Below are 54,843 nucleotides of genomic sequence, written 5' to 3'. Positions count from 1 at the left end.
GTCGAGACAGACGGCTGGCCATCCGGCGCGCCCATCAGGGCACCGGCTTCCTTGAGCAGCAGCGAGCCGACCTGCAGATCCTGCTCATCCAGGCCGAGCGCGAAGGCCGCATCGACACGCCCGGAGGCCAGATCGGCCAGATCCAGCAGGGGAGCGCCGGAAGAGCGCATCAAATCGATTCGCGGCGCCAGTTGCTGGACCAGCGTCAGGTGGGTAGGCAACAGGCGAGATCGAAACTCGCTTTCGGGCAGACCCATGGCAACGCGCGCGCCATCGATCGTGTGATGCTTGGGCACACGAATGCGCTTGCCGTTGAGCTGGGCGCCGCGCCCACGGCTCATCAGGTACTCATCATCGCTGAACGGACAGATCACCACCGCATGCTCCGGTCGGCCCTTGACCAGGCACACCAGCGACAGCGCGAAGCCGGGAGCGGCAACGGTGAGGTTGGAATAGCCATGAAACGGTTCGATGCGCCACAGGACATCGCGACCTTCACGCTCGCCTTCGCGATGCGGCGTATAGCGGCCAACGACACCGTGCTGCGGATACCCACGCGCCAGTTGCCGCTGGATCAACGTCTCGGCGTTACGGGCAGTATCCTCGAGCAGCTTGTCGAGGTTATGTTCTTCATGAGCGTTCTCGATGCGCTCGCGAATGCGCAGGAATTGCTCGCCGGCACTGCGCGAGGCACGCAGTGCGAATTGGACCATCGGATGCATGATCGGGCCTTGAGGAGTCGGTGATGTTAAAGAACGGGATGTGACAACGATGTCTCTTGGGTGGCGCGAATCCTAGCAGAAACGCTCCGATCGCGCTACGCAGCCCGCAGCCCGCAGCCCGCAGCCCGCAGCCCGCAGCCCGCAGCCCGCAGCGTCATGCTAGACTGGCGCCACATCCCCTTGATAGTCCCCAATTGGAAGTCCCTCATGCTCGAGCGCATACGCATCGTCCTGATCGGCACCAGTCACCCCGGCAACATCGGCGGCACGGCCCGCGCCATGCACAACATGGGGCTGACGGACCTGGCACTGGTGGCGCCGCGCTGCGAACCCCTCACGGCAGACACCGTCTCCAGGGCCTCCGGCGCCGACACGCTGGTCCACAACGCCAGAACGGTCGACAACCTGGAAGACGCGGTCGGCGACTGCACCCTGGTGGTGGGCGCCAGTGCTCGCTCACGCACTCTCCCCTGGCCGATGATCACACCGCGCGAGCTGGGCGAGCGCTTGCCGGCCGAACTGTCCTCGATGCAAGGGCGGGTCGCCCTGGTCTTCGGTCGAGAGGACAGCGGCCTGACCAACACCGAGCTGCAGCGCTGCCATGCCCATGTGCACATTCCCACCAACCCGGACTTCAGCTCCCTGAACCTGGCTGCCGCCGTCCAGGTGCTGGCCTACGAGTGCCGTCTCGCCTGCCTGACCGAGACAACCGACTCCGCCGAACCGGAAGCGGCACCGCTGGCGACCCACGAGGAACTCGAGCATTACTTCGCGCACCTGGAGCGCTGCCTGATCGCCATCGGCTTTTACGACCCGGCCATGCCTCGCCAGTTGATGGCGCGCCTGCGGCGCTTCACCCTGCGGGCTCGCCCGGAGCGCATGGAGCTCAACATCCTGAGGGGCATCCTCACCGCCACTCAGCGCCAGGCCGAACGCCACAAGGACGAGTGAACCTTCGCTTGAACCCCGCTCGGGCGACCCCCAATATGACAGACAACGACTCGCTCCCATCCAAGGACCGCCGCATGTTTCAACGTCTGCGCGAGGACATCAACAGCGTATTCGCCCGCGACCCGGCGGCACGCAATTTCCTGGAAGTGCTGACCAACTATCCGGGCCTGCACGCGCTGCTGCTCCACCGCCTGAGCCACTGGCTCTGGCATCGCAACCTCAAGTGGCTGGCTCGCACCTTGTCGACCCTCGGGCGCTGGTTGACCGGCATCGAGATCCACCCCGGCGCCAGCATCGGCCGGCGTTTTTTCATCGATCACGGCATGGGTGTGGTCATCGGTGAAACCGCCGAGGTCGGCGACGATGTCACGCTCTACCAGGGCGTGACTCTGGGGGGCACCAGCTGGAACCATGGTAAGCGTCACCCGACACTGGGCGACGGCGTGATCGTCGGGGCCGGCGCCAAGATCCTCGGTCCCTTCACCGTCGGGGCCGGCGCCAAGATCGGCTCCAATGCCGTGATCACCAAGGAGGTGCCGGTCGGTGCCACCGTAGTGGGCATTCCCGGCAAGGTCGTGCAGCGCAACGACCCGGACAAGGAGGAAACCCTCCAGGTCGATCCCGAGCGCCGCGAAGCCATGTGCCGCAAGTTCGGGTTCGATGCCTATGGCGTCAGTCAGGACATGCCCGACCCCGTGGCGCGTTCCATGCAGGCCATGCTCGATCACATGCATGCCGTGGACGAGCGCATCGAGCGCATGTGCTCCACGCTGCGACAAATCGACGCCAGCTTCCGCGACGGCCACCTGCCGGAACTGCGCGACGAAGACTTTGCCGACATCCTCGACGACGTCGACAGCTGCTGCCCTCCTCCCGAGGACGACACCCCGTCCCAGGACCAAGCCAAGGGCCAGGCCAAGGACGCGGAGCGCGACAAGCCGCGCCGCGAAGAAGACACGGTGAGCGACCGCCACGGCAATGGTTGACCGCCCTACTGGGTCTTTATCATAATGTTCCATCCACCCGGTGCCTCCATGGGCGCCGGGCCGATCAACGACCACCGACGTCCGCAACGGTGCCGAGGTGAACACCCCATGCGCCTGACCACCAAGGGACGCTACGCCGTCACCGCCATGCTCGACCTGGCGATGCATGCCGACGAGGGGCCGATCTGCCTCGCTGACATCGCCAAGCGTCAGGAAATCTCGCTTTCCTATCTCGAGCAGCTGTTCGCCCGCCTGCGGCGTCGGGGCCTGGTGGAAAGCGTACGAGGACCGGGCGGCGGCTATCTGCTGACTCTTGCGCCGGAAACCATCTCGGTGGCCAGAGTGATCGACGCCGTGGACGAGTCAGTGGATGCCACGCGTTGTGGCGGCATGTCGGACTGCCAGCAGGGAGAAACCTGCCTCACGCATCACCTATGGTGCGAGTTGTCCGAGCAGATCCACGGGTTTCTCGACGGCGTCACCCTGGGCCAGCTGGCCCGCCGCGACGAGTTCCGGGCCATCGCCACGCGGCAGCGTCGCGTCGCCGACAAGCAGATCCCGGCATCATCGCCCTGAGCCGACGGCCCGACCGTCTCCGATTCGCCATCACCGTTCCGAGCCCATGAGCGCACCCATTTATCTCGATTACGCCGCCACCACGCCCGTCGACCCCAGAGTCGCCGAGGTCATGAGCCGTCACCTCACGCTCGACGGCGTCTTTGCCAACCCTGCCTCGCGCAGCCACATGTCCGGCTGGCAGGCCGAACAGGCCGTCGAGAGCGCGCGGCGACAGGTCGCCGACCTGATCGGCGCCGACCCCCGCGAGATCATCTGGACCAGCGGCGCCACCGAAGCCGACAACCTGGCATTGACCGGCATCATGCGCGCCAACCGGGAAAAGGGCCGCCACCTGATAACCTCGACCATCGAGCACAAGGCGGTGATCGATACGGCGCGGGCCCTGGAGCGGGAAGGCGTCGAGGTCACCTGGCTGACGCCCGGCGAAGATGGCCGCATCGCGCCTTCGGCGCTGCGCGAGGCCCTGCGCGACGACACCGTTCTGGTCTCGTTGATGGCAGTGAACAACGAGCTCGGCACGATCAACGACCTGGCGGACCTGGCCGAGGTCGCCCATGGCGGGGGCGCGCTTTTCCATACCGATGCCGCCCAGGCCGTGGGACGCCTGCCGCTGGATGTGACACAGCTCGGCATCGACCTGATGTCGCTCTCCGGGCACAAGGCGTATGGCCCCAAGGGCATCGGCGCACTCTACGTGAAGCGCGATCCGGACATCCGCGTGGAGGCCCTGATCCACGGCGGCGGCCACGAGCGCGGCATGCGCTCGGGCACGTTGCCGACCCATCAGATCGCCGGCATGGGGGAAGCCTTCGCCATCGCCGGACGCGAGGGCCAGGCCGACCAGCAACGCATTCAGGGGCTGCGCGACCGCCTGATCGAGGGACTCGAGGATCTCGACGGCATCCATCTCAACGGTGCCGCCGACGTCTCGGTGCCCAACATTCTCAACCTGGCCTTCACCGGGGTCGACGGAGAGTCACTGCTGATGGCCCTGCGCGACATCGCCGTGTCCACCGGTTCGGCCTGCAACTCTGCCAGCGTCGAGCCATCCTATGTATTAAAGGAGATCGGCGTTCCTCGGCAGCTGGCGCTGGCCTCGTTGCGTTTCAGCCTTGGCCGTTTCACCACCGAGGACGAAATCGATAGTACCATCGCCACTCTGCGGCATGCCCTGACCGGGCTACGCCGCTAACTCATCGAGCAGGAGGCCACCATGGCGACCCTTTCCATCACCACCGCCGCCGCCGAACAGATCCATCGGGTGCTCGACGAGCGCGGGCACGGCCTGGGGCTGCGGGTCACCGTCAAGCCCAGCGGCTGCTCGGGCTACAGCTACGTCCTCGACTTCGCCGACGAGGCATCGAACGACGACGTGGCCTTCGAGGAACACGGCGTCAAGGTCTTCGTCGCGCCGGACGCCCTGGAAATGCTCGATGGCAGCGAGGTCGACTATGTGTCGGAAGGGCTCAATCGCTTCTTCCGCTTCAACAACCCGAACGTCAAGGATGAGTGCGGCTGCGGCGAGAGCTTCAGCGTCTGAGTCCGCCTGACGACGCGAATTGTCCCTTCCCGCCTCGGGGCGGTATACTCTGCGCCCATTCGGCGCGTGGCGCCGGACCGCACGAATCACATGCCCAGCGCCGCCCTGGTTTCCCGGGGCGGCGCTGGGTTGTCACTGCCCGTTACCCAGACTGGAGAGCACGCCACATGGCCACTGAACGCACCCTGTCCATCATCAAGCCCGACGCCGTCGCCAAGAACGTCATCGGCGAGATCGAAAGCCGCTTCGAGAAGGCCGGTCTGAAGATCGTCGCCGCCAAGATGCTGCACCTCTCCCAGGAGCAGGCCGAGGGCTTCTACGCCGAGCACAAGGAGCGTCCCTTCTTCGGTGACCTGGTCGGCTTCATGACCTCCGGTCCGGTCGTGGTCCAGGTGCTGGAAGGCGAGAATGCCATTGCCGCCAATCGCGACCTGATGGGCGCCACCAACCCCAAGGAAGCCGAGGCCGGCACCATTCGCGCCGACTATGCCCAGTCCATCGACGCCAACGCCGTCCATGGTTCCGACTCCCCGGAGTCCGCGGCACGCGAAATCGCCTACTTCTTCGAGGAAAGCGAGATCTGCTCGCGCTGAGGAAACGCTGATTCATCGCCGTTCGCGATATCCATCAGTAGTTCCCTGGTGGCAGGTTTCCTGCCGAGCGGGAGCCATACGGCTCCCGCACCTTGCCCCAACGACCCACGATGCCCGCCATGACCGCTGATACCGCCCCACAACGCCCCAACCTGCTCGGCATGACGCGCGAGGAAATGGAGGCTTTCTTCCTTTCCATCGGCGAGAAGAAGTTTCGCGCCACCCAGGTGATGAAATGGATTCACCAGGAAGGCTGCAGCGACTTCGCGTCCATGACCAACCTGTCCAAGGCCTTGCGGGCGCGGCTCTCCGAGGTCGCCGAGATCCGCGGGCCCAGCGTGGTCTACGAAGGCACTTCCAACGACGGCACCCGCAAGTGGGTATTGGAAGTCGAGGACGGCAGCTACGTCGAGACGGTGCTGATCCCGGCCGACAACGGCAAGCGTCGTACGCTGTGCGTCTCGTCCCAGGTCGGCTGCTCGCTGGACTGCAGTTTCTGCTCCACGGGCAAGCAAGGCTTCCAGCGCAACCTCACCGCCGCCGAGATCATCGGGCAGGTGTGGGTCGCCAGCAACAGCTTCGGGCCGCGCCACGACACCGCCAACCGTCCCGTCACCAATGTGGTGATGATGGGCATGGGCGAGCCGCTGCTGAATTACGACAATGTCGTCCCGGCGATGAAGCTGATGCTCGACGACTATGGCTACAGTCTCTCAAAGCGCCGCGTCACCCTTTCCACCTCCGGCGTGGTGCCGATGCTCGACCGCCTCGGCGACGAGCTCGACGTGAGCCTGGCCATCTCGCTGCATGCCGCCAACGACGAGCTGCGCAGCGAACTGGTGCCGCTCAACCGCAAGTACAACATTCGCACCCTGCTCGATGCCTGTCAGCGTTACCTGGCCAAGTGCGACGACACCCGCATGGTCACCATCGAGTACACCCTGATCAAGGACGTCAACGATCAGCAGGAGCATGCCCGCCAGCTCGCCGAGCTGCTGCAGGAGCTGCCCAGCAAGATCAACCTGATTCCGTTCAACCCGTTCCCCCATTCGGGATACGAGACACCGTCGCGCAACCAGGTAAAGCGCTTCCAACAGTGGCTCGCCGATCTGGGTTACACGGCGCCGATCCGCTCCACCCGCGGCGACGACATCGATGCCGCCTGCGGCCAGCTGGTGGGTCGCGTCAAGGATCGCACACGGCGGCACGAGCGCTATATCCAGTCGATCCAGCTCGACGCCGATTGAGCCGGGTCACGTCTTGACTTCAACCGGGCACGACGCTTTGATGGTCAGGCTTTTTTCACCATCGGTCAGGCATCGTGCCGCCCACTGCCACGATGCCTCAACGAGGATGCCATGACGGGTCGCCCGAGTCTCGACGGCTACCGACAATGCCGCATCGCGGTCCTTCTGATCGGCGCTCTGTGGTTGAGTGGTTGTGCCATGCGTGACGACCAGGCCCCGCGAGACGCCGATCCCGTCGAGGCCTACACACGCCTCGGCGAGGCCTATCTGGCCCGTGACGACCTGCAGCGTGCCTCCGAGGCCCTCGGCCATGCCCTGGAGCTGGCTCCCGGCGACGCCGAAGCACGCCAGGCAATGGCCATGGTCCATCAGCGCCGGGGCGACGATGCCCTGGCCGAAGAAAACTTTCGTGCTGCACTGCATGACGATCCCGATCTCACCCGAGCACGCAACAACTACGCTGCCTTCCTGTATGATCGGGGACGTATTAGAGAAGCGTGTCATCAGTTGCAACGCGCGAGCAAGGACACCCGCTACATCAACCGGGGCCAATTGCTCGTCAACCTGGGACGCTGCCAACGCGCAACCGGCGACGAAGCGGCGGCGCGAGCCAGCTTCGAACAGGCCTTGCGCATCGATCCCGGTCGACCCGGCGCCCATCTGCGTCTTGCCGAGCTCGATATCGCGCAAGGACGATTCGAGAATGCCGAGCGGCACCTGGAACGTTATCGGCGCCAAGCGGGTCCAGATGCAGCGTCAGCTCGCCTGGCCGACGACATCGCTCGCGCCCGGGGCGATCATGATCGACCGGCAACCTCGCGAGGCACGCCCTGAGCCCTGTTTTCCAATGAAGGATGCCACGCCATGAGCGACACACCCCTCCAGGAACCCGACGCTACCACGCCCCAGGCCTCGCCTGGCGAGCTGTTGCGTCGGGAGCGGGATGCCCTGGGACTATCGCGCGAGGAGGTCGCCGCGGCCCTCAATCTGCGTCCGGCCGTGATCGATGGCCTGGAGAACGACAGTTACGAGGAGGTGCCGATCGCCACCTACCGGCGCGGCTACCTGCGTAGCTATGCCAACCTGCTCGGTCTCGATGAGACACGAGTGCTGGCGGCCTACAAGGCACACTTCGGCAAGGACGACGAGCACAAGGTCACCCCCGTGCATGTCGTCAACAAGCCACCCTCGCGGATCGGCGCCTGGCTGTTCCGCCTCGCGACCCTGGTGGTCATCGCCGGGCTGATCGGCTTGACACTGATGTGGTGGCAAAGTCGCGGAGGCAGCGAGCCGCCGTCTCCCAACGACAGTGCCCCGGTCGCGGTCGACGGCATCGATGGCAACGCCGCCATCACCGAAGGCTCCGCGCCATCCGACGACGCCGCGGCATCATCGGCCGACGGTGCACAGTCATCCGCAGACGCTACCGACACCTCATCGCCGACCGGCTCCTCGGACGGGCCTGCCACCGACGAGAGCACGGCCCAGCCGGATGACGAGCCTGATCTGCTGTCGACAACCGACGAGGCGTCACCGGAAGCGACATCGGATGCCGACACGGCCGAGGCATCGGCGTCTGAGGAAGGCAACGGCCTGGCAGAAGGCAACGAGGCGTCCTCAGAGGCCGGCGACGAGGAGGCCGACTCGGCAACACAGGCCGATCCTCGCGTGCTGAACCTGACCTTCAACGAACAGTCCTGGACCGAGATCTTCGACGCCAACAACCAGCGCGTCTTCGTCGGCCTGCAGGAACCCGGCACCACGGCACGAGTCGAGGGCGACCCGCCCTTCCGGCTGACCGTGGGCAACGCAACCGGCGTCGAACTCCGTTGGGGCGGCGAAACCGTCGACCTTGTCGAACGCGCCGGCGCCAACAATGTCGCTCGCTTCACTTTGGGAGAGTGAGTCTCATGCACGCACCATCGCCCATCCAACGACGTCAATCTCGCCGCATTCATGTCGGTGACGTACCGGTCGGAGGCGGCGCCCCCATCTCCGTGCAGAGCATGACCAATACCGACACGCTCGACGTGGACGGCACCGTGGCGCAGATCCAGCAGCTGGAAAACGCCGGTGCCGACATCGTGCGCGTCTCGGTGCCGACCATGGAGGCCGCCGAAGCCTTCGGCCGTATCAAGCGCGCCGTGAATATCCCCCTGGTCGCCGATATCCACTTCGACTACCGCATCGCCCTGCGCGTCGCCGAACTCGGTGTCGACTGCCTGCGCATCAATCCCGGCAACATCGGTCGCGAAGACCGCGTCGCCGCGGTGGTCAGCGCTGCCCGCGACAACGGCATCCCGATCCGCATCGGCGTCAACGCCGGCTCGCTGGAAAAGGACCTGCAGAAGAAGTACGGCGAGCCGACACCGGCGGCACTGGTCGAATCCGCCATGCGCCATATCGACCATCTCGACCGTCTGGACTTCCCTGACTTCAAGGTCAGCGTCAAGGCGTCCGACGTGTTCATGGCCGTCGCTGCCTATCGGGAACTCGCCTCGCGCATCGAGCAGCCGCTGCATCTCGGCATCACCGAAGCCGGTGGCCTGCGTTCGGGTACCGTCAAGTCTTCCATCGGGCTGGGCATGTTGCTGATGGACGGCATCGGCGACACCATTCGTGTCTCGCTCGCCGCCGACCCGGTCGAGGAGGTCAAGGTCGGCTTCGACATGCTCAAGAGCCTGAGCCTGCGCGCCAAGGGCATCAATTTCGTCGCCTGCCCGAGCTGCTCGCGACAGAACTTCGATGTCATCGGTACCATGAACGCCCTCGAGGAGCGTCTGGAAGATGTCCTCACGCCACTGGACGTTTCGGTCATCGGTTGCGTGGTCAACGGCCCGGGCGAAGCCAAGGAAAGCGACATCGGCCTGACGGGCGGAAGCCCCGCCAACCTCGTCTACATCGACGGCAAGCCGGCCAGCAAGTTGCGCAACGACCACCTGGTCGACGATCTCGAACGACTGATTCGTGACAAGGTCCGCGAGAAGCAGCAGGCGGAAAAGGACGTGATTGCCCGGGACGCCTGATCCCGGCACGTGAAGGAGTCATCATTGAGCAAGAAAATCCAGGCCATTCGAGGCATGAACGACCTGCTGCCGGCGCAAGCGCCCCTGTGGCAGTACTTCGAGCAACAGGTCCGCACGCTGATGGGGCGCTACGGATATGACGAGATCCGTACCCCCATCCTCGAGCAGACCGCCCTGTTCAAGCGCTCCATCGGCGAAGTCACCGATATCGTCGAAAAGGAAATGTACACCTTCGAGGACCGCAACGGCGACAGCCTGACCCTGCGGCCCGAGGGTACGGCAAGCTGTGTACGCGCCGCCATGGAGAATGGCCTGCTGCACAACCAGACTCAGCGTCTCTGGTATCAGGGCCCGATGTTCCGCCATGAGCGCCCGCAGAAAGGTCGCTATCGCCAGTTCCATCAGGTCGGCGTGGAAACCTTCGGCCTCGAAGGGCCGGATATCGACGCCGAGGTGATCCTGCTCTCGGCCCGCCTGTGGAAGCAGCTCGGCTTGTTCGAGCACGTGACCCTGGAGCTCAATTCCCTGGGATCGCCGGAGGCGCGTGCCGCCTACCGCGACAAGCTGGTGAGCTATTTCGAGACACACTTCGATGTGCTCGATGAGGATTCCCGCCGACGCCTGTCCACCAATCCGCTGCGCATCCTCGACTCCAAGAATCCGGCCATGGCGGACATGCTGGCCGATGCACCGCGCCTGATGGACCACCTGGACGACGCGTCCCGCGAGCACTTCACGCGCTTGACCGCCATCCTCGACGCCGCCGGTATCGAGTACGTGATCAATCCTCGCCTGGTGCGCGGGCTGGACTATTACTCGCGTACCGTCTTCGAATGGACCACCGACGCCTTGGGCAGCCAGGGCACGGTATGCGCTGGGGGACGCTACGACGGCCTGGTCGAGCAGCTCGGGGGCAAGCCGGTGCCGGCGGTCGGGTTCGCCATGGGCATCGAGCGGCTGATCCTGCTGCTCGAGACGCTGGAGCTCGTACCCGACGCCGCCCTCGACACTCTGGACGTCTACCTCTTGCCAATGGGTGACGCCGCCGAAGCCGCGGCCCTGGAACTGGCCGAACAGCTGCGCGACGAACTGCCAACGCTTCGCCTGCAGCTCCACTGTGGTGGCGGTGGCTTCAAGAGCCGCATCCGCAAGGCCGACAAGAGTGGCGCTCGCCTGGCATTGCTGCTTGGCGAGGAGGAACTCGCCGAGGGTGTCGTCACTCTCAAGTTCCTGCGCGAGGAGCGCGAACAGCGCCGCCTCGACCGCAACGAGCTCGCCTCGGCCCTCACCGACCTCTTGTCGGAAGCCTGACGGACCGCATATCGAATAAGGAGGCCGCCCGTGGCGGAACTGAGAACCGAAGAAGAACAGATAGAAGCCATCAAGCGCTGGTGGAAGGAGAACGGCGTATCCCTGCTGATCGGCGCAGCGATTGCCGCCGCCGGCGTCTTCGCCTGGAAGGCCTGGCAGGACTATCAGACCGGCCAGGCCGAAGCCGCTTCCCAGCGCTACCAGCAACTGCTGACCCTGAGCAGCCAGGACCAGGTCACTGACGCGGCTCGCGGCCAGGCAGAGGAACTGGTCGCCTCCCTCACCGAGGAACATGGCGACAGCCTCTACGCCGACATGGCCCGACTGCTCTCGGCTCGCCTGTCCGTGGAAGGTGGGGACCAGGCCGCGGCTCGCGAGACGCTGGAAGCGTTGATCGCCGACAGTGAGCACGCCTACCTAACCGGTCTGGCGCGACTCCGACTGGCGCGCCTTCAGGTCGCGGCCGATGAGCCCGAGGCGGCCCTCGACACCCTCGACGGCACGATTCCCGCCACCCTGTCTGCCCAACAGGCAGACATTCGCGGTGATGCGCACTTCGCCCTGGGCGAGACCTCCCAGGCCCGTGATGCCTGGCGCGAGGCCCTGCAGCTTGCCGAAGAGGGCGAGCGTCCGCTCTACGGCGTACAACTCAAGCTCGACAATCTGGGCGTTCAGGAGACCACGTCATGAAACCGACTCTGGCGATCGCCGCAACTGCGGCACTGGGACTGCTGGCAGGTTGCGCCGGCCAGGTGGATTCACAGAATCCGCCCCGGGAACTGCAGGACATCGCTCGCAGCACGTCCGTGAACACCCTGTGGGACGAGCAGATCGGTGACGGCATGGGGCTCGGCGGCTACACCCTCACGCCCGCTCGGGACGGCGATACCCTGTTCGCCGCCGACCAACACGGCCTGGTGATGGCGCTGGACGCCGACACCGGCGAAATCCGCTGGGAACATGAGCTCGACAACGGCGCCTCCAGTAGCCTGACTGCCGTGGCCGGTGGCGTCTATCTCGGCACGCGCAACGGTGAAGTCGTGGCACTGGACCAGTCCAGCGGCGAGGAAGTCTGGCGTTCTCGCGTCAGCAGCGAAGTGCTTTCCGCCCCTCAGATCAACAGTCAGCTGGTGGTGGTTCAGAGCGTCGACGGCAATGTCACTGCCCTCGATCGCGCCAGCGGCTCGGAACGCTGGGTCTATACGTCATCACGCCCCTCGCTGACCCTGCGCACCACCGGTACGCCGCGGATCATCGACGCGGTCACCTTCGCCGGCCTGGCCAATGGCCGACTGGTGACCATCGAGAACGGCAGCGGCCGGGCCCTGTGGGAGCGGCGCATCGCCACTCCCGAAGGACGCAGCGACATCGAGCGCATGGTCGACCTGGTCGGCCAACCCGTGCTGACCCCTGACGGCCGCCTCTATGTCACCAGCTACAATGGCCGCCTGGTAGCCCTCCAGGCCACTAGTGGCCAGGTACTGTGGTCGCGGGACGTGCCCAGCTACCACACGCCCGTGCTGGTGGACGACACTCTCTACGTCGTCGATGATGACAGCCACCTGGTCGCCCTGTCGGCCAGCAACGGCGAACAACGCTGGCGTCTCGACGATCTCGCGGGCCGCCAGTTGACGGCTCCCGCCTTCGCCGATGGCCGTCTGGTGGTGGGGGATTTCGAAGGTTATCTGCATGTCATCGACGCCGAGAATGGTACCTTGGTCGGCCGCACCGAAATCGACGGCTCCGGTATCAGCGCGCGCCCGCTCACCGATGGCAATCGCGTCTATGCAATGGCCGACGACGGTAGCCTAGAGGCTCTGGAACTCAACCCATGAATCCCGTTATTGCCCTGGTCGGGCGCCCCAACGTGGGCAAGTCGACCCTGTTCAACCGCCTGACCCGCTCGCGCGACGCGCTGGTGGCCGACTTCCCGGGCCTGACCCGGGACCGCAAGTACGGCAACGGCGTGCTCGGCGGCAAGACCTATACGGTCATCGACACAGGTGGTATCAGCGGCGACGAGGAAGGCATCGACGTCGCCATGGCCGAGCAGTCGCTGCAGGCCATCGACGAGGCCGACATCGTGCTGTTCATGGTCGATGGACGCAGTGGCCTCAACGTGGCCGATGAAGCCATCGCCAACCATCTGCGCGTCAACCAGAAGAAGACCTGGCTGGTCGTCAACAAGACCGACGGCCTCGAGGAACACTCGGCCATGGCCGACTTCTGGCAGCTCGGCATCGGCGAGCCGCGCTCCATCGCCGCCGCCCACGGACGCAATGTCACCGCCCTGATAGAGGAAGTGCTCGAGCCCTTCCCCGAGCGTGATGCGGACATTCCCGCCGACACCGGCACGTCGGGTATTCGTATCGGAGTGATCGGACGGCCCAATGTGGGCAAGTCGACCCTGGTCAACCGACTGCTCGGCGAGGAGCGCGTGGTGGTCTTCGACGAGGCGGGCACGACACGCGACGCCATCGAGATCCCCTTCGAGCGTCGTGGCAAGCCTTACGTGCTGGTCGATACTGCCGGCGTCCGCCGTCGCAAGAACGTCCGCGAGGTCGCCGAGAAGTTCTCGATCATCAAGACGCTGGAAGCCATCAAGGAGTGCCATGTCGCCGTCATGGTGCTGGATGCCAGAAGCGGCCTGGTCGAGCAGGACCTGCACCTGCTCGACTATGTGCTGACCAGCGGCCGGGCCCTCGTGCTGGCCGTCAACAAGTGGGACGGCCTCGAGAGCGAAGCCAAGGACAAGATGCGCACCGAGATCAAGCGCCGTCTGGGTTTCGCCGACTATGCCGAGCTGCACTTCATCTCGGCGCTGCACGGCACGGCGGTGGGCGATCTCTATCCCTCGATCGAGCGCGCCTTCGAATCGGCCAACAGCCACTGGTCGACCAACCGCCTGACCAATATCCTTCAGGACGCCGTGGAGCAGCACCAGCCGCCGATGATCCATGGCCGCCGCATCAAGCTGCGCATGGCCCACCAGGGCGGTACCAACCCGCCGATCATCGTGGTCCACGGCAACCAGACCGCCTCGCTGCCCGAAGCCTACAAGCGCTACCTGACCAACACCTTCCGCAAGGTGCTCAAGGTGCGCGGCACTCCGATGCGCTTCGAGTTCCGTTCAGGCAAGAACCCCTACGACAACATGGCCGGCGCCAACGATCGCGAGAAGGCCAAGAAGCGTGAGCTCGACCGCACCCGCTCGGCACGACGCGGCCGACGCTGAACCTCCAAGCGTCACGCCAACATTGCCGCAAAGCAGCGCGCCGCCCCCGGGCGGCGCGCTGCGTTCTGGGCGGCGCTACGCCGCGACACCTCACCCCTCGAGGCGCAGGCGCCCTACCCATTGGCAAGCAAACTGCCAGGCTACCCGACCACTTCGCCCGCCACGCAGGGTGGCATAGCGAACCGCCTCGGTTCGGGCCTCGTCATTCCAGTCGCCATCGTCTCCCAACCAGGTCACCCAGTGCGCGCAGGCCTGCAGATAGGTCGCCTGGTCGAAGGGGCGAAAACTCAGCCAGAGGCCGAAACGATCCGAAAGCGAGATCTTCTCTTCCACGGCATCGCCATGATGCAGCTCCTCGCCCACCAGCCGAGAATCGTCATTGTCGCTCATCGACTCCGGCAGCAGGTGGCGCCGGTTGGACGTGGCATACAGCAGGACATTCTCGGGCGGGCCGGTCAGCGTGCCGTCGAGCACACTCTTCAGGGCCTTGTAGGCATCGTCATGCCCTTCAAAAGACAGATCATCGCAATAGACCACGAAGCGATGCGGCTCGCGACGCAGGCGTTCGACCAGCACTGGCAGGGCGGCCAGGTCATGACGATCCACCTGCACCAAGCGAAGTCCCTCCTCGGCCAGGTCATTGAGCAAGGCCCTCACCAACGACGACTTGCCGCCTCCCCGAGCGCCCCACAGCAGGGCATGGTTGGCCGGATAGCCCTGCAGAAAGGCCCGCGTGTTGTCGACCAGCGCCTGTTTCTGTCGCTCGATCCCGAGCAGGTCGTCCAGGCGCATGGCATCCCTGGGTGGCACCGGGGTCAGACTGCCGCCCAGGGCATGTCGCTGCCAGAGGGCAGCCACATCACGCTGCCAGTCGACCTCTACCGGTGTCGGCGGCAACCAGGGCTCCACACGCTCCAGTACACCCAGCAGGCGCCTGGCCAGTTCATCGTCCATCACGTCGTTCTCCCTACTTGTCTCGCGGCCTTCTATCAGGCCCTTGCCATGACGGCGCACCGAGCGGGCACCATCACGACACGGCCAAAGGGCATGATGCCATACTCTGCCTCTTCCCCCGCCCTCGGTTGACCCGCCGGGCAGGCACGGTATCTTGTCATCGAGCACCGCCCCGCACCCGGGGCCGATTCTTGGAGGAAACCAATATGCGCTGGATGCACTGCCTCGCCATAGGGGCGCTCGGGCTCGCCCTGGCGGCCTGCACGACCTCGCCGACCGGACGCTCGCAGTTGATGCTGATGTCCGACGATGAGCTCGATCAGATGGGCGCCAAGGCATTCGCCCAGTATCAAAGCAACCGGCCCACCGTCAGCGGCGCGCCCTTGCGATATGTGCAGTGCATCACCGATGCGGTGGTGCGGGTGCTGCCGGCCGAGGCACGCCAGGAGAACTGGCAGGTACGCGTCTTCAAGGACGACTCGGCCAATGCGTTCGCCTTGCCCGGCGGCTATGTCGGCGTGAACACCGGCCTGCTCGATATCGCCACCAATCAGGACCAGGTAGCCTCGGTGATCGGCCACGAGATCGGCCACGTGCTGGCTCACCATGCCAATGAGCGGGCCTCGACCCAGAGCGCCACCCAGATTGGCATGACGATGGCTTCAGTGGCCGCCGCCGCTGCCGGCATCCAGGGAGCGAACCATGACATGGCCATGTCGGCACTCGGCATGGGGGCCCAGTACGGTGTCCAGTTGCCCTTCTCGCGCAGCCACGAGCGCGAGGCTGACGAGATCGGCCTGCAATTGATGGCCCAGGCCGGCTTCGACCCCCGCGCCAGCATCGATCTGTGGCATAACATGAGCGAAGCCGGCGGAGGCCAGCCTCCGGAGTGGATGTCCACTCACCCCAGCCATGGCAACCGCATCCAGGGCCTTCAGGCCAACATGGAGACTGCCCTGGCCAGCTACCGACAGGCCCGTCAGTCCGGCCGCACGCCGCACTGCCAATAGCCCCTGATCATCAACGCAGGCGCACCACGCGCTTGCCGACGCCCCTGACGTCGTCGTTGAATAGCCCGCAGAAGGCTCGCGGCCAGCCAGTGAAGCCATCCACCACGTCAAGGGGCGCCACCACCTCTTCCCACCGTGCCATTTCCCTCTGGAAGCCCTCCCAGTGAGCAGCTTCGTGGCCCGGCACCACGAAGGGTTGCAGGTGTCCGCCCGCCGCTGTCAGACGAGACAGGTTACGAGGTGCGCGACGCGGCTCGGGCGAGTTGTACTGACCGACCAGCCCGCACAGCACCACGCGGCCTCCAGGCACCAGCGCCTCGATGGCTGCTTCGAAGACATCACCGCCCACGTTCTCGATGCTCAGATCGATCCCCTCCGGGGCGACGTCGGCCAGTCGCGATGCGATGCCGCTGTCGTGGTGATCCAGCGCCGCCGCCACCCCCAGCCGATCGATCAACCAGTCGCGCCTGGCGGCATTGCCGGCGGTGGCGATAACTCGCGCCCCGGCACGATGCGCCCACTGGATGGCCAGGCTGCCCACCGCGCCAGCCCCGGCGGATACCAGCACGGTCTCGCCGGCCTGGGGACGACCGTAGAGACGCATGGCCAGCCAGGCGGTGAAGCCCGTCATGCCACGGGCATGCAACCAGCGCTCGGGAGAGGGCGTATCGGCGGGCAACGTCAGGGGCGGCAGGTCAGGCGACGCGCCGGGGCCCAGCCGGCAACGCTCGGCCACGGGCATGTGGCCGACTACCCAGTCGCCTTCGCGCCAGGCACTGCGGGATGCAATGACCCGCGCCAGCCCCCAGGCGGAAAGCGCATCGCCGGGCCGCCATCGCGTCAGGTAGTCATATCCCTCGGGTTGCATGCGCGTGCGCATGTAGGGATCCACCGACAGCCAATGGGGTTCCAGCCAAGCCTCACCCTGACCAGGCGCTTCGAGAGGGACGCGATGACACGCGAAATCTTTGGGGACAGGACACCCTCGAGGCGTTCGAGCCAGATGCCAGGCACGGACGGTCGCCGCTCCGGACCTCACAGCGAGCAGCGCAGACTATCCAGCACGGGGGCCACATCCGGGCGCTTGCCGCGCCACAGCAGGAAGGACTCGGCCGCCTGCCCCACCAGCATGCCCAGCCCGTCGATGCCACGGGCACCGCGCTCGCCGGCCCAGCGCAGGAAGACGGTGGGCTCGCTGCCGTACATCATGTCGTAGGCGACACCGCCCTCGGCGAAGAGGTCGTCGGGCAAGGGCGGCAGGTCGCCGGCGAGACTGGCACTGGTGCCGTTGATGACCAGGTCGAAGGGACCGTGCACGGCGTCGAAGCCGCCACCCGCCACCTCGCCGAGATCCGCGAAATCGGCGGCCAGCGCCTCGGCCTTGGCCGCCGTGCGATTGGCAATGTACAGGCCGGCCGGCCCAGCCTCGAGCAGCGGCTCCAACACGCCGCGCACCGCTCCCCCGGCGCCCAGCACCAGGATACGGGCGCCGGTCAACTCGACATCCTGGCGGCGCAGGTCACCGACCAGCCCCAGGCCGTCGGTGGTGTCGCCGCGCGTCCGGCCATCCGCGTCCAGCACCAAGGTATTCACCGCCCCGGCCCGCCGGGCGCGGGGACTCAGGGTATCGCAAAGCTGATGCGCCTGTTCCTTGAACGGCACCGTGACGTTGGCTCCCCGACCGCCATCGGCCGTGAAGGCCCGCCAGGCACCGGCAAAGTCGTCCACGGGCGCCTCGATGGCGACGTATTCGATCGCCTCACCGGTCTGTTCGGCGAAGGCGGCGTGGATGGTCGGCGACTTCGAGTGGCCGACAGGATGGCCGAACACACAGTACCGATCCGTCATCGGGCAGCCTCCTCCCCGGCCGACTCACCGAGCCAGTCCCGGGGGCGCAGATAGTCGTTCAACTCGGCTTCGGGACTGCCCGCCTCGGGCTCCCAGCCGTACTCCCAACGTGCCAGGGGCGGCATCGACATCAGGATCGATTCGGTACGCCCACCGCTCTGCAGTCCGAACAGGGTACCGCGGTCCCAGACCAGGTTGAATTCCACGTACCGCCCTCGGCGATACAACTGGAAATCGCGTTCGCGCTGCCCCCAGGGTGTCGCGCGGCGCCGCTGAACGATGGGGAGGTAGGCATCGAGGAAGCTGTCGCCCACTGCACGCTGGAAGTCGAAGCAACGCGCAAAGCCTCCCTCGTTCAGGTCGTCGAAGAAGAGGCCGCCGACCCCACGGGTCTCGTCGCGATGCTTGAGCGTGAAGTAGTCGTCACACCACGCCTTGTAGCGCGGATAGACCTCCTCGCCGAAAGGCGCGCAAGCGTCCCGGGCGACACGATGCCAATGGCGGACATCATCGAGAACGGGATAGAAGGGCGTCAGGTCGTAGCCTCCCCCGAACCACCAGACCGGTTCTTCGCCTGCCTTGTCGGCAATCAGGAAGCGCACGTTGCCATGACTGGTGGGCACATGGGGATTCTCCGGATGCAGTACCCAGGAGACGCCCACCGCATGGAAGCCCCGCCCCGCCAGTTCCGGCCGCGCGGCCGACGCGGACGCCGGCAGTGCCGCCCCGTGCACATGGGAGAAGTTGACACCGCCCTTTTCGAACACCGCACCGTTCTCGATCACCCGGGAACGGCCACCTCCGCCTTCCTCGCGACGCCAGCTATCCTCGCGAAAGCCGGCCTGGCCATCCTCGGCGGCCAAGGCATTACACAGGCGGTCCTGCAGGTCGAGCAGATACGTCTTGACGTCATCGAGATGTGCGTGTGCCACAAAGCCTCCTCGGAAAGCAACAGGTGGGAAAGCACGGAATGAAGCCCAAGGAGAGCGCCTCCTCAGGCCCGCAAGACCTGGCCGGTGGCCAGATCACGAATGGTGCTGGGACGGGTGTGCCCCCCAAGAGGGCCATCGAACAGGGCATCCAGCTCGTCACCGAAGATGCGCGTCACTTCCTCGGCACTCATCGCCGAGGGCTCGCCGGCCCGATTGGCCGACGTGGACACCAGCGGCCCTCCGAAGGCGCGACACAATTCGCCGACCAGCGGATGATCACTGACGCGCAATGCCACCCTGTCATGCTCTCCCCTGACCAGCTCGGCAGCACGCCCGTTATCGGGCACCAGCCAGGTCGTCGGCTGAGGCTGCGGCTCGGCCAGCACCGCGCGGCGCTCCTCCGGCAACCCTTCCAGCCAGGGCGAGAACTGTTCGAGGCTGGCCGCCACCAGGATCACGCCTTTGGCTGGGTCGCGGCGCTTGATGCGCAGCAGGCGAGTCAGGGCCGAAGCGTCATCCGGGTCGCATCCCAGCCCCCAGACGGCTTCGGTGGGATAGGCGATCACGCCCCCGGCGCGCAGGGCGTCCACGGTGTTGTCGAGGGAAGTTGCCTGAAGCATGGCCGATGCATCCGAACCTGATGATGACATGGCTGGATTCTATCACGCCCCCGACGACGTCGGCAGGCGTACCCAGCCTCCCGCCGCCTGACTCGCCCGTCCTTCCAGCTCCAGCGCCAGCAGGCGACGCTGGCAATCCGAGACCGCCAATCCGCTCAAATCGACCAGCGCATCCACGGGTGTGGGCGTATCACTGAGCCAGGCCAGCAAGGGATCCGTGTCCGTCGACGCCTCTGGGGCGCGACGATTCACCACAGGCGTGACGCTCCATTGAGCGAGTTCGGCGAGAATGTCATCCACGCCCCTCACCAGGGCAGCCCCCTCCCGGATCAGGTGCAGACAGCCACTCGCCTGGGGATTGTGTATCGAACCAGGCAGGGCGAAGACCTCTCGCCCCTGCTCGGCCGCCAGCCGGGCGCTGACCAGCGAACCACTGCGCTCGGCGGCCTCCACCACCAGCACGCCTCGGGAAAGGCCGGTAATGATGCGATTGCGCCGCGGGAAGAAGCCCGCTCGTGCCCGGGTACCTGGCGGGTGTTCGGAAAGCAGCAGCCCGCCGGAGCCGCGCAGCCGCTCATGGAGGCACCGATGACGGGCCGGATAGACCACATCGACACCGCACCCCAGCACCGCAACGCTGCACCCACCGGCGTCCAGAGCGGCCTGCTGGGCGATGCCATCGACCCCCAGCGCCATGCCGCTGACCACGCACCACCCTCGCTCGGCAAGTCCTCGGGCAAAACCGGCGGCGTTGCCGCTGCCCTCGCGGGTCGGACGGCGGGTTCCCACCATCGCCAGGCGCGGCGCCTCGAGGGCATCGAGATCCCCCAAGGCCCAGAGTACCGGTGGTGGATCGGCGATCTGGCCCAAGGTCTCGGGCCAGGCTGGGTGATCGGGATGCAACAGGTGGCGTTCGGGCGAGGCCGCGAGCCACTCGCGTTCGGTGGCGAGTCGCGCCGCCAGCGGGCTCTGGGCGGGATGCTCGAGATACAACCGTAGTGCCTGGGCGGCCGGACGCGGCAAAGCCGCCAACCAGCCATCCGGCCAGGGCGGGTCGCTAGCCGCCAGTTCGGCGAGTCGTGCAGCCCCCATCCCCGGCAACAGGGACAGGGCCAGCCAGTCCGTGGCGCTGCGCTGCATGGGCGAATCTCCTTGCCCGGATCGACGACGGTCCCCGGAACATCGCCGAGATGCTATAGTCGAACCCTATTGAGGCGATACATACCGAGCGGTTTTCCCCTCGCCTCTCGCCTCCTAGAATAGACGTATATTTCGCATGACTGTACAACGGTGACCTGACGCCATGGCCAAACTCCCTATCCTCGAATTCCCCGACGAACGGCTGCGTACCGAGGCCGCCGAGGTCGAGACGGTCGACGACGAGGTGCGCCAACTGGTCGACGACATGCTCGAGACCATGTATGACGCCCGTGGCATCGGTCTGGCTGCCACCCAGGTGGACGTGCACCGCCGGGTCATCGTCATGGATGTCAGCGACGACCAGAGCACCCCCCTGGTGCTGATCAATCCCGAGTTCACGCCCATCGGCGACGAGCGCGAACCGATGCAGGAAGGCTGCCTGTCGATTCCCGAATACTACGCCGAAGTGCCTCGTGCCCTGAAGGTCCACCTCAAGGCGCTGGATCGCCAGGGCGAACCCTATGAACTCGAGGCGGAAGGGCTGCTCGCCCATTGCATCCAGCATGAGTGCGACCATCTGCGTGGCGTGCTCTTCGTCGACTACCTGTCGCCGCTCAAGCGCGATCGGGTGATGAAGAAGATGCAGAAGCGTCACAAGCTCGCCCAGGGCGCCTGAACACCAGAAACTGCTGGGGCATCGCCATCCTGCCGTACGGGGCAGTGTCGTCGTTGACGGCACTGCCCTTCGTCGTTCGCGCCAGGCTCCGTTATCATAAGGGGCATCCATTTCGGCAAGGCCCCTCGACATGTCCCAATCCCTGCGCGTCATCTTCGCCGGTACGCCCGACTTCGCCGCCGCGAGCCTGGAAGCGTTGCTGGCAAGCCATCACCGGGTCGTCGGCGTCTATACCCAGCCCGACCGAGCCGCCGGCCGTGGTCGCAAGCTGACCGCGAGTCCCGTCAAGGTCCTCGCCCAGTCTCACGGCCTACCGGTCCATCAGCCAGCCTCGCTGCGCACACCGGAAGCCCAGGCGCAACTGGCGGAACTGGACGCCGACCTGATGGTCGTGGTCGCCTATGGCTTGATCCTGCCACGCGAGATTCTCGACACCCCACGACTGGGCTGCATCAATGTGCATGCCTCCCTGTTGCCGCGCTGGCGCGGTGCGGCCCCCATCCAGCGCGCCATCGAAGCCGGCGACACCGAAAGCGGCGTGACGCTGATGCAGATGGACGAAGGGCTCGACACCGGCGACATACTGCTCACCCGGCGCACCCCCATCGAGGCCACCACCACTGGAGGCTCGCTCCACGACACCCTGGCCAGCCTGGGCGGCGACGCCCTGGTCGAGACCCTCGATGCCCTGGCCGGCCCCGGCCTGGCGCCCAAACCTCAGCCTGACGATGGCGTCACCTATGCCGCCAAGCTTTCCAAGGCCGAGGCCGAGCTGGACTTTCGCGAATCCGCCTCGACCCTCGCCGCCCGCGTGCGTGCCTTCAACCCCTGGCCCGTGGCCTGGTGCTCGCTCGGCAACGAGCGGTTGCGCCTGTGGCTGGCCGAACCCGGCGAGCCGGCGAGCCACGAAGCCGCGCTCGCACCGGGAACCTTGCTCGAGCCTGACAAAGAGGCATTGCGTATCGTCTGTGGCGATGGCGTACTGCGCGTAACCCGTGCCCAACTGCCCGGTGGCAAGCCTCTGGACGTCCCCGAGCTCCTGCGGGCCCGGGCGGACCGCTTTACCGTCGGTACACGACTCGGAACATCTGATGGGGAGACATCCGCATGAGCCAGCAGCGCCGCAACGACGGTCGCAGCAAGTCCCTCGACAATGGCCTGGCCGTGCGCGCCGCCGCCGCCCGGGCGATCGCGCCGGTGATCACCGGCAAGAAGTCGCTGAACGATCTCGACGAGCACCAGGTCGTCGCCCGGGACCGTGGGCTCTTCAAGGAGCTCTGCTTCGGCACCTGTCGGACCCTTCCCCGCCTGGAGGCCCTGGCAGGAAAGTTGCTGGAAAAGCCCTTCAAGACCCGCGACGCCGACATCCAGGCCTTGCTGCTCGTCGGCATCTACCAGTTGCTGTATCTACGTGTCCCCGCTCACGCCGCCGTGGGCGAGACTGCCGGCGCGGCACGGCTGCTGAGCAAGGCCTGGGCCACCCGGGTGCTCAACGGCTGCCTGCGACGCCTGCAACGGGAAAGCGCGGCACTGCAGGCCGAGGTGGACCGCGACCCGGCGGTAGCCCTGCTGCATCCGCGCTGGTGGGTGAAGACATTACGTCAGGCCTGGCCCGACGACTGGCGGTCGATCTGCGAGGCCAACAACCAACCGGGCCCCATGACGCTAAGAGTCAACCGACGTTACGGCGACCGGGAGATGTACCTGGAACGCCTTGATTCGCCCGGCGCGCGGCTGTGTCCGCATGCTCCCGATGGCCTGACCCTGGAAGCCCCCTGCGATGTCGCCGAATTGCCGGGATTCCGCGAGGGGCATGTCAGTATCCAGGATGAGGCCGCCCAGCTCGCCGCCGTCCTGCTGGGGCCGGTGATCGCTCCTCGGCCTGGCGCCCGCGTTCTGGATGCCTGCTGCGCCCCGGGTGGCAAGGCCGCGCATCTGCTGGAACTCTTCGACATCGACCTGCAGGCAATCGACAGCGACGATGCCCGCCTGGCGCGCGTCGAGGATACCCTGGCGCGACTCGGCCTAAGTGCATCGCTGGCGCATGGCGACGCTACCGGAAGGGACTGGTGGGATGGCACCGCCTTCGATGCCATCCTGCTCGACGCGCCCTGCTCCGGCAGCGGCGTCATCCGGCGCCATCCGGACATCAAGCGCCTGCGCCGCCCGTCAGATATCGCCAAGCTCGCCGAGGTGCAGGCACGCCTGCTGGATAACCTCTGGCCGCTGCTCGCGCCGGGCGGCACCCTGCTCTATGCCACCTGCTCGGTGCTCCCGGAAGAGAATGCCGATCAGGTACAGGCCTTCCTCGAGCGCACCCCCGACGCCGAAGTCACCACGCCGAGCGGCCTGGCATGGGGACGCCCCGCCGGTGCCGGGCGCCAGCTTCTGCCGAGCCCCGACAGCCACGATGGCTTCTTCTATGCCAGACTGAGGAAAGGAACCGCCTGACGGGTTCTGATCGCCCCTCATCGCCAACCAAAGGATTGTCATCATGAACCACACCTACAAGCACATCGAGCTGACCGGTTCCTCCGACAAGGGCATCGAGGACGCCATCCAGAGCGCCTTGACCAAGGCCTCGGAAAGCCTGCACGGCATGCGCTGGTTCGAGGTCATCGACACCCGCGGCCATATCGAGCATGGCCGGGTGGCCCACTGGCAGGTGACGATCAAGGTCGGTTTCACCCTCGACTGAACGCCTCGCCTGTTCTTCCAACGGTGACTGGTTTAGGCTTTCCGCCACCGAAAAATGGTGGTGCCCATAGCGCACCGCCCCTCACCCCCTGCGGACTGTGATACGCGATGAAGATCATCATCCTCGGTGCCGGCCAGGTCGGCGGCACCCTGGCCGAACACTTGGCCCGCGAAGAAAACGACATCACGGTGGTGGACACCGATGCCGATCGCCTGCGCGAACTGCACACTCGCCTGGACATTCGCACCGTGACCGGCGCCGCCTCCTATCCCATGGTGCTTCGCCAGGCCGGCTGCGAGGACGCCGACATGCTGATCGCGGTGACCAACACCGACGAGGTCAACATGATCGCCTGCCAGGTGGCACACACCCTGTTTCGCACGCCGACCAAGATCGCCAGGGTCCGTGCTACCGCTTACCTGACCCGCAAGGGGCTCTTCGCCCATGAGGCGGTCCCCATCGACGTGCTGATCAGCCCCGAGCAAGTCGTCACCGATCATATCCGACGCCTGATCGAGCATCCCGGTGCCCTGCAGGTCCTGGAATTCACCGGCGGCCTGGTGCAGCTGGTGGCCGTCAAGGCCTACTACGGCGGCCCCCTGGTGGGTCAGGAGCTCGGCTTCCTGCGGCGCCACATGCCCAGCGTCGATACCCGGGTCGCCGCCATCTATCGCCGCAACCGCCCCATCATCCCGCGCGGCGATACCGTCATCGAGGCCGACGACGAGGTCTTCTTCATCGCTGCCCGTCGCGACATCCGCGCCGTGATGAGCGAGCTGCGACGCCTGGAGCGCGACTTCCGACGCATCGTCATCGTCGGTGGTGGCAACATCGGCGAACGCCTGGCCGAACATCTCGAGCACAACCATCAGGTCAAGATCGTCGAGCGCAGCCTGGAACGCTGCACCCAGCTCTCCGAGCGGCTCGACCGCACCGTGGTGCTGCACGGCAGCGCCACCAGCAAGCGCCTGCTGGAAGAGGAGAACATCGAGGACTGCGATATCTTCTGCGCGCTGACCAACGACGACGAGGTCAACATCATGTCGTCGATGCTGGCCAAGCGCATGGGCGCCAAGAAGGTCCTGACACTGATCAACAACGCCGCCTATGTGGACCTGGTCCAGGGCGGCGAGATCGACATCGCCATCTCCCCCCAGCAGGCCACCATCGGCAGCCTGCTGACCCATGTGCGACGCGGCGACATCGTCAATGTCCACTCGCTGCGTCGCGGTGCCGCCGAGGCCATCGAGGCCATCGCTCACGGCGACACCCAGTCCTCCAAGGTCGTGGGCCGCGCCATCGGTGACATCGACCTGCCCAGCGGCACCACCATCGGGGCCGTGGTCAGGGGCAAGGAGGTACTGATCGCCCACGACGATGTGGTCGTCGAATCCGGCGACCATGTCATCCTGTTCGTCATCGACAAGCGCCGCATTCGTGATGTCGAGCGCCTCTTCCAGGTGGGGCTGACCTTCTTCTGATGGAGTTCACCATGCCGACAGGGAAGACGAGGGGGATCATCGCATGAGCCTGCGCATGATCCTGCGCATCCTGGGCCTGCTGCTGATGATGTTCAGCCTGACCATGGTGCCCCCCATCCTGATATCGCTGCTGTTCGCCGATGGCATGTGGCAGGCCTTCGTGATCGCCTTGAGCATTACCGTGGCCACCGGCGCCCTGATGTATCTGCCCAACCGCCATGCGCGCAAGGAGCTGCGTACCCGCGACGGCTTTCTGATCGCGGCCCTGTTCTGGAGCGTGCTGGGGCTGTTCGGTTCCTTGCCCTTGATGCTCACCGGCGCCTCGGCACTCTCCCCGACCGATGCCGTCTTCGAGTCGTTCTCCGGGCTGACCACCACCGGCGCCACCGTGATCACCGGCATCGACCTGCTGCCCGAGGCGATCCTCTACTACCGCCAGCAGCTCCAGTGGCTCGGCGGCATGGGGATCGTAGTGCTGGCGGTGGCCATCCTGCCGACACTCGGCGTCGGCGGCATGGCCCTGTATCGCACCGAGATTCCCGGGCCGCTCAAGGATTCCAAGCTGACCCCGCGCATCACCGAGACGGCCAAGGCGCTGTGGTACATCTACGCCACCCTGACGGTCACCTGCATGCTGGCCTACATGGCCGCCGGCATGAACTGGTTCGATGCCCTCGGGCACAGCTTCTCCACCGTGGCCATCGGCGGCTTCTCCACGCATGACGCCAGCATCGGCTACTTCGACAGTGCCGTGATCGAGCTGATCTGCGCGGCCTTCCTGCTGATCTCGGCCTTCAGCTTCAGTCTGCATTTCGTGGCCTGGCGGGAACGCCGCCTGTCCCATTATTTCCAGGATCCGGAAGCACGCTTCTTGATGCTGTTCCTGGCCGGTTTGATCACCATCACCGCCGTCTCGCTATGGCTCACCAGCGACTACGAAACCACCACGGGCCTTCGCCACGCCATCTTCGAAGTCGTGTCGGTGGCCACCACCGCGGGCTTCTCGGTGGCCGACTTCTCCACCTGGCCCGGCGCCCTGCCCTTTCTGCTGTTCGTGGCCGCCTTCGTCGGCGGCTGTTCCGGTTCCACCGGCGGCGGCATGAAGGTGATTCGCATCATACTGATCCTCAAGCAGGGCATGCGCGAGGTGATGCGCCTGATCCACCCCAGCGCCGTGATCACCGTGAAGATCGGCAAGGTCAGCGTGCCCGACGGCATCGCCCAGGCGGTGTGGGGATTCTTCTCGGCCTATGTGATGCTGTTCTTCCTGATGCTGGTGGGCGTAATGGCCACCGGCGTGGACCAGGTCACCGCCTGGTCCACGGTGGGCGCGACCCTGAACAACCTGGGGCCGGCACTCGGCGAGGCCTCGGCCCACTACGGTGATCTGCCGAGCCTGGCCAAGTGGATCCTGGTCCTCGCCATGCTGCTGGGGCGCCTGGAAATCTTCACCGTCGTGGTATTGTTCACCCCTGCCTTCTGGCGCAAGTGACAAACCCGATGCAAGTGCCGCACCGGGTTTGGCCCGCCGGCGGCCTTCGTGGATAATCGACCCTTCACATTTTCAAGGCCCGAGCGCCCATGACCGACACTCAGGATTGCGCCATCGCCGAACCGGCCATCGAAACCCTCGGCCCGCGCCGAACCCTGCAGGTGGGCGGGACCCGCTATACCCTGCTGGGCACCGCCCACGTCTCCGCCCAGAGCGCCGCCGAAGTGCGCACGCTGATCGATTCCGGCGAGTTCGACGCCGTGGCCATCGAGCTCTGCGATTCGCGCCACCAGAACCTCGCCAATCCCGACGCCCTCGGCGAACAGGATCTGTTCCAGGTCTTCCGCCAGGGCAAGGCCGGCATGGTAGCCGCCAGCCTCGCCCTGGGCGCTTTCCAGCAGCGCGTCGCGGAACAATCGGGCATCGAGCCCGGGGCCGAAATGCGTGCCGCCATCGAAAGCGCGCGAGCCCATGACCTGCCGCTTGCGCTGATCGACCGCGATGTCGGCGTGACCCTCAAGCGCATCTATCACAATGTGCCGTGGTGGCAGCGCTTCTCGCTGTTTTCGGGCCTGCTCGGCGGCGTGCTGTCCCGCCAGGAGGTCTCCTCGGAAGATATCGAGCGACTCAAGGAAGGCGACGTACTGGAATCCACCTTTCGCGAATTCGCGACCCAATCCGAAGCGCTCTATACCCCGCTGATCAGCGAACGCGACCGCTACATGGCGCTAAGACTGGCCGAGCTCTGCCCGCCTGGCCACTACCGCCATGTGCTGGTGGTGATCGGCGCCGGCCATCTGCAGGGCATGGCCGAGCACCTCGAGGCACCGCTGCCCGAGACGCCCTCCTCCGAGCGTGAGCAACTGGAAGTCACCCCGCCCCGTTCCAGAATCTGGAAGGCGATTCCCTGGCTGATCACCGCACTGGTGCTCACCGGCTTCGCCATCGGCTTCTCACGCAACACCGACCTGGGCTGGCAACTGGTCGGTGAATGGTTTTTGATCAACGGCGTACTTTCCGGTGCCGCGACCCTGGTGGCCCTGGCCCATCCCGTCACCGTGGTGGCCACGATGTTCGCCGCCCCCCTCACCTCGCTGAATCCCACCATCGGTGCCGGTTTCGTCGCCGCCGGGGTGGAGCTGGCCCTACGCAAGCCCAAGGTGCGCGACTTTGCCACCCTGCGTCACGACGTTACCGATTGGAAAGGCTGGTGGCGCAACCGGGTGGCGCGCACCCTGCTGGTGTTCTTGACCGCGACGCTCGGCTCCGCTGCCGGCACCTGGATCGCCGGGCTACGCATCGCCGGCACCCTGTTCGGCTAGCCGCCCTGTCGGGCCGCCAGCAGGCGACGCATCGCCGGTGTCGGCTCCTCCGGCTTGGCGTGGCGGCGGCTGGCGGCGTAGTTGTCGTTGAAGACCTCGAAATAGTCGTCGAGCACCTCGGCCGCCCGGTCATCGCCAGCCTGATGCAGCAACTCCGCCGCCACCTCGGCGGTGCACAGGTGATCGCTGGACGCCGCCTTGCGCAGTCGGTAGCGAGTCTGCCGGTCGGTAACCAACGGCAGCACCGGCAGATCCGCCAGGTAGGCGCTGCGCCGGAAGATGCGACGCGCCTGCCGCCAGGTGCCATCGAGAAGAATGAAGACCGGAATACGGCCGGCATCCCGGTGCTCGATCACGCTGTCCATGCCGACCACTCGATCGGCGTACCCTTCCTGATCGTCGGGGAAGACCACGAAGGGGGCATAGCGCGAATCCGCCAGCAGATCGAGCAGGCGCTCGTCCGGCGCCGTGCGATACCAGGTGAAAACCTCGGTATCCGGCAGGACGTCACGAATCAGACGACCGGTATTGGTGGGCTTGTAGCGCTCGATGGGATGCGTCAGCAACCACACCCTAGAGCGGCTCTCGGCCTGCACCCGGTAGGGGCACAGGCAGTTGAGACGCGGTAGGTTGCACGACTCGCAACGTACCACGAAACTGCCGCGCGCTTTGAACTCGCGCCGTGGCGGTGAAGCGACATCGAAAGGTGTATCAGGGTAAGGCGAGGTCGGTGATTCGTCCTGCATGCGTCTCGGTGGCGTGTCGGTGATTGAGAAGAGCCGCATTCTAGCATGCCTGCCGACCGGCCCTATTCGCCGAACACGGCCTCGGGCAGCCACAGGCGGCCTTCACGGCGCCAATGACGCGCCAGCAAGGGCACTCCTTCCCCGGCGGGCAGGGAAAGCCCGTGCACGCCGGCAGTCGTCAGGTCGCGAGCCTCGGGATCGACCAGCACCCGAGGTGCCGCCATGGGGGCTTCGTCGATCAGCGAGGCGGCCGGCATCACCGCCAGCGATGTCCCCACGACCAGCAGCAGATCGGCCTCGGCCACGATCTCGATAGCCTCCTCGAAACGAGGCACCGCCTCGCCAAACCACACCACGTCAGGACGCAACTGGCTGCCCTTGTCACAGACATCACCCAAGGCGATTCCCCCGCGCGGTAACGGATAGCGCATGCGCGCATCCACCGAGGAACGCGCCTTGAGAATCTCACCATGCAAATGCACGACCCGTCGGGAACCGGCCCGTTCGTGCAGGTCATCGATGTTCTGGGTGACGATGCTGACCCGAAAGCCATCGGCCTCGAGCCGCGCCAGTGCCTTATGGGCAGCATTGGGACGCGCACGGCGTACCTGGTCGCGACGCGCATCATAGAAGCGCAGGACACGCTCGGGGTCTCGCGCCCAGGCTTCCGGGGTGGCAACCTCCTCGATGGGATGATCGGCCCAGAGCCCATCGGCGGCGCGAAAGGTCTGGATGCCACTCTCGGCGCTGATGCCGGCGCCGCTCAGCACAACCAGATGCGGGTTAGAGTGATGATTCGTCATGCAGATTCCCTCATATGCCCCAGGTATCGACGCCATGCTCGAGCATTCTGCCAACCTCGACCACCAGACGCGAATTGCCTTCTGTGATGGCCATCATGGATGACATCCACGCAAGCGGCAGCGACAATGGCGACCTCGCTGTCACCCCTCGAAGCCACCATGACCGACGCACTGCCCATCCTTCACCACGATGACCATCTGATCGCCGTGCACAAGCCGGCGGGCATGCTCGTGCATCGCAGCGCCCTGGCCAGGGGCGAGCGGCGCTTCCTGCTGCAGACACTGCGCGACCAGATCGGTCAACGCGTCTATCCGGTCCACCGTCTCGATCGCCCCACCTCGGGGCTGATGGTGTTCGCGCTCGACCCGGACATCGCCACCCAACTGGCGGAGGCCTTCGCCGCGCATCGGGTTGACAAGCGCTATCTGGCCGTCGTGCGCGGCCAAGGGCCCGAGGCTGAACGGCTGGACTATGCCTTGCGGGACGAGGACGGACGACGGCCCAAGGCTGAGATGCCGGCACGCAAAGCCCACACCGAGGTACGACGCCTGGACAGCGTGGAGCTGCCGATTCGGGTCGACCGTTATCCGAGCGCCCGCTATTCGCTGATGGAGGCGCGCCCACTCACTGGTCGCCGCCACCAGATTCGTCGCCACCTGTCACGCCGCGGCTACCCGATCATCGGCGACGCCAAGCACGGCAAGGGCGTGCACAACCGCTTCTTCGCCGAGCAACTGGCCTGCCCTCGCCTGCTGCTCGCCGCGGTGGGACTGGCGTTCGACCACCCGGCCGATGGCCGCCGCCTCGAACTCGGCTGCGCGCTCGATGCGCCAATGACCGCGCTTTTCCAGCGCTTCGGCTGGTCGGGCCACCTGCCCGCCAATCACCGATCCACTACACCTTCACCCTCCGCGATGACAACACCATGAACGACCTCCCCCAGCCTTCCACGGCCTTGCACAGCGATGACCACGAATTGCGCTTCGGCGGCATCCAACGCCTCTATGGCACGCGGGCCGCGGCACGCTTCCGGCAGGCCCATGTGGTGGTCGCCGGCGTCGGCGGCGTGGGTAGCTGGGCCGTAGAGGCTCTGGCGCGCTCCGGCATCGGCCGACTGACCCTGATCGACCTGGACGATGTCTGCGTTTCCAACGTCAATCGCCAGCTGCATGCGCTGGACGGCACCATCGGGCGCCCCAAGGTGGAGGTACTCGCCGAACGCTGCCGTGCGATCCAGCCCGGCATCGAGGTCATCGCCGACACCGCCTTCATCACGCCCGGCAACCTGGCCGAACGCCTGCCCGAGGACGCCGATCATGTGATCGATGCCATCGACAGCGTGGTCGCCAAGGCGGCGCTGATCGCCTGGTGCAAGCGGCGCAAGCTGCCGATCACCGTCACTGGCGCCGCCGGAGGCCAGACCGATCCCACGCGCATTCGCACGGCGGATCTCACGCGTACCGAGCACGACCCGCTGCTGGCCAAGGTCCGCGCTCGTCTGCGCCGTGACCACGGCTTCTCGCGCAATCCACGGCGTCGCTTCTCGGTGGAGTGCGTCTATGCCGACGAGCAACTGGTCTACCCCGACGCCGAAGGCGAGGTGTGCCACACCAAGCCCGGTGCCGGCGAGTCGACACGCCTCGATTGCGCCTCGGGCTTCGGTGCCGCCACCTTCGTTACCGGCAGCTTCGGCTTCGTGGCCGCCAGTCGCGTTCTGGCGCGGCTGGCCCGCGACGCCGCTTCCGCTCATTGAGCACGGAGAACCACGATGGAAGCGCAGCATCCCGTCCCCGGCATCTATCGCCACTACAAGGGGCCGCTCTACGAGGTCATCGGCGTGGCCCATCATAGCGAGACCGAGGAACCCCTGGTGGCCTATCGCGCCTTGTACGGCGACTACGGCCTCTGGGTCCGGCCTTTGTCGATGTTCATGGAGAACGTCGAGATGCAGGGCGAGCCTCTGCCACGCTTCGCCCTGGAGAAGGCATTCTAGATAGGGAGAAAAAATCGAGGGAAGAGGGAACCGACCTCCCCGGCCAGAGTGCCGAGGGTTGGCTTTCCTGAGCGCTCGCGCCGCTCTTCCTTCTTCCAGCGGCGCCAGCCGCGCCCTTCCTGCTTCTTTATTCGGCTTCTTGCATCTGCTTCTGCAGATAATTCTGGATGCCCACCTTGTCGATCAGGCCAAGCTCGGTTTCCAGGTGATCGATGTGCTCTTCCTCGTCATCGAGGATGCGCTTGAACAGGTCACGGGTGACGTAATCCTTGACCTGCTCGCAGTGCGAGATGGCGTCGATCAGGTCGGCGCGCGCCTTCTGCTCGAGCTTGAGGTCACACTCAAGCATCTCCTTGGTGTTCTCGCCGATCAGCAGCTTGCCGTAATCCTGTAGGTTGGGGATGCCCTCCAGGAAAAGGATACGCTCGATCAGGGTATCCGCGTGCTGCATTTCCTCGATGGATTCCTTGTACTCCCACTTGCCGAGAGCGCCTAGCCCCCAGTCCTGATACATCTTGGCATGCAGGTAGTACTGATTGATGGCTACCAGTTCGTTGCCGAGTACCGTGTTGAGGTACTGGATGACCTTGCTGTCGCCTTTCATGACGTCACCTCGATTGCTGTCAGAGTCCTGTTGCATCGGCACGGGCTCTCCGCCCTGCCAGGCATACTTGACAGTCTAGATCACGTCACAAAAAAATCAATAAAATCAACTAGTTGTTAATGGCAACACAAATAATATCGATTGCCATCACACCGCATAGGCGAGTTCTTCGGAACAAGCCACCAATGTCTCGCGGATGGCCTCGCGGGTAATGCCCTTGGCCATGCAGGCACACTTGCCGCATTGAGTGCCACAACCCGTCTCGAGCTGCACCTCGCGCCAACTGCGCGCACCTTCCTCCACGCTCTGGCGGATGGCCTTGTCACTGACACCCTTGCATAGACACACGTACATGACATCACCTCGTGCTGACCTCGAGGCAAATGTAAATGATTCGCATAGTCTATCGCAACCATAGACTGTCACTTTTTGCTCCCTGGAGACTGCGTCTTTCGTCTCAGGTACCTTTTCGCCCCCGCTTGGGCAACACCATCACCCGTGTGCCGGACGCGATATCGGCCCAGCTACGGCGCTCGGCATCGAACAGCACCCAGAGATGCCCCAGGCCGAAAGCGGCCCAGGAAAACGCCCCTACCAGATACCGCACCAGGCTCTGGCGCAGACTGATCGACCGCCCATCCGTCGTCTGCACACGCAGCCGCCAGGCCTGCATGCCCAGAGTCATGCCGCCGCGCATCCAGAAAAAGGCAAAGAACACGAAGCCGCCGAACACCAGCAAGGCACGTAACGACGCCACCTGGGCCACGCCATCGCCCAGCCGCGCCGGCGGCAGGCCCAGCAACAGGCGGCTGACCAGCACATGTGCGGCGGCCAGGGCAATCCAGATGGCCAGCACCAGCAGGCCGTCATACAACATGGCACCAAGGCGGCGTCCCAGCCCTGCCGCCCGTGCCTCGTCGAGACGATCGAAACGATGCACCATGCGGCCTCCGGGTCAGCCGCTGCGACGGAGCAGATAGAGCCCCAGGGCAGCGCATATCAGGGTCGGCGCCAGCACCGCCCAGGCCGGCGAGAAGCCGAATACCGTGGAGGCCGGCCCCAGCAAGTCCTGCAGATACTTGAAGACCAGCCCGGTGACCACGCCATAGAACACCCGGGTACCGGCCGCCACGCTGCGCAAGGGTCCGAACACGAAGGAGGCGGCTACCAGCATCAGCGAGGCCATGGTCAAGGGCATCATCATCTTCTGCCAGAAATAGAGCAGCGGCTGGGTGGCCTCCTGGCCCTGGGACTGCAGATAGCGCGCGTGGGCCCAGAGTTCGCTGGGCGCCTGTGTCTCCACGTCGCGCAACAGACGATCCAGTTCGGCGGGCGTCAGCTCGGTCTGCCAGGGCTTCGTGGCCTGGTGGGTAGCCTCGGTACGCCCCTCCACGAAGCGAGTGGTGTTCACGTCCTCCAGTACCCAGCCGCCATCGCGCCAGACCGCTCGGCGCGCATTCATCGCTTCACGCAGTTCGCGCCCCTCGAAGCGGTAGCGGGTCAGGTCGAGCACGACATTGTCGGCGCGGATGGCGCCGAAACGGTAGAAGCTGTCGCCCTCCCGTTGCCAGCCACCCCGCTCGGTGAGCACGGCCCCTTCCCCCTGCAACCGCTCGAGCCGCCAGGCACTGGCGAACTGTTCGGTCCGAGGGCTGACGAACTCGGCGATGAACAGCACCACGACGATCACCAGGATGACCGGCTTCATGACGCCCCAGAGAATGCGCCCCAACGACCGGCCCGCCGCGCGCATCACCGTCAGCTCGTTGCTCGAGGCCATGCCCCCCAGGCCGATCAAAGCGCCGATCAGCACGCCCACCGGGGCATACTGATAGAAGCGCCAGGGCAGGCGCATCACCAGATAGAGGAGTACCTGAAGGGCCCCATAGTCCCCCTCCACGTCACCGAGGTCATTGATGTAGGTAATGACCAGATCCAGGCCCAGCAATACGACCTGTACCACCAGGATGGCACCCAGGACATTACGAGCGATATAACGGTCCAGACGGTCGGCGATCATCCGCTCATCCCCTTGCGCTGGGCATGCAGCGTCATCATCAGGCCAATGGCCAGGAAGGCGGCATGAATCGGCCACATGCCCACCGTGACCGACCAGCTCCCTCTGGCGATGGCATCCAGCGCCGCCAGCAGCAGGCTGAGGTAGGCCACATAGAGAAAGATTGCCGGCAGCAGCTTGGCGAAACGCCCCTGCCGGGGATTCACCCGGGACAACGGCATGGCCAGCAGCGTCAGGATGAACACCATCGGCGGCAGGCCGAGTCGCCACTGCAACTGTGCCATGGCCGGTGGCGACCCATCGGCGATCAGCTCGGCGGTGGTGGCGTATTCGGGATCGTCCAGGTCCTGGCGTTCGGCAGCGCCGGAGAGGCGCACCGCATAGGTGCCGAAGGAAAGCCGCTCGGCCACGGCCCGCCCGGGCTCGACGCTGTAGCGCTCGCCATCGGACAGCACCAGAAACCGGCTGCCGGTGTCCTCATCGATGGTCTGATAGCCCTCGGCTGCACGCGTCACCACCGTCTGGGGCGTTCCATCGTCGCGCCGCTGGCGCTCGCTGATGAAGACCTCTTCCAGGCGCCGTTCCTGCTTGCTCAACGCCTCGGCATAGGCCACCCGGCCATCGCCGAAGTCCTGAAAGCGCCCCGGTGTCAGGACACCGAAATCGAGCTGGCTGCGCTGCTCCTCGATGAGGATTTCATTCTGCAGGGCACCGGCCGGGGTCAACCAGAGGCTGCAGAGCCCTACCAGGATGGCCACCACGGTCGCCGGCAGCAGGCTGACCCACAGCAGCCGATTGGGGCTGGTACCACAGGCCACCAGCACGGTGATCTCGCTGTTGAGATAGAGCTGCCCCAACGCGAGCAGAATGCCGAGAAAAAAGGCCAGCGGCAGGATCAGCTCGAGAAACCCCGGCAAGTGGAACAGCATCAGGGTCCCGAGAATATCGACCGGGATCTCGCCCTCCGCCGCGTTGGAGAAGTAACGGATGAAGCGACTGCCCATGATCACCAGCAGCAGCACGCCGGCGACGGCGGCCATCGTCTGCAGGATCTCGCGGGTCAGGTAACGAAATATGATCAATGCTGTCTCCCGATCCGGGTTGCCGGCCCGGCCAACTTCCATGCAATGACGCCCGGCCTTGGGTACACTGGGACGACTCGGCAATGTGCCGGCATTATCCAGAATCCCTCACCGCTTGTCTTGTGGAGACACCATGGAATTCCCAGTTCAGACGGCCAATCCTGCCAAGGTCGAGACGGCCTGCCTCGTGGTACCGGTGTTCAAGGACGGCGATCTGCTGCCTGCCGCCACCAAACTCGACAATGCCAGCGAGCGGCTGATCGGCCAGCTGATCGAGCGCGGCGATTTCGACGCTCGTCTGGGCAACGTCCAGTTGATTCCCTTCGCTCCCGGCCTCAACGCCGATCGCTTGATGCTGGTGGGCCTCGGCGCCCGCGAGACGTGTCAGGAAGGCGCCTTCCGCAAGGCCATCGACGCCGCCTTCACCGCCCTGGCATCGCTGCCCGCCGATGACGCGGCCGTGGCCTTCAACGACGTTCCGGTCCCCGATCGCGCCTGCGACTGGAAGGCCCGAATGGTGGCCGAGGCCGCTCATCGTGCCGTCTATCGCTTCAACGACTTCAAGTCGGAGCCCGCCCCCGTGCCGTCGCTCGAGCGCGTGACCCTGCTGGTCAGCGAAGGCGGCGATGCCGACGCCGCTCGCGAAGGTGGCCGCATCGGCGACGGTATCGGCCAGGGCATCAACGCCACTCGCACTCTCGGCAACCTGCCCGGCAACGTCTGCACCCCGAGCTACCTGGCCGAGCGAGCCGAGCAGATGGCCGCCGATTCCGAGGGCGCCCTGACCACCGAGATCCTCGATGAGCAGGCACTCGAAGAACTCGGCGCCCACAGCCTGCTCAGCGTGGGACGTGGCAGCGCCGAGCCGTCGCGCCTGATCGTGATGAAGTATCAAGGCGCGGACGATCCTGACGAGGCGCCTCACGTGCTGGTCGGCAAGGGCATCACCTTCGACTCCGGTGGCATCTCGCTCAAGCCGGGCGACGGCATGGACGAGATGAAGTTCGACATGTGCGGCGCCGCCAGCGTGTTCGGTGCCGTCACCTCCGTGCTCGCCATTCGTCCCAAGGTCAATCTGGTGGCCATCGTCGCCAGCGCCGAGAACATGCCCGACGGCCGTGCCACCAAGCCCGGCGACATCATCAAGACGCTCAAGGGCCTGTCGGTGGAAGTCCTCAACACCGATGCCGAGGGCCGCCTGGTGCTCTGCGATGCGCTGACCTACGCCGAGCGTTTCGAGCCCGCCAGCGTAGTCGACATCGCCACCCTGACCGGTGCTGCCATCATCGCGCTTGGCCACCACGCCACCGGCCTGATGTCCAACGACGACGACCTGGCGCTGGACCTGCTCGACGCCGGCGAGACCGCCTGGGATCGCGCCTGGCACATGCCGCTGTGGGACGAGTATCAGGAGCAGCTGGACTCCAACTTCGCCGATCTGGCCAACATCGGCGGTCGCCCGGCGGGCACCATCACCGCAGGCTGCTTCCTGTCGCGCTTCACCGACAAGTACCCCTGGGCACACCTGGACATCGCCGGTACCGCCTGGCACTCCGGCAAGCAGAAAGGCGCCACGGGGCGGCCGGTGAGCCTGCTCACCCAGTACCTGCTGGACCGGGCTTCCGACAGCCAGGTCGAGGTCGGCGAGGACTGATCCGTCACCGCGGGTCTTGCCTTTTCCGCGCGGCGACTTTTTCATGAAAGGAGCCGACCATCACGCACCGGGCCGGCAGCGCCGGTCTGGTGTTTCAGTATTGCCCCGAGGCGCCAGCCGCACCTCGGGCACAGCGGAGATTCATTGCCGTGCCCACAGAACGCTTTTCCGTGCTGCCATCCACCGAGGCCAAGGCAGCCCATATCCGTGACGACATTCTCGCCGCCCCCGGTTTCGGTCGCTATTTCACCGACCACATGGCCCATGTACGCTGGACTGCCGATGCCGGCTGGCATGGTCATGAGGTCCGCCCCTACGGACCGCTGACCCTCGATCCCGCGGCCGCCGTGCTGCACTACGCCCAGGAAATCTTCGAGGGCATCAAGGCCTATCGTCACGAGGACGGCTCGGTCTGGGCCTTTCGCCCGGAGAAGAACGCCGAGCGTTTCCGCCGCTCGGCGCGCCGCTTGGCGCTGCCGGAGCTGTCCGACGAGGACTTCATCGACTCTCTGCGCGCCCTGCTGGCCCAGGACCATGCCTGGGTCCCGACGCCGGCCAGCGCCGCCGAGGAGTCCAGCCTCTACCTGCGGCCCTTCATGATCGCCAGCGAGACCTTCCTCGGCGTACGCCCCGCCAAGGAAGTCGACTACTACGTGATCGCCTCGCCCGCGGCCGCCTACTTCAAGGGCGGCGTGGCGCCGGTGTCGATCTGGCTCTCCTCCCAGTACAAGCGCGCCGCCGCCGGGGGCACCGGCTTCGCCAAGTGCGGCGGCAACTACGCTGCCTCCCTGGCGGCCCAGAAGGAGGCCGAGGCGCACGACTGCAGCCAGGTCGCCTTCCTGGACGCCGCCGAGAACAAGTGGATCGAGGAACTCGGCGGCATGAACCTGTTCTTCGTCTATCGCGACGGACGCCTGGTCACGCCACGCCTCACCGACACCATCCTCGAGGGCGTGACCCGCGATTCGGTGCTGACCCTGGCGCGCGATGAAGGACTGACCCCCGAGGAGCGCCCGATCAGCATCGACGAGTGGCGCGAGGGTGCTGCCAACGGCGAGATCACCGAAGTCTTCGCCTGCGGCACCGCCGCGGTCATCACGCCGGTGGGCGAGCTGGTCACCGAAGACGGCCCGATCCGCCTCAGCGCGGGAGGCGACAACGAGGTCGCCAAGCGCCTGCGCAGCCACTTGCTCGACCTGCAGTACGGTCGCCGCGACGACAACCGTGGCTGGCTGACGCGCCTGGCCTGAACCTCATGCCCAGGGCACGGTCCGAGGGCCGTGCCCCAACTCACCGACTTCAAGAGGCCGACATGTCGAAAGTGATGCTGATTACCGGTGCCGGACGCGGCATCGGCGCCGCCACCGCCCGGCTCGCCGCACAGCGTGGCTACGCCGTGGCCGTCAACTACCGGAGTGATGACGCCTCGGCCAAGGGCGTCGTCGCCGACATCGAGGCCGCGGGTGGACGTGCCATCGCCGTACGAGCCGATGTCGCCGACGAAGCCGACATCCTGGCCATGTTCGAGACCGTGGATCGGGAGCTTGGCCGCCTGGACGTGCTGGTCAACAACGCCGGCGTGGTCGACCAGGTCAGCCGTGTCGAGGACATGGACTTCGCACGCATCGATCGCATGATGCGTATCAACGTGACCGGCCCGTTCATCTGCGCCCGCGAGGCCATCAAGCGCATGGCCAAGCGCCACGGCGGCCAGGGGGGCGCCATCGTCAATGTCGGCTCGGCGGCATCGCATCTGGGAGGCGCCGACGAATACGTCGACTATGCCGCCTCGAAGGGCGCCATCGACACCATGACCGAAGGCCTGGCCAAGGAAGTCGCCGGCGACGGCATTCGCGTCAACACCGTGCGCCCCGGCGTGGTTCGCACCACCATTCATGCCAGCGGCGGCAATCCGGAGAAAACGGACGTTGCCGACGCCGTCATCCCCATGGGGCGTGTCGGAGAGCCCGAGGAAATCGCCGAAGGCGTGTTGTGGCTCGCCGGTGCCGGCTTCACCACCGGCGCCCTGGTCGACATCGACGGCGGGGTATAAACAAGTAAGTACGCCGCTGCGCGGCTTGAAGAAGGAAGAACGGCGCTACGCGCCTCGAAGAAATCGGATGAGCTTCTCTTCCTTCTTCCCCCTTATTTCTGATAACGCCCGGCGAAGCCGGGGCGGGAATTCATGACCCAAGTCGACTTCTACATCCTGCCCGATACCACCCTCGACGCGAGACTCGAGTTTGCCTGCCGGCTGGCCGAGACCATCGTCAACAAGGGTTATCGGCTGCACCTGCATGCCGAAGACGAGGCCATGGCCCGAACCCTCGACGACCGCCTGTGGGACTTCCGGCCCGACGCCTACCTGCCCCACGCTCTGCTGGGCAGCGAGCAGGCCGGTAGCGTGCCGGCCACCATCGGCTGGGGAGAACCGCCCGCTCTCGACGAACCGGCCATCCAGGCGATGCTCAACCTGCATCCCGGTATCCCGGAATGGTTCTCTCGCTTCGAGCGGGTCGCCGAGATCATCAATCAGCACCAGGAGGTGCTGACCGCCAAGCGCGACTGCTGGCAGACCTACAAGAAGCGTGGTTACCCGGTAAAGGCCCACCAGCTAGGCAGCCAGACAAATCGCCACTAGCCGCCTCGGCTGACGCCCGAGGGCTCATCAGGCTATAATCGACCCCATTTTTCGACGATGCCCCGCCATCCGGCTGCAAGGCCGGTGGCGACCCTTTCTGGATCCGGAACCGCCCATGGACAAGACCTACCAACCCGAGCAGATCGAGAACCGCTGGTACCAGCGTTGGGAAGAGGATGGCCACTTCGCCCCCTCCGGCGAGGGTGAGCCCTACTCCATCATGATCCCACCGCCCAATGTCACCGGCAGTCTGCACATGGGCCACGCCTTCCAGGACACCATCATGGACACCCTGACGCGCTGGCGACGCATGCAGGGCCGCAACACCCTCTGGCAGGTGGGCACTGACCACGCCGGCATCGCCACCCAGATGCTGGTGGAACGCAAGGTCGCCGCCGAGGAAGGCAAGAGCCGCCATGACCTGGGACGCGAGGCCTTCACCGACAAGATCTGGGAATGGAAGCACGAGTCCGGCGGGCACATCACTCGCCAGCTGCGTCGCATGGGCGCCAGCGTCGACTGGTCCCGCGAGCGCTTCACCATGGACGACGGCTTCTACAAGGCGGTCCAGGAAGTCTTTGTGCAGCTGTTTGACAAGGGCCTGATCTATCGCGGCAAGCGACTGGTCAACTGGGACCCGACCCTGCACACCGCCATCTCCGATCTCGAGGTGGAGAACCGCGATCAGCAGGGCCAGTTCTGGCACTTCCGCTATCCACTGGCCGACGGCGTCACCACCGAAGCAGGGCTCGACTACCTGGTCGTCGCCACCACGCGTCCCGAGACCCTGCTCGGCGACAGCGCCGTGGCGGTCAACCCCGAAGACCCTCGCTACGCCTCGCTGGTCGGCAAGTTCGTCGACCTGCCCCTGGTCGGCCGGCGCATCCCCATCGTCGCCGACGAGCACGCCGACATGGAGAAAGGCTCGGGCTGCGTGAAGATCACTCCTGCCCACGACTTCAACGACTATGAAGTCGGCAAGCGCTGCGAGCTGCCGCTGATCAACGTCTTCTCACGGGACGCGACCATCCTCGAGCGTGCCGAGGCCTTCGACCTTCAGGGCCGTCCGCTGAGCGACATCGACACCAGCCTGCCCGCCGCCTATGCGGGCCTCTCGCGCTTCGAGGCCCGGGAGCGCATCGTCGCCGACATGGAGGCAGCCGGCCTGCTCGAGCGTACCGAGACGGTCAACAACACCCTGCCCTTCGGCGACCGCTCCGGCGATGTCATCGAGCCCTATCTCACCGATCAGTGGTTCGTGGCCGTGGAAAACCTCGCTAAGCCGGCCATCGCCGCGGTCGAGAACGGCGATATCGAGTTCGTGCCGAAAAATTACGAGAACATGTATTTCGCCTGGATGCGCGACCTCCAGGACTGGTGCATCTCGCGCCAGTTGTGGTGGGGCCATCGCATCCCGGCCTGGTACGACGCCGACGGCAACGTCTATGTGGCGCGCAACGAGGCCGAGGCCCGCGACAAGCACGGCCTGTCCGACGACGTCAGCCTGACCCAGGATGAGGACGTGCTGGATACCTGGTTCAGCTCCGGACTGTGGACCTTCGGCACCCTCGGCTGGCCCGAGAAGACCGAGGCGCTGGCGACCTTCCACCCCACCAGCGTGCTGGTCACCGGTTTCGACATCATCTTCTTCTGGGTCGCCCGGATGATCATGCTGACCCTGGCGTTCACCGGCGAGGTGCCCTTCAAGCAGGTCTATGTCCATGGCCTGGTGCGCGATAGTCAGGGCAACAAGATGTCCAAGTCCAAGGGCAACGTGCTCGATCCCATCGACCTGATCGACGGCATCGACCTGGAGAGCCTGGTCGAGAAACGTACCGGCAACATGATGCAGCCGCAGAAGGCCAAGGCCATCGCCAAGGCCACGCGCCAGGAATTCCCGGAAGGTATCGAGCCCCACGGCACCGACGCCCTGCGCTTCACCTTCCTCTCCCAGGCCACCACCGGTCGTGACATCAAGTTCGACATGGGCCGCCTGGACGGTTACCGCAACTTCTGCAACAAGCTGTGGAATGCCTCGCGCTATGTGCTGATGAATGCCGAGGGCCAGGATTGCGGCAGCGATGGCAGCGAGGTCGAACTGTCGCTGGCCGATCGCTGGATCGTCTCGCGCCTGCAGCAGACCGAGGCCCAGGTGACCCGCGCCATGGAGGAATATCGCTTCGACCACGCCTCCCAGGCACTGTACGAGTTCATCTGGAACGAGTATTGCGACTGGTACCTGGAGCTCTCAAAGCCGGTGCTCTGGGACGACGACGCCACGCCACAAGCGCAGCGCGGCACCCGCCGAACCCTGGTGCGCGTGCTGGAGGCCATCCTGAGGCTGGCGCATCCGATGATGCCCTACATCACCGAGGAAATCTGGCAACGGGTCGCTCCCCTGGCCGGTACCCATCGCGGCGAAGGCGACTCCCTGATGGTCCATGCCTGGCCGGAAGCCGACGAAGCCCGCGTCGACGAGGCCGCCACCCGCAACATCGAGTGGCTCAAGGGGGTGATCGTGGCGATCCGTAACATCCGTGCCGAGCTGAACATCGCGCCCGGCAAGCCGCTCGAGGCCTTGTTGACCAAGGGCGATGCCACCGACCGTGAGCGGCTGGAAGCCAACCGGCCGTTTCTCGCCAAGCTGGCCAAGCTCGAGCGTCTCGACTGGCTCGACGATCCTGCCGAGGCGCCCCTGGCCGCCACGCAGCTGGTGGGCGACATGGAAGTGATGGTGCCCATGGCCGGCCTGATCGACAAGGACGCCGAACTCGCTCGCCTGGAAAAGGAGATCGACAAGCAGGACAAGCTGATCGGCGGCATCGAGAAGAAGCTCGGCAACGAGAGCTTCGTCGCCAAAGCTCCCGAGGCGGTGGTGCAGAAGGAACGCGACAAGCTCGAAGACCTCAGTGCCAACCGCCGCCTGCTGGTGGAGCAACGCGACAAGATCGCCGCGCTCTGAGTGGTGATGACGGCGCGGGAGTCTCCTCTCGCGCCGGTTCTTTCGCCTTTCAGCCTTTCAGCAGCACATCCAGGCGCGCCAGTGCCGCCTCGAGCTGCTCGGCGGTCGTGCCGAAGTTGAGCCGGACAAAGCCCGGCCAGCCGAAGTCGGCACCATCCGAGAGCGCCACGCCGGCGCGTTCCAGCAGAACCCGCTGGGGCGAGTCGGCATCGCGCAGCGCCGGGGCATTTCTCAGGTCCAGCCAGGCCAGGTAGGTCGACTGCGGTGCTGCCATCCTGACGCCCGGCCAGGTCGCGACACGCTCCACCAGACGACGGCGATGGCAACGCAGCGTCTCGAGCAGAGCCTGGCGCCAGGGCTCGCCGTGACGATAAGCGGCCTCGGCGGCCACCAGCCCCAGCACATTGCCATCGGGCTGGAGCCCCTTGGCCAGATCCGCGTAGCGCCGGCGCAGGCCGGCATCGGGAATCACCGCACAGGCCGTGGTCAACCCCGCCAGGTTGAAGGTCTTGGAGGGTGCCCAGAGAGTCAGGGTGCGCTCGGCAAGCGACGGGAACATCGCCGCCAGCGGGCGGTGCCGGGCGCCATCGTCGAGCAGCAGGTCGCAATGCAGCTCGTCGGAGACGACCCGCAGGTCGTGACGCTCGACCAGGGCAGCCAGCCCCTCCAGCTCGGCGATGCTCCATGTGCGCCCGGTCGGGTTGTGGGGATGGCACCACAGCAGCAACCGGGTGCGTGGCGTGATGGCCGATTCCAGGGCCTCGAGATCGAGCCGCCAGTCACCGTCAGGCGTCTCGGGCGGACGCATGGCGGCCTGCTGGGGCTCGCGGCCAGTACGCCGCGCCACCTGCAGGAAAGGTGGGTAGATCGGCGTCACCGTAAGCACGCCGTCACCGGGCTCGGTAAGCGCCAGGCTGGCCATGTGCAGGGCCGGCACCACACCCGGCAGCCATAGTTGCCAGTCGGGCTCGATGGGCCAGCCATAGTGCTCGGCGCTCCATTCGCACAGCGCCTCGCGCAGGCTGTCCGGCACCAGGCCATAGCCATAGACGCCATGGTCGACCCGCGCCCGCAGCGCCTCTGTCACTGCCGGCGGCGAGCGAAAGTCCATGTCGGCCACCCAGAGCGGCAGCACATCATCGCCGAAGCGATGCCACTTCTGCGACGGCCAGTCACCATCCGCGGGATGTCGCCGCTCGACGGGCGTGGCAAAATCGAATGTCGAGGTCATATAGAGGCCATCCTTGCTCCGAACCGGGCGTGGAATCACGCCCTTGAGAATGAAGGAAACCATGCCCCAAAGCAGCTTCTATGCCAAGGTTCGTCGCGGCCTGCCGGCGGTCATCGCCCAGTGGCTGGCGCTCGGCCAGGGCGATACCGATCGCCTGGCCCTGATTCTCGCCGAGACCGCCCGGGTCGCCAAGCTGGGCGAGCCCGAGGCCACGCCCAGCGGCGCCACCCTCGAAGCCTGGAGCGATGCCGAGCGACACGAGGAGATCCCGCTCTGGGCGGGGCGCACCGCCGTCTTCCTGCTGGTCCAGATGCCGGCACGCCCGCAACCGGCCGATGACGACGAGGCGTGCGCCTGGGCCTACTGCTGGCTGCGCAACCGCCAGGTCGACGATTACGATGCGGCCGTGGCCGGTCTGCCGGAACACTTGCGCGCGCCCCTGGACGCTGCCCTCAAGGCCGCCTGGGTGGATCAACAAGGGCTGCGCCTCGTATGACACAGCTCAGCGACGGCGGCGCGTCGGCCGCTTGGGCTGAAACCCTGCCGGTTTGGTGGCCAGCCACTCGACGAAGGCCCTGATCTCCGGATGCGCCAGCAACGCCTCCCGGCTGCGATAGTGCTCGGCGAGTTCCCGCTCGCCCAGCAGCGCATGAATATGGCGATGGCAGGCGTGGCAGAGCCAGAGGATCGACGCCAGCCGTTCGGCTCGATCGAAGCGGCGCCGATAACGTGCCTTGCCATGCAAGGCACGGGGAATCAGGTGATGACGCGTCAAGGGCGCGGCGCGTCCGCACAGTTGGCAACCCTCGGGGCGCGGCGGGGGCGACAGAGCGTGTCCCGTCATGCAGGCCTCCTTGCTGGTAGCGGCACTGCCACACAATTGATGCAACAGGGAAAAGGATAACGTCATGGATGTTCCACTCGGGTGGCAAGTGGCCAAGCTGCTGGTCTCGATCGGTGTCGTGCTGGGGCTTTCCGTCGTCGCTGAACGCCTCAGCACCCGAGCCGCCGGCCTGCTCTCGGGCTATCCTCTGGGGACGGCCATTGCGCTGTTCTTCATCGGTCTGGAGATCTCCCCGAACTTCGCCGCCGAAAGCGCCGTGCACACCCTGGCCGGCTTCTCGGCGACCCTCGCCCTGGGAGGCGGTTATCTGCTCTGCGGCCGGCGCAACGGTCTTTCGGGCGTCCTCGCCGGCACCGCCGGCGGCCTCGTCGCCTGGGCCATCGCCGGCCTGCTGCTGACCCGGTTCGATCTCAGCCGTCTCGGCGGCACCCTGATCACCCTGGCGGCAATCCTCGTCTTCATGCGCCTTTATCGCCATGTCCCGGAGACGGCCGCGACGCCACGCGGCGGCTTCTCCTGGCCGGCGCTCGCGCTGCGCGCCGGCCTCGCCGCCGGCATCATCTTCCTGATCACCGGCCTGGCCCATGTGGTGCCCTCGGCCTGGGCCGGCGTGATGGCCGCCTTCCCGGTCACCATGTATCCCTTCCTGGTGATTCTGCACCTGACCCATGGCGCCGCACCAGTCGCCACGGTCATCAAGCACTATCCCGCTGGCCTCGGGTCGTTGCTGTGCTACGCCCTCTGCGTCTCGCTGACCTATGTCCCGCTGGGGCTCGCCTGGGGCACCCTGACCGGTTTCGCTGCGGCCACGCTCTGGTTGCTGACCTGGACCCGGTGCCAGGCTCGGTGGCGCCGTCGACAAGATGCCGCGACTTGACCGAGCGCTTGCTCGACACAATGCTATAGGCTTCGGTCGTGCCCCAAGCACCGCCCTGAGCCACCCGACGAGGAGCCTCCATGTTCGTACGTACCATCGAGCCGGCCTTCTACGACACCGACGCCCTGGGCCACGTCAACAATACCCGGCTGCCCGCCTGGTTCGAACTGGCCCGCAACGACCTCTTCAGGCTGTTCACCCCGGACCTCGACCCGCGCCGTTGGCGGCTGATCATGGCCCGCATGGAGATCGACTATCGCGCCGAGCTGCACTATGGCGCCGATGTCGAGATTCGGACCTACCTCTCGCGTCTCGGTAACAGCTCCTTCACCGTGACCCAGGAGGCACATCAATCGGGTACACTGGCCAATGTAGGTCACACCGTACTGGTCCACTTCGATCACGAGACCAAGCGAGCCGTGCCCCTCGAAGGCCCGCTCCGCGAGGCCCTGGCGGAACACCTGCAGCACACGGAGGCCGAAGGCGCATGACTCCGGCGGTAAAGGCGCTCGAGCAGGCTGGTGTGGACTTCTCGCTGGCCACCTACGAGCATGACCCGCGCAGCCCTGCCTACGGCGAGGAGGCCGCGCATGCCTTGGGGCTGCCGCCCGAGGAAGTCTTCAAGACATTGCTGGCCCGTCTCGACGACGGCCGGCTGGCCGTGGCCATTGTCCCGGTACCCGCACAGCTCGACCTCAAGGCCCTGGCCAGGGTCGCCGGAGCCCGCAAGGCAAAGATGGCCGACGCCGACGAGGCCGAGCGCGCCACCGGCTACGTGGTAGGCGGCATCAGTCCGCTGGGACAGAAAAAGCGGTTGCCCGCCTTCATCGACAGCAGCGCCGAGGCGCTGCCCGCCATGCATGTCAGCGGCGGGCGCCGTGGCCTGGAAATCTGCCTCGCGCCGACCGACCTCGTCACGCTGCTGAGCGGGCGCTTCGCCTCCCTGGCACGGCGCCAGTGAACAGAGACAACAAGCCGAATCGGCCATCCTGTTGTCTCAACCGTACCAGCCCTCGGTGCGACCGAGCCGATACACCCAAGGGAGCCGCCGATGGCCATCCGCTACGACCTTTGGCTCGACCCGGAAAACGTCGCCCGCCACCACGCCGTGGAGGCCGACCTGGAGCGCTACTTCATGGAGCGCTTCGCCGACTACCCGCACATTCGCTTGTTCGGGGAAGACCCTTACGATTATGATGCGCCGTTCAACCGCCTCTACGACGTGCTGATGGCAAGGGCCGTCGATTACTGTGACCGGTACTGGCGCTACGTGCCCACACCGGAGCAGCTCAACCGGACCTTCTTTCGCGCCGTGGGCCGCTCGAACAAGTTCATACGAGATAACGACGATGGTGATCCGCCCTGACACGATGCCTGACGACCGGCAACTGGCCATCATCGCCGAGCAGCTCGGTCGCCCTCCCCGAGGCATCGAGGCACTGGCCGCCACCGATGGCGAAGGCACTCCGCTGGTCCTGCGCATGGCGCCCATCGTCGATGGCGCGCCCTTCCCGACCCTCTACTGGCTATGCTCGGAGCGTCTCAAGACCGAGCTGTCGCGCCTCGAGGCGGCCGGCGTCATCAAACACCTGGAGGCTCGCCTGCGCGAGGAGCCGGCCTTCCTGCATGCTTACCACCGCAGCCACGCCGATTACGTCGAGACCCGCTGGCGCAGCATGAGTGCGGCACAGCGCGACGAGGTCCAGCGACTCGGCTATGACACCGTCCTGCGCGAGCGCGGCATCGGCGGCATCGCCAACTGGGATCAGGTGCGCTGCCTGCATACCCAGTATGCCCACCACCTGTGCGGCGACAATGTCATCGGTCGCTGGCTGGACGACGAATACGCCGTGGCCGACTGCCTGCCCTGAGCGCCCCGCAGGCCGGGGCAGGTTCGATCAAGGAGAAATGGATGTCGACTTTCTGCGTTTATCTCGGCTCGCGGACCGGCAATGACCCGGCCTTCCTCGACGCCGCCCGACAGCTGGGCGACGAGCTGGCCGCCCGAGGCCACTCGCTGGTCTACGGGGGCGCCCGGGTCGGCATGATGGGGGCGCTGGCCGACCGAGTGATGGCTGCCGGCAGCGAGGTCACCGGTGTGATGCCCGACCATCTGGTCGAGCGCGAGCAGGCCCACCGAGGCCTGACACGGCTGCTGCGGGTGCGCAACATGCATGAGCGAAAGGCCAGCATGGCGGCTCACAGCGATGCCTTCATCGCCCTGCCCGGCGGCATCGGGACGCTCGAGGAACTCTTCGAGGCCTGGACCTGGCAATATCTGGGGCTGCACGACAAGCCCATCGGCCTGCTCGACACCCAAGGCTTTTACACGCCTCTGCTGACGTTTCTCGACGGGACCGTGGAGCGCGGCTTTCTCGATCCCGCCACCCGCGCCAACCTGATCGACGCTACCACACCCGCCGGCCTGCTCGATGCCCTGGAACAGCGCCTGACACCTTCCCACGCCGATTGAAGGAGGTCATATGCGAGCCATACGACACGATGATGCACGCCTCGTCTGGGACGAAGCCCCCGATCTTCCCGCTCCCGAGAGCCACGAAGTCCGCCTGCGGGTCGCCTGGGCCGGCGTCAACCGCGCCGATCTGATGCAACGCACCGGCCACTATCCACCACCGCCTGGTGCCTCGCCCGTACTCGGCCTGGAAGTCAGTGGCACGGTCACCGAGCTCGGCGATGGCGTCACCGGCCTGAGCGTTGGCCAATCCGTCTGTGCCTTGCTGGCCGGCGGCGGCTATGCCGAGGAGGTCGTGGTCGATGCGCATCAGGTCCTGCCGTTGCCAGAGGGCTTCTCCCTGCGCGAAGCGGCGGCCCTGCCCGAGGTCTTCGCCACCGCCTGGCTCAACCTGTTCATGGAGGGGGCACTGACCGCCGGCGACCAGGTTCTGCTCCATGCCGGCGCCAGCGGCGTGGGAACCGCCGCCATCCAGTTGTGTCGTGCTTTCGGCTACCCCTGCTTCGTCACGGTGGGCAGCGAGGCCAAGCTGGCCGCTTGCCGTGAACTGGGGGCCGAGGACGGATGGAACCGCCATGAAGGCAGCTTCGTGGATGCCGTGAAACGCTGGGGTGGCGCCGACATGATCCTCGACCCGGTCGGTGCGAGCTACCTGGCCGACAACCAGCAGGTGCTCAATGAGGACGGCCGACTGGTGGTCATCGGCATGATGGGGGGCCGCCAGGCGGAGTTGGACATGGGGCGCATGCTGATGAAGCGTCAGCGCCTGATCGGCTCGACACTGCGCGCCCGCCCACCGGAGGCAAAAGGCAGGGTCCTTGCCGCCCTGGCCGAGCATGTCTGGCCGCGCCTGGCTGCAGGCGACGTGCATCCGCTCATTGACCGCACCTGGCCCATCGACGAGGCCGAAGCGGCCCACGACCATGTGCAGGCCGACGCCAATACCGGCAAGGTCCTGCTGGAGGTGGGTGGCGACAACGCCTAGAGCGAGAGCGTGCGCTGATAGGTCTGCTGCAGCAACAGGGCATCCTCCCCGGCACGGTGCCGAAGGATGCCCTGCTCGTGAATGATCATTTCCTTGGTGGCGCTCCAGCGCTCGAGCTGGGCTTCGCTGAGCAGACGACGCAGCGCTTCGAGGCGGAAGGCCGGCAACATGCCGGCGTGATGGAACAGGAGCGACAACCAGGTGTTGTCGTAGCCCCAGCTATCGCTGTAGGCGATCCCGATCTCGCCGAGTTCGTCGTTGAGCCAGCGAGCCACCTGGCGTACCGGATAGCCTTCACGCTGCAGTCGGTCACGCGAGATCCCGTGCAGCAGTTCCGCCTTGGGATCCCAATGGATCCATTCTTCCAGGGGCTGAATGAGAAAGGCACAGACGCTACCGTCGGTCCGGGCCAGACCGATCTCGATGGGGTAACTGCCGCGCCCGAAACCGGACGCTTCGATATCCAGCAGTGTCGGTAGCGTCACGGAGTGGAGAGTCCTTGATGATGGCCGCCGCGCTGGCGTGTCGGCCAGTGGTGACAGTCTCGTCTATGAGACGCATGGCCCTAGTGTCGCGCTCCGACATCCGGCATGTCCAGTGACTCGAGCGACCCGGAGAACTGGTCGGCCAGACGCTGCCAGTAGGCCATGCGTTCGGCATCGACCGGCAGGCCCAGCTCGCCGGTGCGATAGGCACGAGCCAGGCGCGCGGCGGCCTGGGGATGCCCATCCTCGCCAGCACGCGCATACCAGGTCACGGCATGGTCCTCGCGACGCGGGTACTGGGCGCAACCATGCTCATGGATCTGTCCGGCGCGAAACTGGGCACAGGTGTCACCACCATGCGCGGCCTCGATCACATAGCGAGCGCCACGGGCCTTGTCCTGAGGGGACACGCCACGGTGGAACAGCATGTGGCCATACTGCGCAAGAGCAGCGGTATGCCCGGCATCGGCACATCGCTGGAAGAGATGCATGGTCAGCTTCTGGGTCCGCGGCGAGCGAGGCAACCAGCGAGTATGCACGAGCTGTTGTGCCAGACGGTACTCGAGCCGAGTAAACAGTGACGATGCCTGCGGCATGGCAAACAATCCTGCTTGCTGAGGTTCGATTCGAAAGTGACGTCGAGCACCACCCTGTGTCCGGCGTCGTTCCCAAGATCTCGCTGGCCGCTCGGACTCCGCCGGGCCAACGGGAAGGCAAGCATACGCTTGGCTCCGCAGCGACTCAACCCCCCGGCGTTTACGCTCTCGCCTCCCCCGGCTACCATGCCTGTCGAACCGATTTTCAAGCGCTTTGTGAGGAGGGAAGGATGCAGACGCGCCCCCTGGGCAACACCGGCATCGAGGTCAGCCGGCTATGCCTCGGCACCATGACCTTCGGCGAGCAGAACAGCGAAGCCGAGGCCCACGAACAGCTAGACCGAGCGGTCTCCTTCGGCATCAACTTCATCGATACCGCCGAGATGTATCCCGTGCCTCCCGACGCCGCGACACAGGGTCGCACCGAGAGCTACATCGGCAGCTGGCTCGCATCTCGCGGTTCCCGAGACGACATCATTCTCGCCACCAAGGCAGCGGGTCCCGGGATTGCCCACCTGCGAGGCGGTTCGCGCCTGACCCGTGAGCAGATTCACCAGGCCATCGACGACAGCCTGCAGCGACTACGCACCGACTACGTCGACCTCTACCAGCTACACTGGCCCGACCGGCGCAGCAACTTCTTCGGTCGTCTCGGCTACGAGCCCGATGAAGAGGAAGATGCCATCGCCCTGGAAGAGAGCCTCTCGGCGCTCCAGGAACTCGTGCAGGCTGGCAAGGTGCGCGCCGTGGGATTGTCCAACGAGACTCCCTGGGGCGTCATGCGGGCCCTGCAACTGGCCGATCGCCTGGAACTGCCTCGTGTCGCTTCGGTGCAGAACCCTTACAGCTTGCTAAACCGCACCTTCGAGGTCGGCCTGGCCGAGATCGCCCACCGCGAGAGCGTCGGCCTGCTGGCTTACTCTCCCCTGGGCTTTGGCGTGTTGTCCGGCAAGTACCTGGATGGCGCGCGACCCGAGGGTGCCCGCCTGACGCTCTATGAGCGCTTCCAGCGCTATACGTCGCCGCAGGCCGAGCAGGCCACCCGTGCCTATGTCGACATCGCCCGTGCTCATGGTCTCGACCCGGCTCAGATGGCCCTGGCCTTCGTGAACTCACGCCCCTTCCTGACCAGCAACATCATCGGCGCCACCACCATGGAGCAACTGGAAAGCAATCTGGCCAGCGAGGCGCTGCGCCTGGACGACGAGGTGCTGGAGGCCATCGAGGAGGTGCATCGGCGCCTGCCCAACCCCTGTCCCTGATCGGTATGCCCGGGGCTATCGGACCGATAGCCCCGCCTTCGCCATGGCCTTGATATAATCGACATCGACTTCACCAGGTACAGGAGCGCCCCATGCTGAGCGTGATTTCCCCGGCCAAGAAACTGGACTTCGAGACGCCGGCCACCACCTCCCGGCACACCCAGCCGGACTACCTCGACCGCAGCCAGACACTGATCGATATCCTGCGTGACCTGTCACCTCAGCAGATCAGCGAATTGATGGGCGTCAGCGACAAGATTGCCGGACTCAATGCCGCACGTTTCGCGGAATGGCACACGCCCTTCACCGCCGATAACGCCAAGCCCGCCGCCCAGGCCTTTCAGGGCGACGTCTACGTCGGGCTCGAGGCCGAACGCTTCGACGACGCCGACAACGCCTTCGCCCAGGAACACCTGCGCATCCTGTCCGGTCTGTATGGCCTTCTGCGGCCTCTGGATCTGATCCAGCCCTATCGCCTGGAGATGGGTACCAAGCTGGCAAACCCGGCCGGCAAGGATCTATATGCCTTCTGGCGCGACGAACTGACCACGGCCCTCGACCGTGCCGTGGCCGACAGCGGCAGTGCGGTACTGGTCAACCTCGCCTCCAACGAATACTTCAAGTCCATCGATGCCAAGCGTTTGAACGCCCGGGTCATCACCCCCGTCTTCAAGGACGAGAAGAATGGCCAGTACAAGATGATCAGCTTCTACGCCAAGAAAGCCCGAGGATTGATGGCCGCCTGGATGATCCGGCAGCGCCTGGATGACCCTGAGGAACTCAAGGCCTTCGATGTCGCCGGCTATCGCTTCAACGCCGCCATGTCGGAAGGCGATACGCTGGTCTTCTGCCGGGACGAGCAGGACCGCACCTAGGCGAAACGCAAGGGACGCGACGCGCGTTCCTTGAGGAAACGCCGATGGATGTCCTTGAAACGGGCATCGTCGCATCGCTCCAGCCACTCATAGGCCACCATGTCGGCGCTGACTGCCTGGGCACCGGCACGTTCTATGCGACGCCGGGCTAATGTCGCCTCCTCCAGGCGCCGGCTGCTCATGGCCTCTGTCAGCCAGGCAACATGGTAGCCTGCCGCAAGCAGAGACAGGCCGGTCTGCAAGACGCAGATGTGCGCCTCTGCGCCACACAGAACAATCTGCCGGCGTCCGGTGTCGGCCAGGGCACGGGCGAACCCGGACTCGGTATGAGCATCGAAGTGCGTCTTGCGCCACGTCCGAGGGCGTGCCAGCGACGAGACCAGGGAAGGCACGCTCTCCCCCAGTCCCTCGGGATACTGCTCGGTCAGCCACACCGGTACACCCAGCGCCTCCGCGACACCGCCCATCCACGAGGCTTCCTCGACCGCCTGCTCGCCGGCCTCGAGCACCGGCATCAGGCCGACCTGCAGGTCGACGATCAACAACAGACTCGTATCCCGCTGCATGCGCATGGCAGCCCCCGAAATGAAAGCGATAGGCGGTGCTCGCCACCAGCTTAATCGCTAGAATGTCAGCTCCGAAAGACAACCGGCCTCACGGCCACCACGGAGATACCTCGATGCGTCACTTCCTCGTCATGCTCATCGTCGGCATGTTCGGTTTCGGCCTCGCCGTCGACCACGCCGATGCGCGCCGCCTGGGAGGCGGCAAGAGCGTCGGCAGCTATTCCCGAACCATCAGTCCCCAGAACAACACCTCGCGTGCCACCGCTGCGCCCCAGCGCAAGCCCTCCAGCGGGCTGTCACGGTTTGCTGGCCCCTTCGCTGGTCTACTCGCGGGTGGCCTGTTGGCTTCGCTGTTCTTCGGCGGGGCCTTCGATGAGCTGCGCATGATGGATCTCCTGCTGATCGCCGGCGTCGCCTTCCTGCTCTTTCGCCTGCTGGCTCGTCGCCGTACTGCTACGGCAGGTGCGCACGACACGACACCTCACGCTGCCCGGGAACCCGGCCCTCAGGCGTTCCAGTCGTCTTCCTCCGCGGGAAGTTCCGCCAACCTGACGGGAGAGCCTGACTGGTTCGACAAGGAACGCTTCCTGAGCGGTGCCAAGGAGCATTTCATGACACTGCAGCGAGCCTGGGACAACAACGACTTCACCCTGATCCAGGATTACGTCACCCCCGAGCTCTACAACTTGCTGCGCCAGGAGCGTGAACAACATCCGGCCAATAACCACACCGAGATCGTGCGCCTCGTCGCGGAGCTCGGTCATGTGATCGAAACCGATCAGCAGGCGGAAGCTAGCGTACTGTTCCACGGCATTCTCGATGAGAACGGAGAGCACAACGAGTTCAACGAAACCTGGCACCTGATACGCGACCGCCGTGATGGTGCTCCCTGGTACGTTCAGGGCATCGAGCAGAATCCCGCCTGAGCCATCATCGAGCAGCGCCTCTCAACGCGAAAGGCCGGGCAATGCCCGGCCTTTCATCTTCCTGCACCTGGAAGGACAACAGCTTATTGCTGTGTCTCGTCGGCGGCTTCCTGAGTCTCTTCGCCGGCTTCTTCCATGGCCTCGCCAGTGCTGTCCATGGCCTCATCAGCGGCATCGCCGACACTGTCAGCGGCATCTTCAACGGCCTGATCCGCGCTATCGGCGGCCGAATCCATTGCTTCGCCTGCGTCGTCGACGGCTTCTTCGGTGTTCTCTGCCGCAGAATCCATGGCGGAGTCCGCCTCATCGGCCGCACTCTGTGCGGTGTCGCCGGCTTCATCCATGGCTTCGTCGGCACTGTCTGCCGCTTCACCGGCCGCCTGCTCGGTTTCTTCAGCGGCTTCATCCATGGCGGCCTCTGCATCACCAGCAGCATTTTCCGTGCTCTGAGCGGTCTCATCCGCCGCCTGCTCGGTGCTTTCGCCCGCTGACTCCGCACCTTCATCCTCGCCACCACAGGCCGCCAGTCCAACCGTAGCTGTACCAAGCAGCATCATCAGGGCCAGCTTGCGCAGAATTTGCTGTTTCATTGTGCTCCTCCTGAGATCACCGTATATCCATCGGGGTATTGCCTGTTCACCCTAGTCGTCTTGGCCACAACTTGCCAACCGATTCAGGGTGTTGGCCGACCTGCTCCATGATCCTTCAACATTCTGGAAGCAGCGTCGCCAAGTAACGTCACCCAAGATTGCCTTGACGCGAGGGCTTCGTCCAGCCACCCGACACAAAAAACCCCGACCTCAGTGAGGCCGGGGGTCTCGGTATAAGTGCCTGACGCCTCCACGGCCACGCCGTGG

Annotated in this window: 61 protein-coding genes (1 of these 61 only partly in view); 41 read left to right on the top strand and 20 right to left on the bottom strand. The window is 65.7% G+C overall.

Annotated elements, in window-relative coordinates; genetic code table 11:
* On the bottom strand, nucleotides 1-722 hold the 5' portion of the coding sequence (locus HSDC_RS15680; protein WP_064700893.1) for an inositol monophosphatase family protein. Its footprint begins 73 nt before the window's first position; 722 of the gene's 795 nt are visible here — the first part of the coding sequence; the start codon lies at nucleotides 720-722; its stop codon lies off the left edge, out of view.
* Between the two features lie 207 nt (nucleotides 723-929).
* Between HSDC_RS15680 and trmJ the strand changes: the two genes are divergently transcribed.
* The 14 genes from trmJ (at nucleotide 930) to der (ending at nucleotide 14,190) form a co-directional block, all read left to right on the top strand.
* Nucleotides 930-1,673: a tRNA (cytosine(32)/uridine(32)-2'-O)-methyltransferase TrmJ gene (gene trmJ, locus HSDC_RS15675; protein ID WP_064700892.1), complete on the top strand. Its 744-nt coding sequence runs from the start codon at nucleotides 930-932 to the stop codon at nucleotides 1,671-1,673.
* Between the two features lie 74 nt (nucleotides 1,674-1,747).
* Nucleotides 1,748-2,659, top strand: coding sequence for a serine O-acetyltransferase (gene cysE, locus HSDC_RS15670; protein ID WP_064700891.1), 912 nt, complete (start codon nucleotides 1,748-1,750; stop codon nucleotides 2,657-2,659).
* Between the two features lie 108 nt (nucleotides 2,660-2,767).
* The gene (locus tag HSDC_RS15665; protein WP_064700890.1) at nucleotides 2,768-3,235 is read left to right on the top strand and encodes an Rrf2 family transcriptional regulator; all 468 of its coding nucleotides are present in this window, start codon (nucleotides 2,768-2,770) and stop codon (nucleotides 3,233-3,235) included.
* Between the two features lie 46 nt (nucleotides 3,236-3,281).
* On the top strand, nucleotides 3,282-4,430 hold the full coding sequence (locus HSDC_RS15660) for an IscS subfamily cysteine desulfurase (RefSeq protein ID WP_064700889.1): 1,149 nt from the start codon (nucleotides 3,282-3,284) through the stop codon (nucleotides 4,428-4,430).
* A 21-nt stretch (nucleotides 4,431-4,451) separates the two neighbouring features.
* A complete protein-coding gene (locus HSDC_RS15655) occupies nucleotides 4,452-4,778 on the top strand; it encodes a HesB/IscA family protein (RefSeq protein WP_064700888.1) in 327 nt (108 codons plus the stop codon).
* 167 nt (nucleotides 4,779-4,945) lie between these two features.
* Entirely contained in the window at nucleotides 4,946-5,371 is a 426-nt protein-coding gene (gene ndk / locus HSDC_RS15650; RefSeq protein WP_064700887.1) for a nucleoside-diphosphate kinase, read from the top strand.
* Nucleotides 5,372-5,490: 119 nt separating this feature from the next.
* Nucleotides 5,491-6,618 (top strand): dual-specificity RNA methyltransferase RlmN, encoded by a 1,128-nt coding sequence (gene rlmN / locus HSDC_RS15645; RefSeq protein WP_137055362.1) that lies wholly within the window; start codon nucleotides 5,491-5,493, stop codon nucleotides 6,616-6,618.
* A 111-nt stretch (nucleotides 6,619-6,729) separates the two neighbouring features.
* The gene (pilW, locus tag HSDC_RS15640) at nucleotides 6,730-7,452 is read left to right on the top strand and encodes a type IV pilus biogenesis/stability protein PilW (RefSeq protein ID WP_064700885.1); all 723 of its coding nucleotides are present in this window, start codon (nucleotides 6,730-6,732) and stop codon (nucleotides 7,450-7,452) included.
* Nucleotides 7,453-7,482: 30 nt separating this feature from the next.
* Nucleotides 7,483-8,523, top strand: coding sequence for a RodZ domain-containing protein (locus HSDC_RS15635; protein ID WP_064700884.1), 1,041 nt, complete (start codon nucleotides 7,483-7,485; stop codon nucleotides 8,521-8,523).
* A 5-nt stretch (nucleotides 8,524-8,528) separates the two neighbouring features.
* A complete protein-coding gene (gene ispG / locus HSDC_RS15630) occupies nucleotides 8,529-9,644 on the top strand; it encodes a flavodoxin-dependent (E)-4-hydroxy-3-methylbut-2-enyl-diphosphate synthase (RefSeq protein ID WP_064700883.1) in 1,116 nt (371 codons plus the stop codon).
* 24 nt (nucleotides 9,645-9,668) lie between these two features.
* Nucleotides 9,669-10,955, top strand: coding sequence for a histidine--tRNA ligase (hisS, locus tag HSDC_RS15625; RefSeq protein ID WP_073292183.1), 1,287 nt, complete (start codon nucleotides 9,669-9,671; stop codon nucleotides 10,953-10,955).
* Between the two features lie 30 nt (nucleotides 10,956-10,985).
* A complete protein-coding gene (locus HSDC_RS15620; RefSeq protein ID WP_064700882.1) occupies nucleotides 10,986-11,645 on the top strand; it encodes a YfgM family protein in 660 nt (219 codons plus the stop codon).
* Complete coding sequence (gene bamB, locus HSDC_RS15615) at nucleotides 11,642-12,790, top strand: outer membrane protein assembly factor BamB (protein ID WP_064700881.1); 1,149 nt, start codon at nucleotides 11,642-11,644, stop codon at nucleotides 12,788-12,790. Before HSDC_RS15620 ends, bamB begins: the two co-directional genes overlap by 4 nt.
* A complete protein-coding gene (gene der / locus HSDC_RS15610) occupies nucleotides 12,787-14,190 on the top strand; it encodes a ribosome biogenesis GTPase Der (protein WP_064700880.1) in 1,404 nt (467 codons plus the stop codon). The genes bamB and der overlap by 4 nt, the downstream gene beginning before the upstream one ends.
* 90 nt (nucleotides 14,191-14,280) lie before the next feature.
* Here the strand turns inward: der and HSDC_RS15605 are convergent, their stop codons facing one another.
* Nucleotides 14,281-15,144 carry an ATP-binding protein gene (locus HSDC_RS15605; protein WP_064700879.1) on the bottom strand — a complete coding sequence of 288 codons (864 nt, stop codon included), beginning with the start codon at nucleotides 15,142-15,144 and terminating at the stop codon, nucleotides 14,281-14,283.
* A gap of 206 nt (nucleotides 15,145-15,350) precedes the next feature.
* Here HSDC_RS15605 and HSDC_RS15600 point away from each other — a divergent pair, with 206 nt between their 5' ends.
* Nucleotides 15,351-16,154, top strand: a complete 804-nt coding sequence (locus tag HSDC_RS15600; protein ID WP_064700878.1) for a M48 family metallopeptidase — start codon at nucleotides 15,351-15,353, stop codon at nucleotides 16,152-16,154.
* A gap of 10 nt (nucleotides 16,155-16,164) precedes the next feature.
* Here HSDC_RS15600 and HSDC_RS15595 read toward each other — a convergent pair whose 3' ends face one another.
* The 5 genes from HSDC_RS15595 to dprA all read right to left on the bottom strand — a co-directional run bounded on the left by HSDC_RS15595 (nucleotide 16,165) and on the right by dprA (nucleotide 20,694).
* Entirely contained in the window at nucleotides 16,165-17,193 is a 1,029-nt protein-coding gene (locus tag HSDC_RS15595) for an MDR family NADP-dependent oxidoreductase (protein ID WP_073292185.1), read from the bottom strand.
* Nucleotides 17,190-18,002: a shikimate dehydrogenase gene (gene aroE / locus HSDC_RS15590; RefSeq protein WP_064700876.1), complete on the bottom strand. Its 813-nt coding sequence runs from the start codon at nucleotides 18,000-18,002 to the stop codon at nucleotides 17,190-17,192. The genes HSDC_RS15595 and aroE overlap by 4 nt, the downstream gene beginning before the upstream one ends.
* Nucleotides 17,999-18,934, bottom strand: a complete 936-nt coding sequence (gene hemF, locus HSDC_RS15585) for an oxygen-dependent coproporphyrinogen oxidase (protein WP_064700875.1) — start codon at nucleotides 18,932-18,934, stop codon at nucleotides 17,999-18,001. The genes aroE and hemF overlap by 4 nt, the downstream gene beginning before the upstream one ends.
* A 62-nt stretch (nucleotides 18,935-18,996) precedes the next feature.
* Complete coding sequence (gene tsaC / locus HSDC_RS15580; protein ID WP_064700898.1) at nucleotides 18,997-19,554, bottom strand: L-threonylcarbamoyladenylate synthase type 1 TsaC; 558 nt, start codon at nucleotides 19,552-19,554, stop codon at nucleotides 18,997-18,999.
* 42 nt (nucleotides 19,555-19,596) lie between these two features.
* Nucleotides 19,597-20,694 (bottom strand): DNA-processing protein DprA, encoded by a 1,098-nt coding sequence (gene dprA / locus HSDC_RS15575; protein ID WP_064700874.1) that lies wholly within the window; start codon nucleotides 20,692-20,694, stop codon nucleotides 19,597-19,599.
* Between the two features lie 163 nt (nucleotides 20,695-20,857).
* Between dprA and def the strand changes: the two genes are divergently transcribed.
* The 7 genes from def to HSDC_RS15540 all read left to right on the top strand — a co-directional run bounded on the left by def (nucleotide 20,858) and on the right by HSDC_RS15540 (nucleotide 28,363).
* A complete protein-coding gene (def, locus tag HSDC_RS15570; RefSeq protein ID WP_064700873.1) occupies nucleotides 20,858-21,370 on the top strand; it encodes a peptide deformylase in 513 nt (170 codons plus the stop codon).
* Between the two features lie 130 nt (nucleotides 21,371-21,500).
* Nucleotides 21,501-22,481, top strand: a complete 981-nt coding sequence (fmt, locus tag HSDC_RS15565; protein WP_064700872.1) for a methionyl-tRNA formyltransferase — start codon at nucleotides 21,501-21,503, stop codon at nucleotides 22,479-22,481.
* Complete coding sequence (gene rsmB / locus HSDC_RS15560) at nucleotides 22,478-23,821, top strand: 16S rRNA (cytosine(967)-C(5))-methyltransferase RsmB (protein ID WP_064700871.1); 1,344 nt, start codon at nucleotides 22,478-22,480, stop codon at nucleotides 23,819-23,821. The genes fmt and rsmB overlap by 4 nt, the downstream gene beginning before the upstream one ends.
* 40 nt (nucleotides 23,822-23,861) lie before the next feature.
* Nucleotides 23,862-24,068: a dodecin gene (locus HSDC_RS15555; protein WP_064700870.1), complete on the top strand. Its 207-nt coding sequence runs from the start codon at nucleotides 23,862-23,864 to the stop codon at nucleotides 24,066-24,068.
* 107 nt (nucleotides 24,069-24,175) lie between these two features.
* Entirely contained in the window at nucleotides 24,176-25,549 is a 1,374-nt protein-coding gene (gene trkA / locus HSDC_RS15550) for a Trk system potassium transporter TrkA (protein ID WP_064700869.1), read from the top strand.
* 43 nt (nucleotides 25,550-25,592) lie between these two features.
* A complete protein-coding gene (locus HSDC_RS15545) occupies nucleotides 25,593-27,041 on the top strand; it encodes a TrkH family potassium uptake protein (RefSeq protein WP_064700868.1) in 1,449 nt (482 codons plus the stop codon).
* Nucleotides 27,042-27,130: 89 nt separating this feature from the next.
* The gene (locus HSDC_RS15540) at nucleotides 27,131-28,363 is read left to right on the top strand and encodes a TraB/GumN family protein (protein ID WP_064700867.1); all 1,233 of its coding nucleotides are present in this window, start codon (nucleotides 27,131-27,133) and stop codon (nucleotides 28,361-28,363) included.
* On the opposite strand, the gene HSDC_RS15535 is transcribed toward HSDC_RS15540, so the two are convergent.
* The gene (locus HSDC_RS15535; RefSeq protein ID WP_064700866.1) at nucleotides 28,360-29,109 is read right to left on the bottom strand and encodes a tRNA-uridine aminocarboxypropyltransferase; all 750 of its coding nucleotides are present in this window, start codon (nucleotides 29,107-29,109) and stop codon (nucleotides 28,360-28,362) included. The genes HSDC_RS15540 and HSDC_RS15535 overlap by 4 nt on opposite strands.
* A gap of 62 nt (nucleotides 29,110-29,171) precedes the next feature.
* Complete coding sequence (locus HSDC_RS15530) at nucleotides 29,172-29,912, bottom strand: SIR2 family NAD-dependent protein deacylase (protein ID WP_064700865.1); 741 nt, start codon at nucleotides 29,910-29,912, stop codon at nucleotides 29,172-29,174.
* 159 nt (nucleotides 29,913-30,071) lie between these two features.
* On the opposite strand from HSDC_RS15530, the gene HSDC_RS15525 reads away from it, so the two are divergent.
* From HSDC_RS15525 to HSDC_RS15515, 3 genes are read left to right on the top strand one after another with little or no spacing between them, the layout of a single operon-like run.
* A complete protein-coding gene (locus HSDC_RS15525; protein ID WP_064700897.1) occupies nucleotides 30,072-30,842 on the top strand; it encodes a pseudouridine synthase in 771 nt (256 codons plus the stop codon).
* Nucleotides 30,839-31,666 (top strand): tRNA cyclic N6-threonylcarbamoyladenosine(37) synthase TcdA, encoded by an 828-nt coding sequence (tcdA, locus tag HSDC_RS15520; protein ID WP_064700864.1) that lies wholly within the window; start codon nucleotides 30,839-30,841, stop codon nucleotides 31,664-31,666. The genes HSDC_RS15525 and tcdA overlap by 4 nt, the downstream gene beginning before the upstream one ends.
* A 15-nt stretch (nucleotides 31,667-31,681) precedes the next feature.
* Nucleotides 31,682-31,906 carry a DUF1653 domain-containing protein gene (locus HSDC_RS15515; RefSeq protein ID WP_064700863.1) on the top strand — a complete coding sequence of 75 codons (225 nt, stop codon included), beginning with the start codon at nucleotides 31,682-31,684 and terminating at the stop codon, nucleotides 31,904-31,906.
* Nucleotides 31,907-32,033: 127 nt separating this feature from the next.
* Here HSDC_RS15515 and bfr read toward each other — a convergent pair whose 3' ends face one another.
* The 5 genes from bfr to lptF all read right to left on the bottom strand — a co-directional run bounded on the left by bfr (nucleotide 32,034) and on the right by lptF (nucleotide 35,609).
* On the bottom strand, nucleotides 32,034-32,510 hold the full coding sequence (bfr, locus tag HSDC_RS15510) for a bacterioferritin (protein WP_064700862.1): 477 nt from the start codon (nucleotides 32,508-32,510) through the stop codon (nucleotides 32,034-32,036).
* Nucleotides 32,511-32,657: 147 nt separating this feature from the next.
* A complete protein-coding gene (locus tag HSDC_RS15505) occupies nucleotides 32,658-32,864 on the bottom strand; it encodes a (2Fe-2S)-binding protein (RefSeq protein ID WP_064700861.1) in 207 nt (68 codons plus the stop codon).
* A gap of 103 nt (nucleotides 32,865-32,967) precedes the next feature.
* Nucleotides 32,968-33,453: an RDD family protein gene (locus tag HSDC_RS15500; protein WP_064700860.1), complete on the bottom strand. Its 486-nt coding sequence runs from the start codon at nucleotides 33,451-33,453 to the stop codon at nucleotides 32,968-32,970.
* 12 nt (nucleotides 33,454-33,465) lie between these two features.
* Nucleotides 33,466-34,530, bottom strand: coding sequence for an LPS export ABC transporter permease LptG (gene lptG, locus HSDC_RS15495; protein WP_064700859.1), 1,065 nt, complete (start codon nucleotides 34,528-34,530; stop codon nucleotides 33,466-33,468).
* A complete protein-coding gene (gene lptF, locus HSDC_RS15490; RefSeq protein WP_073292187.1) occupies nucleotides 34,527-35,609 on the bottom strand; it encodes an LPS export ABC transporter permease LptF in 1,083 nt (360 codons plus the stop codon). Before lptF ends, lptG begins: the two co-directional genes overlap by 4 nt.
* A gap of 133 nt (nucleotides 35,610-35,742) precedes the next feature.
* Between lptF and HSDC_RS15485 the strand changes: the two genes are divergently transcribed.
* From HSDC_RS15485 to HSDC_RS15465, 5 genes are all read left to right on the top strand, one after another.
* On the top strand, nucleotides 35,743-37,263 hold the full coding sequence (locus HSDC_RS15485) for a leucyl aminopeptidase (protein WP_064700858.1): 1,521 nt from the start codon (nucleotides 35,743-35,745) through the stop codon (nucleotides 37,261-37,263).
* A gap of 149 nt (nucleotides 37,264-37,412) precedes the next feature.
* Nucleotides 37,413-38,513 carry a branched-chain amino acid aminotransferase gene (locus HSDC_RS15480; protein ID WP_064700857.1) on the top strand — a complete coding sequence of 367 codons (1,101 nt, stop codon included), beginning with the start codon at nucleotides 37,413-37,415 and terminating at the stop codon, nucleotides 38,511-38,513.
* A gap of 62 nt (nucleotides 38,514-38,575) precedes the next feature.
* Nucleotides 38,576-39,316: an SDR family oxidoreductase gene (locus tag HSDC_RS15475; RefSeq protein WP_064700856.1), complete on the top strand. Its 741-nt coding sequence runs from the start codon at nucleotides 38,576-38,578 to the stop codon at nucleotides 39,314-39,316.
* 132 nt (nucleotides 39,317-39,448) lie between these two features.
* On the top strand, nucleotides 39,449-39,904 hold the full coding sequence (locus tag HSDC_RS15470) for a DNA polymerase III subunit chi (protein WP_064700855.1): 456 nt from the start codon (nucleotides 39,449-39,451) through the stop codon (nucleotides 39,902-39,904).
* 115 nt (nucleotides 39,905-40,019) lie between these two features.
* Nucleotides 40,020-42,866, top strand: a complete 2,847-nt coding sequence (locus HSDC_RS15465) for a valine--tRNA ligase (protein WP_064700854.1) — start codon at nucleotides 40,020-40,022, stop codon at nucleotides 42,864-42,866.
* A 49-nt stretch (nucleotides 42,867-42,915) separates the two neighbouring features.
* On the opposite strand, the gene HSDC_RS15460 is transcribed toward HSDC_RS15465, so the two are convergent.
* Entirely contained in the window at nucleotides 42,916-44,097 is a 1,182-nt protein-coding gene (locus tag HSDC_RS15460; protein ID WP_064700895.1) for a MalY/PatB family protein, read from the bottom strand.
* Nucleotides 44,098-44,158: 61 nt separating this feature from the next.
* Here HSDC_RS15460 and HSDC_RS15455 point away from each other — a divergent pair, with 61 nt between their 5' ends.
* Nucleotides 44,159-44,593 (top strand): hypothetical protein, encoded by a 435-nt coding sequence (locus tag HSDC_RS15455; protein ID WP_064700853.1) that lies wholly within the window; start codon nucleotides 44,159-44,161, stop codon nucleotides 44,591-44,593.
* Between the two features lie 6 nt (nucleotides 44,594-44,599).
* On the opposite strand, the gene HSDC_RS15450 is transcribed toward HSDC_RS15455, so the two are convergent.
* Nucleotides 44,600-44,941, bottom strand: coding sequence for a hypothetical protein (locus HSDC_RS15450; RefSeq protein ID WP_064700852.1), 342 nt, complete (start codon nucleotides 44,939-44,941; stop codon nucleotides 44,600-44,602).
* A gap of 64 nt (nucleotides 44,942-45,005) precedes the next feature.
* On the opposite strand from HSDC_RS15450, the gene HSDC_RS15445 reads away from it, so the two are divergent.
* From HSDC_RS15445 to HSDC_RS15415, 7 genes are all read left to right on the top strand, one after another.
* Nucleotides 45,006-45,818 carry a hypothetical protein gene (locus tag HSDC_RS15445; protein ID WP_064700851.1) on the top strand — a complete coding sequence of 271 codons (813 nt, stop codon included), beginning with the start codon at nucleotides 45,006-45,008 and terminating at the stop codon, nucleotides 45,816-45,818.
* A gap of 80 nt (nucleotides 45,819-45,898) precedes the next feature.
* Nucleotides 45,899-46,309: an acyl-CoA thioesterase gene (locus HSDC_RS15440; RefSeq protein WP_064700850.1), complete on the top strand. Its 411-nt coding sequence runs from the start codon at nucleotides 45,899-45,901 to the stop codon at nucleotides 46,307-46,309.
* Nucleotides 46,306-46,779: a Cys-tRNA(Pro) deacylase gene (ybaK, locus tag HSDC_RS15435; protein ID WP_064700849.1), complete on the top strand. Its 474-nt coding sequence runs from the start codon at nucleotides 46,306-46,308 to the stop codon at nucleotides 46,777-46,779. The genes HSDC_RS15440 and ybaK overlap by 4 nt, the downstream gene beginning before the upstream one ends.
* 90 nt (nucleotides 46,780-46,869) lie before the next feature.
* Nucleotides 46,870-47,184, top strand: coding sequence for a hypothetical protein (locus HSDC_RS15430; RefSeq protein WP_064700848.1), 315 nt, complete (start codon nucleotides 46,870-46,872; stop codon nucleotides 47,182-47,184).
* Nucleotides 47,168-47,689 carry a DUF501 domain-containing protein gene (locus tag HSDC_RS15425; protein WP_064700847.1) on the top strand — a complete coding sequence of 174 codons (522 nt, stop codon included), beginning with the start codon at nucleotides 47,168-47,170 and terminating at the stop codon, nucleotides 47,687-47,689. The genes HSDC_RS15430 and HSDC_RS15425 overlap by 17 nt, the downstream gene beginning before the upstream one ends.
* Before the next feature lie 41 nt (nucleotides 47,690-47,730).
* Nucleotides 47,731-48,291, top strand: a complete 561-nt coding sequence (locus HSDC_RS15420; protein WP_064700846.1) for an LOG family protein — start codon at nucleotides 47,731-47,733, stop codon at nucleotides 48,289-48,291.
* A 10-nt stretch (nucleotides 48,292-48,301) separates the two neighbouring features.
* A complete protein-coding gene (locus tag HSDC_RS15415) occupies nucleotides 48,302-49,276 on the top strand; it encodes an NAD(P)H-quinone oxidoreductase (RefSeq protein ID WP_064700845.1) in 975 nt (324 codons plus the stop codon).
* Here HSDC_RS15415 and HSDC_RS15410 read toward each other — a convergent pair.
* Both HSDC_RS15410 and HSDC_RS15405 read right to left on the bottom strand, forming a co-directional pair.
* Nucleotides 49,273-49,761 carry a hypothetical protein gene (locus HSDC_RS15410; RefSeq protein ID WP_064700844.1) on the bottom strand — a complete coding sequence of 163 codons (489 nt, stop codon included), beginning with the start codon at nucleotides 49,759-49,761 and terminating at the stop codon, nucleotides 49,273-49,275. The genes HSDC_RS15415 and HSDC_RS15410 overlap by 4 nt on opposite strands.
* An 80-nt stretch (nucleotides 49,762-49,841) precedes the next feature.
* Nucleotides 49,842-50,357 (bottom strand): tetratricopeptide repeat protein, encoded by a 516-nt coding sequence (locus HSDC_RS15405; protein ID WP_064700843.1) that lies wholly within the window; start codon nucleotides 50,355-50,357, stop codon nucleotides 49,842-49,844.
* Nucleotides 50,358-50,587: 230 nt separating this feature from the next.
* Here HSDC_RS15405 and HSDC_RS15400 point away from each other — a divergent pair, with 230 nt between their 5' ends.
* Both HSDC_RS15400 and yaaA read left to right on the top strand, forming a co-directional pair.
* Entirely contained in the window at nucleotides 50,588-51,619 is a 1,032-nt protein-coding gene (locus HSDC_RS15400; RefSeq protein ID WP_064700842.1) for an NADP(H)-dependent aldo-keto reductase, read from the top strand.
* Nucleotides 51,620-51,711: 92 nt separating this feature from the next.
* On the top strand, nucleotides 51,712-52,494 hold the full coding sequence (gene yaaA, locus HSDC_RS15395; protein WP_064700841.1) for a peroxide stress protein YaaA: 783 nt from the start codon (nucleotides 51,712-51,714) through the stop codon (nucleotides 52,492-52,494).
* Here the strand turns inward: yaaA and HSDC_RS15390 are convergent.
* A complete protein-coding gene (locus HSDC_RS15390) occupies nucleotides 52,491-53,066 on the bottom strand; it encodes an isochorismatase family protein (RefSeq protein ID WP_064700840.1) in 576 nt (191 codons plus the stop codon). The two genes, yaaA and HSDC_RS15390, sit on opposite strands and share 4 nt — an antisense overlap.
* A 107-nt stretch (nucleotides 53,067-53,173) precedes the next feature.
* On the opposite strand from HSDC_RS15390, the gene HSDC_RS15385 reads away from it, so the two are divergent.
* Nucleotides 53,174-53,986 carry a Tim44 domain-containing protein gene (locus HSDC_RS15385; RefSeq protein ID WP_064700839.1) on the top strand — a complete coding sequence of 271 codons (813 nt, stop codon included), beginning with the start codon at nucleotides 53,174-53,176 and terminating at the stop codon, nucleotides 53,984-53,986.
* A gap of 83 nt (nucleotides 53,987-54,069) precedes the next feature.
* On the opposite strand, the gene HSDC_RS15380 is transcribed toward HSDC_RS15385, so the two are convergent.
* The gene (locus HSDC_RS15380) at nucleotides 54,070-54,576 is read right to left on the bottom strand and encodes a hypothetical protein (protein ID WP_064700838.1); all 507 of its coding nucleotides are present in this window, start codon (nucleotides 54,574-54,576) and stop codon (nucleotides 54,070-54,072) included.
* Nucleotides 54,577-54,843 lie beyond the last annotated feature (267 nt).

This window comes from Halomonas caseinilytica (assembly GCF_001662285.1).
GTDB lineage: Bacteria > Pseudomonadota > Gammaproteobacteria > Pseudomonadales > Halomonadaceae > Halomonas > Halomonas caseinilytica.
This window is presented reverse-complemented; position numbering and strand designations above follow the sequence as displayed.

Bases quoted from the DNA above. Each gene is read 5' to 3' on its own strand.
- trmJ (WP_064700892.1), top strand. From the start codon at position 930: ATGCTCGAGCGCATACGCATCGTCCTGATCGGCACCAGTCACCCCGGC.
- cysE (WP_064700891.1), top strand. From the start codon at position 1,748: ATGTTTCAACGTCTGCGCGAGGACATCAACAGCGTATTCGCCCGCGAC.
- HSDC_RS15665 (WP_064700890.1), top strand. From the start codon at position 2,768: ATGCGCCTGACCACCAAGGGACGCTACGCCGTCACCGCCATGCTCGAC.
- HSDC_RS15660 (WP_064700889.1), top strand. From the start codon at position 3,282: ATGAGCGCACCCATTTATCTCGATTACGCCGCCACCACGCCCGTCGAC.
- HSDC_RS15655 (WP_064700888.1), top strand. From the start codon at position 4,452: ATGGCGACCCTTTCCATCACCACCGCCGCCGCCGAACAGATCCATCGG.
- ndk (WP_064700887.1), top strand. From the start codon at position 4,946: ATGGCCACTGAACGCACCCTGTCCATCATCAAGCCCGACGCCGTCGCC.
- rlmN (WP_137055362.1), top strand. From the start codon at position 5,491: ATGACCGCTGATACCGCCCCACAACGCCCCAACCTGCTCGGCATGACG.
- pilW (WP_064700885.1), top strand. From the start codon at position 6,730: ATGACGGGTCGCCCGAGTCTCGACGGCTACCGACAATGCCGCATCGCG.
- HSDC_RS15635 (WP_064700884.1), top strand. From the start codon at position 7,483: ATGAGCGACACACCCCTCCAGGAACCCGACGCTACCACGCCCCAGGCC.
- ispG (WP_064700883.1), top strand. From the start codon at position 8,529: ATGCACGCACCATCGCCCATCCAACGACGTCAATCTCGCCGCATTCAT.
- bamB (WP_064700881.1), top strand. From the start codon at position 11,642: ATGAAACCGACTCTGGCGATCGCCGCAACTGCGGCACTGGGACTGCTG.
- der (WP_064700880.1), top strand. From the start codon at position 12,787: ATGAATCCCGTTATTGCCCTGGTCGGGCGCCCCAACGTGGGCAAGTCG.
- HSDC_RS15605 (WP_064700879.1), bottom strand. From the start codon at position 15,144: ATGGACGATGAACTGGCCAGGCGCCTGCTGGGTGTACTGGAGCGTGTG.
- HSDC_RS15600 (WP_064700878.1), top strand. From the start codon at position 15,351: ATGCGCTGGATGCACTGCCTCGCCATAGGGGCGCTCGGGCTCGCCCTG.
- aroE (WP_064700876.1), bottom strand. From the start codon at position 18,002: ATGACGGATCGGTACTGTGTGTTCGGCCATCCTGTCGGCCACTCGAAG.
- tsaC (WP_064700898.1), bottom strand. From the start codon at position 19,554: ATGCTTCAGGCAACTTCCCTCGACAACACCGTGGACGCCCTGCGCGCC.
- dprA (WP_064700874.1), bottom strand. From the start codon at position 20,694: ATGCAGCGCAGCGCCACGGACTGGCTGGCCCTGTCCCTGTTGCCGGGG.
- def (WP_064700873.1), top strand. From the start codon at position 20,858: ATGGCCAAACTCCCTATCCTCGAATTCCCCGACGAACGGCTGCGTACC.
- fmt (WP_064700872.1), top strand. From the start codon at position 21,501: ATGTCCCAATCCCTGCGCGTCATCTTCGCCGGTACGCCCGACTTCGCC.
- rsmB (WP_064700871.1), top strand. From the start codon at position 22,478: ATGAGCCAGCAGCGCCGCAACGACGGTCGCAGCAAGTCCCTCGACAAT.
- trkA (WP_064700869.1), top strand. From the start codon at position 24,176: ATGAAGATCATCATCCTCGGTGCCGGCCAGGTCGGCGGCACCCTGGCC.
- HSDC_RS15545 (WP_064700868.1), top strand. From the start codon at position 25,593: ATGAGCCTGCGCATGATCCTGCGCATCCTGGGCCTGCTGCTGATGATG.
- HSDC_RS15540 (WP_064700867.1), top strand. From the start codon at position 27,131: ATGACCGACACTCAGGATTGCGCCATCGCCGAACCGGCCATCGAAACC.
- HSDC_RS15535 (WP_064700866.1), bottom strand. From the start codon at position 29,109: ATGCAGGACGAATCACCGACCTCGCCTTACCCTGATACACCTTTCGAT.
- HSDC_RS15530 (WP_064700865.1), bottom strand. From the start codon at position 29,912: ATGACGAATCATCACTCTAACCCGCATCTGGTTGTGCTGAGCGGCGCC.
- HSDC_RS15525 (WP_064700897.1), top strand. From the start codon at position 30,072: ATGACCGACGCACTGCCCATCCTTCACCACGATGACCATCTGATCGCC.
- tcdA (WP_064700864.1), top strand. From the start codon at position 30,839: ATGAACGACCTCCCCCAGCCTTCCACGGCCTTGCACAGCGATGACCAC.
- HSDC_RS15515 (WP_064700863.1), top strand. From the start codon at position 31,682: ATGGAAGCGCAGCATCCCGTCCCCGGCATCTATCGCCACTACAAGGGG.
- bfr (WP_064700862.1), bottom strand. From the start codon at position 32,510: ATGAAAGGCGACAGCAAGGTCATCCAGTACCTCAACACGGTACTCGGC.
- HSDC_RS15505 (WP_064700861.1), bottom strand. From the start codon at position 32,864: ATGTACGTGTGTCTATGCAAGGGTGTCAGTGACAAGGCCATCCGCCAG.
- HSDC_RS15500 (WP_064700860.1), bottom strand. From the start codon at position 33,453: ATGGTGCATCGTTTCGATCGTCTCGACGAGGCACGGGCGGCAGGGCTG.
- lptG (WP_064700859.1), bottom strand. From the start codon at position 34,530: ATGATCGCCGACCGTCTGGACCGTTATATCGCTCGTAATGTCCTGGGT.
- HSDC_RS15485 (WP_064700858.1), top strand. From the start codon at position 35,743: ATGGAATTCCCAGTTCAGACGGCCAATCCTGCCAAGGTCGAGACGGCC.
- HSDC_RS15475 (WP_064700856.1), top strand. From the start codon at position 38,576: ATGTCGAAAGTGATGCTGATTACCGGTGCCGGACGCGGCATCGGCGCC.
- HSDC_RS15470 (WP_064700855.1), top strand. From the start codon at position 39,449: ATGACCCAAGTCGACTTCTACATCCTGCCCGATACCACCCTCGACGCG.
- HSDC_RS15465 (WP_064700854.1), top strand. From the start codon at position 40,020: ATGGACAAGACCTACCAACCCGAGCAGATCGAGAACCGCTGGTACCAG.
- HSDC_RS15460 (WP_064700895.1), bottom strand. From the start codon at position 44,097: ATGACCTCGACATTCGATTTTGCCACGCCCGTCGAGCGGCGACATCCC.
- HSDC_RS15455 (WP_064700853.1), top strand. From the start codon at position 44,159: ATGCCCCAAAGCAGCTTCTATGCCAAGGTTCGTCGCGGCCTGCCGGCG.
- HSDC_RS15450 (WP_064700852.1), bottom strand. From the start codon at position 44,941: ATGACGGGACACGCTCTGTCGCCCCCGCCGCGCCCCGAGGGTTGCCAA.
- HSDC_RS15445 (WP_064700851.1), top strand. From the start codon at position 45,006: ATGGATGTTCCACTCGGGTGGCAAGTGGCCAAGCTGCTGGTCTCGATC.
- HSDC_RS15440 (WP_064700850.1), top strand. From the start codon at position 45,899: ATGTTCGTACGTACCATCGAGCCGGCCTTCTACGACACCGACGCCCTG.
- ybaK (WP_064700849.1), top strand. From the start codon at position 46,306: ATGACTCCGGCGGTAAAGGCGCTCGAGCAGGCTGGTGTGGACTTCTCG.
- HSDC_RS15430 (WP_064700848.1), top strand. From the start codon at position 46,870: ATGGCCATCCGCTACGACCTTTGGCTCGACCCGGAAAACGTCGCCCGC.
- HSDC_RS15425 (WP_064700847.1), top strand. From the start codon at position 47,168: ATGGTGATCCGCCCTGACACGATGCCTGACGACCGGCAACTGGCCATC.
- HSDC_RS15420 (WP_064700846.1), top strand. From the start codon at position 47,731: ATGTCGACTTTCTGCGTTTATCTCGGCTCGCGGACCGGCAATGACCCG.
- HSDC_RS15415 (WP_064700845.1), top strand. From the start codon at position 48,302: ATGCGAGCCATACGACACGATGATGCACGCCTCGTCTGGGACGAAGCC.
- HSDC_RS15405 (WP_064700843.1), bottom strand. From the start codon at position 50,357: ATGCCGCAGGCATCGTCACTGTTTACTCGGCTCGAGTACCGTCTGGCA.
- HSDC_RS15400 (WP_064700842.1), top strand. From the start codon at position 50,588: ATGCAGACGCGCCCCCTGGGCAACACCGGCATCGAGGTCAGCCGGCTA.
- yaaA (WP_064700841.1), top strand. From the start codon at position 51,712: ATGCTGAGCGTGATTTCCCCGGCCAAGAAACTGGACTTCGAGACGCCG.
- HSDC_RS15390 (WP_064700840.1), bottom strand. From the start codon at position 53,066: ATGCGCATGCAGCGGGATACGAGTCTGTTGTTGATCGTCGACCTGCAG.
- HSDC_RS15385 (WP_064700839.1), top strand. From the start codon at position 53,174: ATGCGTCACTTCCTCGTCATGCTCATCGTCGGCATGTTCGGTTTCGGC.
- HSDC_RS15380 (WP_064700838.1), bottom strand. From the start codon at position 54,576: ATGAAACAGCAAATTCTGCGCAAGCTGGCCCTGATGATGCTGCTTGGT.